The organism is Burkholderia sp. APQ4-4ca (genome assembly GCF_057837105.1).
In genome coordinates this window covers 1-56,105 of record NZ_JBYQCG010000215.1, presented here as the reverse complement: position 1 = coordinate 56,105, position 56,105 = coordinate 1, and the positions used below count along the sequence as shown (strand labels likewise).

The 56,105-nt window shown below is 66.7% G+C and carries 53 protein-coding genes and 1 pseudogene (1 of these 54 running past the window's edge); 32 read left to right on the top strand and 22 right to left on the bottom strand.

Going from position 1 to position 56,105, the window contains the following annotated elements; all coding sequences use genetic code 11:
- The 3 genes in view from AC3IFE_RS23025 to AC3IFE_RS23015 are tightly spaced (at most 36 nt apart) and all read right to left on the bottom strand, a layout consistent with a single transcriptional unit that may run on beyond the window.
- Window positions 1–198: the 5' end (the start) of a phage terminase small subunit gene (locus tag AC3IFE_RS23025; RefSeq protein ID WP_257755313.1), read on the bottom strand. 489 nt of this gene lie to the left of the window's left edge; only the first 198 of its 687 coding nucleotides appear in the window; the start codon lies at window positions 196–198; its stop codon lies beyond the left edge, outside the window.
- The gene (locus AC3IFE_RS23020; protein ID WP_059459483.1) at window positions 195–1,214 is read right to left on the bottom strand and encodes a phage major capsid protein, P2 family; all 1,020 of its coding nucleotides are present in this window, start codon (window positions 1,212–1,214) and stop codon (window positions 195–197) included. Before AC3IFE_RS23020 ends, AC3IFE_RS23025 begins: the two co-directional genes overlap by 4 nt.
- Before the next feature lie 36 nt (window positions 1,215–1,250).
- On the bottom strand, window positions 1,251–2,075 hold the full coding sequence (locus tag AC3IFE_RS23015) for a GPO family capsid scaffolding protein (protein WP_489192189.1): 825 nt from the start codon (window positions 2,073–2,075) through the stop codon (window positions 1,251–1,253).
- Window positions 2,076–2,219: 144 nt separating this feature from the next.
- On the opposite strand from AC3IFE_RS23015, the gene AC3IFE_RS23010 reads away from it, so the two are divergent.
- Together AC3IFE_RS23010 and AC3IFE_RS23005 are read left to right on the top strand one after the other, a co-directional pair.
- Window positions 2,220–3,971, top strand: a complete 1,752-nt coding sequence (locus tag AC3IFE_RS23010; protein ID WP_489192187.1) for a terminase ATPase subunit family protein — start codon at window positions 2,220–2,222, stop codon at window positions 3,969–3,971.
- Window positions 3,971–5,023: a phage portal protein gene (locus AC3IFE_RS23005; RefSeq protein WP_489192185.1), complete on the top strand. Its 1,053-nt coding sequence runs from the start codon at window positions 3,971–3,973 to the stop codon at window positions 5,021–5,023. Before AC3IFE_RS23010 ends, AC3IFE_RS23005 begins: the two co-directional genes overlap by 1 nt.
- Window positions 5,024–5,051: 28 nt before the next feature.
- On the opposite strand, the gene AC3IFE_RS23000 is transcribed toward AC3IFE_RS23005, so the two are convergent.
- From AC3IFE_RS23000 to AC3IFE_RS22990, 3 genes and pseudogenes are all read right to left on the bottom strand, one after another.
- Complete coding sequence (locus AC3IFE_RS23000) at window positions 5,052–5,300, bottom strand: hypothetical protein (protein ID WP_489192183.1); 249 nt, start codon at window positions 5,298–5,300, stop codon at window positions 5,052–5,054.
- A complete protein-coding gene (locus tag AC3IFE_RS22995) occupies window positions 5,300–5,659 on the bottom strand; it encodes a hypothetical protein (RefSeq protein ID WP_489192203.1) in 360 nt (119 codons plus the stop codon). The genes AC3IFE_RS23000 and AC3IFE_RS22995 overlap by 1 nt, the downstream gene beginning before the upstream one ends.
- A 48-nt stretch (window positions 5,660–5,707) precedes the next feature.
- Window positions 5,708–5,929, bottom strand: a pseudogene (locus AC3IFE_RS22990) (PAAR domain-containing protein); the annotation flags it as partial.
- A 167-nt stretch (window positions 5,930–6,096) separates the two neighbouring features.
- Here AC3IFE_RS22990 and AC3IFE_RS22985 point away from each other — a divergent pair.
- Window positions 6,097–6,351 carry a type II toxin-antitoxin system RelE family toxin gene (locus AC3IFE_RS22985; RefSeq protein ID WP_489192181.1) on the top strand — a complete coding sequence of 85 codons (255 nt, stop codon included), beginning with the start codon at window positions 6,097–6,099 and terminating at the stop codon, window positions 6,349–6,351.
- Complete coding sequence (locus AC3IFE_RS22980; protein ID WP_489192179.1) at window positions 6,335–6,661, top strand: helix-turn-helix domain-containing protein; 327 nt, start codon at window positions 6,335–6,337, stop codon at window positions 6,659–6,661. Before AC3IFE_RS22985 ends, AC3IFE_RS22980 begins: the two co-directional genes overlap by 17 nt.
- 526 nt (window positions 6,662–7,187) lie before the next feature.
- Here AC3IFE_RS22980 and AC3IFE_RS22975 read toward each other — a convergent pair.
- The 4 genes from AC3IFE_RS22975 to AC3IFE_RS22960 form a co-directional block, all read right to left on the bottom strand.
- Window positions 7,188–8,105 (bottom strand): XamI family restriction endonuclease, encoded by a 918-nt coding sequence (locus tag AC3IFE_RS22975; RefSeq protein WP_035980310.1) that lies wholly within the window; start codon window positions 8,103–8,105, stop codon window positions 7,188–7,190.
- Window positions 8,102–9,691 (bottom strand): Eco57I restriction-modification methylase domain-containing protein, encoded by a 1,590-nt coding sequence (locus AC3IFE_RS22970; RefSeq protein ID WP_489192176.1) that lies wholly within the window; start codon window positions 9,689–9,691, stop codon window positions 8,102–8,104. Before AC3IFE_RS22970 ends, AC3IFE_RS22975 begins: the two co-directional genes overlap by 4 nt.
- Complete coding sequence (locus AC3IFE_RS22965; RefSeq protein WP_147364258.1) at window positions 9,688–9,870, bottom strand: hypothetical protein; 183 nt, start codon at window positions 9,868–9,870, stop codon at window positions 9,688–9,690. The genes AC3IFE_RS22970 and AC3IFE_RS22965 overlap by 4 nt, the downstream gene beginning before the upstream one ends.
- A 339-nt stretch (window positions 9,871–10,209) precedes the next feature.
- Window positions 10,210–10,812, bottom strand: a complete 603-nt coding sequence (locus tag AC3IFE_RS22960) for a DUF4145 domain-containing protein (RefSeq protein ID WP_489192174.1) — start codon at window positions 10,810–10,812, stop codon at window positions 10,210–10,212.
- A 600-nt stretch (window positions 10,813–11,412) separates the two neighbouring features.
- On the opposite strand from AC3IFE_RS22960, the gene AC3IFE_RS22955 reads away from it, so the two are divergent.
- Window positions 11,413–12,960 (top strand): TIGR04222 domain-containing membrane protein, encoded by a 1,548-nt coding sequence (locus tag AC3IFE_RS22955; RefSeq protein WP_489192172.1) that lies wholly within the window; start codon window positions 11,413–11,415, stop codon window positions 12,958–12,960.
- A 68-nt stretch (window positions 12,961–13,028) separates the two neighbouring features.
- On the opposite strand, the gene AC3IFE_RS22950 is transcribed toward AC3IFE_RS22955, so the two are convergent.
- Genes AC3IFE_RS22950 through AC3IFE_RS22925 form a run of 6 tightly spaced genes read right to left on the bottom strand, consistent with a single transcriptional unit; the run spans window position 13,029 to window position 21,158 of the window.
- Window positions 13,029–16,397 carry a glycosyltransferase family protein gene (locus AC3IFE_RS22950; protein WP_489192170.1) on the bottom strand — a complete coding sequence of 1,123 codons (3,369 nt, stop codon included), beginning with the start codon at window positions 16,395–16,397 and terminating at the stop codon, window positions 13,029–13,031.
- Between the two features lie 2 nt (window positions 16,398–16,399).
- A complete protein-coding gene (gene rffA, locus AC3IFE_RS22945; protein WP_489192168.1) occupies window positions 16,400–17,557 on the bottom strand; it encodes a dTDP-4-amino-4,6-dideoxygalactose transaminase in 1,158 nt (385 codons plus the stop codon).
- Between the two features lie 56 nt (window positions 17,558–17,613).
- Window positions 17,614–18,261, bottom strand: coding sequence for a class I SAM-dependent methyltransferase (locus AC3IFE_RS22940; RefSeq protein ID WP_089466364.1), 648 nt, complete (start codon window positions 18,259–18,261; stop codon window positions 17,614–17,616).
- Between the two features lie 10 nt (window positions 18,262–18,271).
- Complete coding sequence (locus AC3IFE_RS22935) at window positions 18,272–18,994, bottom strand: WbqC family protein (RefSeq protein ID WP_489192166.1); 723 nt, start codon at window positions 18,992–18,994, stop codon at window positions 18,272–18,274.
- A complete protein-coding gene (locus AC3IFE_RS22930) occupies window positions 18,991–20,376 on the bottom strand; it encodes an NAD(P)/FAD-dependent oxidoreductase (protein ID WP_489192164.1) in 1,386 nt (461 codons plus the stop codon). Before AC3IFE_RS22930 ends, AC3IFE_RS22935 begins: the two co-directional genes overlap by 4 nt.
- A complete protein-coding gene (locus AC3IFE_RS22925) occupies window positions 20,373–21,158 on the bottom strand; it encodes a class I SAM-dependent methyltransferase (RefSeq protein ID WP_059561588.1) in 786 nt (261 codons plus the stop codon). The genes AC3IFE_RS22930 and AC3IFE_RS22925 overlap by 4 nt, the downstream gene beginning before the upstream one ends.
- Before the next feature lie 405 nt (window positions 21,159–21,563).
- Between AC3IFE_RS22925 and AC3IFE_RS22920 the strand changes: the two genes are divergently transcribed.
- From AC3IFE_RS22920 to AC3IFE_RS22905, 4 genes are read left to right on the top strand one after another with little or no spacing between them, the layout of a single operon-like run.
- Entirely contained in the window at window positions 21,564–23,351 is a 1,788-nt protein-coding gene (locus AC3IFE_RS22920; RefSeq protein WP_489192162.1) for an O-linked N-acetylglucosamine transferase, SPINDLY family protein, read from the top strand.
- 22 nt (window positions 23,352–23,373) lie between these two features.
- Window positions 23,374–23,577 (top strand): hypothetical protein, encoded by a 204-nt coding sequence (locus AC3IFE_RS22915; RefSeq protein WP_489192160.1) that lies wholly within the window; start codon window positions 23,374–23,376, stop codon window positions 23,575–23,577.
- Between the two features lie 14 nt (window positions 23,578–23,591).
- Window positions 23,592–25,790: an O-linked N-acetylglucosamine transferase family protein gene (locus AC3IFE_RS22910; RefSeq protein ID WP_489192158.1), complete on the top strand. Its 2,199-nt coding sequence runs from the start codon at window positions 23,592–23,594 to the stop codon at window positions 25,788–25,790.
- Entirely contained in the window at window positions 25,787–28,273 is a 2,487-nt protein-coding gene (locus AC3IFE_RS22905) for a tetratricopeptide repeat protein (RefSeq protein WP_489192156.1), read from the top strand. Before AC3IFE_RS22910 ends, AC3IFE_RS22905 begins: the two co-directional genes overlap by 4 nt.
- A 240-nt stretch (window positions 28,274–28,513) precedes the next feature.
- Here AC3IFE_RS22905 and AC3IFE_RS22900 read toward each other — a convergent pair whose 3' ends face one another.
- The 3 genes from AC3IFE_RS22900 to AC3IFE_RS22890 form a co-directional block, all read right to left on the bottom strand.
- Window positions 28,514–28,810 carry a flagellar protein FliT gene (locus AC3IFE_RS22900; RefSeq protein WP_089466370.1) on the bottom strand — a complete coding sequence of 99 codons (297 nt, stop codon included), beginning with the start codon at window positions 28,808–28,810 and terminating at the stop codon, window positions 28,514–28,516.
- 30 nt (window positions 28,811–28,840) lie between these two features.
- Window positions 28,841–30,259, bottom strand: coding sequence for a flagellar filament capping protein FliD (gene fliD / locus AC3IFE_RS22895; protein WP_089466371.1), 1,419 nt, complete (start codon window positions 30,257–30,259; stop codon window positions 28,841–28,843).
- Window positions 30,260–30,452: 193 nt separating this feature from the next.
- Complete coding sequence (locus AC3IFE_RS22890; RefSeq protein WP_027783219.1) at window positions 30,453–31,271, bottom strand: flagellin domain-containing protein; 819 nt, start codon at window positions 31,269–31,271, stop codon at window positions 30,453–30,455.
- 521 nt (window positions 31,272–31,792) lie between these two features.
- Between AC3IFE_RS22890 and rpsU the strand changes: the two genes are divergently transcribed.
- Window positions 31,793–32,005 (top strand): 30S ribosomal protein S21, encoded by a 213-nt coding sequence (gene rpsU, locus AC3IFE_RS22885; protein ID WP_006401410.1) that lies wholly within the window; start codon window positions 31,793–31,795, stop codon window positions 32,003–32,005.
- Between the two features lie 173 nt (window positions 32,006–32,178).
- On the opposite strand, the gene AC3IFE_RS22880 is transcribed toward rpsU, so the two are convergent.
- A complete protein-coding gene (locus AC3IFE_RS22880) occupies window positions 32,179–32,781 on the bottom strand; it encodes a DNA-3-methyladenine glycosylase I (RefSeq protein ID WP_489192152.1) in 603 nt (200 codons plus the stop codon).
- A 142-nt stretch (window positions 32,782–32,923) separates the two neighbouring features.
- Between AC3IFE_RS22880 and AC3IFE_RS22875 the strand changes: the two genes are divergently transcribed.
- Window positions 32,924–33,805, top strand: a complete 882-nt coding sequence (locus AC3IFE_RS22875; protein ID WP_489192151.1) for a glucosamine kinase nucleotide-binding domain-containing protein — start codon at window positions 32,924–32,926, stop codon at window positions 33,803–33,805.
- Between the two features lie 141 nt (window positions 33,806–33,946).
- A complete protein-coding gene (locus AC3IFE_RS22870; protein ID WP_089466374.1) occupies window positions 33,947–34,771 on the top strand; it encodes a Cof-type HAD-IIB family hydrolase in 825 nt (274 codons plus the stop codon).
- 133 nt (window positions 34,772–34,904) lie between these two features.
- Here AC3IFE_RS22870 and aqpZ read toward each other — a convergent pair whose 3' ends face one another.
- Window positions 34,905–35,648, bottom strand: coding sequence for an aquaporin Z (gene aqpZ, locus AC3IFE_RS22865; RefSeq protein ID WP_006489324.1), 744 nt, complete (start codon window positions 35,646–35,648; stop codon window positions 34,905–34,907).
- Window positions 35,649–35,946: 298 nt separating this feature from the next.
- On the opposite strand from aqpZ, the gene AC3IFE_RS22860 reads away from it, so the two are divergent.
- The gene (locus AC3IFE_RS22860) at window positions 35,947–36,243 is read left to right on the top strand and encodes an H-NS histone family protein (RefSeq protein ID WP_006489320.1); all 297 of its coding nucleotides are present in this window, start codon (window positions 35,947–35,949) and stop codon (window positions 36,241–36,243) included.
- 102 nt (window positions 36,244–36,345) lie between these two features.
- On the opposite strand, the gene AC3IFE_RS22855 is transcribed toward AC3IFE_RS22860, so the two are convergent.
- The gene (locus tag AC3IFE_RS22855) at window positions 36,346–37,410 is read right to left on the bottom strand and encodes a glycosyltransferase family 4 protein (protein ID WP_089466376.1); all 1,065 of its coding nucleotides are present in this window, start codon (window positions 37,408–37,410) and stop codon (window positions 36,346–36,348) included.
- Window positions 37,411–38,073: 663 nt separating this feature from the next.
- On the opposite strand from AC3IFE_RS22855, the gene flhD reads away from it, so the two are divergent.
- The 19 genes from flhD to AC3IFE_RS22760 form a co-directional block, all read left to right on the top strand.
- Window positions 38,074–38,394, top strand: a complete 321-nt coding sequence (gene flhD / locus AC3IFE_RS22850) for a flagellar transcriptional regulator FlhD (protein ID WP_011350590.1) — start codon at window positions 38,074–38,076, stop codon at window positions 38,392–38,394.
- A gap of 92 nt (window positions 38,395–38,486) precedes the next feature.
- Window positions 38,487–39,041, top strand: coding sequence for a flagellar transcriptional regulator FlhC (gene flhC, locus AC3IFE_RS22845; RefSeq protein WP_050015993.1), 555 nt, complete (start codon window positions 38,487–38,489; stop codon window positions 39,039–39,041).
- Between the two features lie 180 nt (window positions 39,042–39,221).
- Window positions 39,222–40,082, top strand: a complete 861-nt coding sequence (motA, locus tag AC3IFE_RS22840; protein WP_089466379.1) for a flagellar motor stator protein MotA — start codon at window positions 39,222–39,224, stop codon at window positions 40,080–40,082.
- 13 nt (window positions 40,083–40,095) lie between these two features.
- Window positions 40,096–41,115 (top strand): flagellar motor protein MotB, encoded by a 1,020-nt coding sequence (motB, locus tag AC3IFE_RS22835; protein ID WP_489192146.1) that lies wholly within the window; start codon window positions 40,096–40,098, stop codon window positions 41,113–41,115.
- Between the two features lie 16 nt (window positions 41,116–41,131).
- Complete coding sequence (locus AC3IFE_RS22830; RefSeq protein WP_489192144.1) at window positions 41,132–41,509, top strand: response regulator; 378 nt, start codon at window positions 41,132–41,134, stop codon at window positions 41,507–41,509.
- 33 nt (window positions 41,510–41,542) lie between these two features.
- Window positions 41,543–43,843 (top strand): chemotaxis protein CheA, encoded by a 2,301-nt coding sequence (gene cheA, locus AC3IFE_RS22825; RefSeq protein WP_489192142.1) that lies wholly within the window; start codon window positions 41,543–41,545, stop codon window positions 43,841–43,843.
- Between the two features lie 48 nt (window positions 43,844–43,891).
- Window positions 43,892–44,410, top strand: a complete 519-nt coding sequence (cheW, locus tag AC3IFE_RS22820) for a chemotaxis protein CheW (RefSeq protein ID WP_050016005.1) — start codon at window positions 43,892–43,894, stop codon at window positions 44,408–44,410.
- Between the two features lie 37 nt (window positions 44,411–44,447).
- On the top strand, window positions 44,448–46,427 hold the full coding sequence (locus AC3IFE_RS22815; protein WP_489192140.1) for a methyl-accepting chemotaxis protein: 1,980 nt from the start codon (window positions 44,448–44,450) through the stop codon (window positions 46,425–46,427).
- Between the two features lie 3 nt (window positions 46,428–46,430).
- A complete protein-coding gene (locus tag AC3IFE_RS22810) occupies window positions 46,431–47,417 on the top strand; it encodes a CheR family methyltransferase (protein WP_089466384.1) in 987 nt (328 codons plus the stop codon).
- On the top strand, window positions 47,414–48,151 hold the full coding sequence (cheD, locus tag AC3IFE_RS22805; protein WP_089466385.1) for a chemoreceptor glutamine deamidase CheD: 738 nt from the start codon (window positions 47,414–47,416) through the stop codon (window positions 48,149–48,151). The genes AC3IFE_RS22810 and cheD overlap by 4 nt, the downstream gene beginning before the upstream one ends.
- Entirely contained in the window at window positions 48,148–49,239 is a 1,092-nt protein-coding gene (locus tag AC3IFE_RS22800; protein WP_089466386.1) for a protein-glutamate methylesterase/protein-glutamine glutaminase, read from the top strand. The genes cheD and AC3IFE_RS22800 overlap by 4 nt, the downstream gene beginning before the upstream one ends.
- 67 nt (window positions 49,240–49,306) lie before the next feature.
- On the top strand, window positions 49,307–49,702 hold the full coding sequence (cheY, locus tag AC3IFE_RS22795; protein WP_006754880.1) for a chemotaxis response regulator CheY: 396 nt from the start codon (window positions 49,307–49,309) through the stop codon (window positions 49,700–49,702).
- A gap of 2 nt (window positions 49,703–49,704) precedes the next feature.
- Window positions 49,705–50,436 (top strand): protein phosphatase CheZ, encoded by a 732-nt coding sequence (gene cheZ, locus AC3IFE_RS22790; RefSeq protein WP_069618698.1) that lies wholly within the window; start codon window positions 49,705–49,707, stop codon window positions 50,434–50,436.
- 302 nt (window positions 50,437–50,738) lie between these two features.
- Window positions 50,739–51,242 carry a DUF2844 domain-containing protein gene (locus AC3IFE_RS22785; RefSeq protein WP_089466447.1) on the top strand — a complete coding sequence of 168 codons (504 nt, stop codon included), beginning with the start codon at window positions 50,739–50,741 and terminating at the stop codon, window positions 51,240–51,242.
- Window positions 51,243–51,258: 16 nt separating this feature from the next.
- A complete protein-coding gene (locus AC3IFE_RS22780; RefSeq protein ID WP_489192135.1) occupies window positions 51,259–52,503 on the top strand; it encodes a DUF3443 domain-containing protein in 1,245 nt (414 codons plus the stop codon).
- Between the two features lie 163 nt (window positions 52,504–52,666).
- Window positions 52,667–53,164: a VOC family protein gene (locus AC3IFE_RS22775; RefSeq protein ID WP_489192133.1), complete on the top strand. Its 498-nt coding sequence runs from the start codon at window positions 52,667–52,669 to the stop codon at window positions 53,162–53,164.
- 421 nt (window positions 53,165–53,585) lie between these two features.
- On the top strand, window positions 53,586–53,966 hold the full coding sequence (locus tag AC3IFE_RS22770) for a DUF805 domain-containing protein (protein WP_489192131.1): 381 nt from the start codon (window positions 53,586–53,588) through the stop codon (window positions 53,964–53,966).
- Window positions 53,967–54,318: 352 nt separating this feature from the next.
- Window positions 54,319–55,518, top strand: coding sequence for a flagellar biosynthesis protein FlhB (gene flhB / locus AC3IFE_RS22765; protein WP_089466390.1), 1,200 nt, complete (start codon window positions 54,319–54,321; stop codon window positions 55,516–55,518).
- Window positions 55,515–56,105: FHIPEP family type III secretion protein (locus AC3IFE_RS22760; protein WP_489192129.1), on the top strand; the 591-nt coding region annotated here is incomplete at its 3' end. The genes flhB and AC3IFE_RS22760, both read left to right, overlap by 4 nt.

Genomic DNA, 56,105 nt, shown 5'->3' with positions numbered 1-56,105 from the left:
GGGCAGAAACTGACGCTTCAGATCGGCCTTGCGCTCGAGCGACTCGACAGCCTTCAGCGCGCGGCGGTGTTCGTCGAGCTGCGCGAGCATCAGCGTATATGCCGAGTCGTCGCGCAGCCCGCCGACACTCGCCGGCGTACCGCGCGCGGCCGTGGCCGCGACGGTGCGCTGGAAGTGTTGGCGGAACGGGTTCGTCATGCGCCACCTTGCGGAGCGGCCGGGGCAGCGTCGGCGAACTGGATGTCCTCGACCACGCAGCCGGCGCCGTACTGCTCGATCACGTACGCATCGTTCGAGCTTTCATAGTTCTCGATGCGATCGCGCTCGGGCACTTCCTTCAGCGAGCGCCGGCGCGCGCTGGTTTGCCAGTAGATCGACAGGTTGTCCAGGCGCGTGACCATCAGCGCGTGCGGCGGGAAGTACGGCACGCTGACGGCCGGCAGGTTGCCGACGCGCTTCTGCGAGACGACGATGTCGGTTGCGAGCGTTTCGGTCGACGGCTGCGCCTGGTTGATGAGCGGGAAATACTTGTCCTGGAGCAGCTCGCGGCCGCAGATCACGACGAGGTTCGGGTCTTCGGCGTACCACGGGTCGAGGAATTCGTTGCGCGCGAGCGAAACGACAGCGTCGAGATTCTTGAATTCCTCGCCCTTGCCGATCTTCACGCCCGAGAAAACGCGTTGCTTCGCATTGTTGCGGTACTGCTGCAGCCAGCCGATGTTCACGTCCTGCAGCAGCGGGTTCGTGGCGAGATCGGTATCGTCCGCGACCTTCACGCCGTTCCAGCCGATCATGATGCGATCGAGTGCCTGACGCACGATGATGGAATCGCGCAGACGCGCCTGGAAGTCCGGGAACTTCGCCCACGCGTCGAGCTGCTGATAGCGGATGTGCGTGTCGTAGTTCGTCTTCTCGCAACGATATTTCTGGCTGTCGAGTGCCGAGACGTCGCGCGTTTCACGCGCTCGCTTGGTCGTATCGGTGCGGCTCGCGATCGGGCCGGATACGCCGAGGCCGATCTTCTCGCCCTCCATTTCCTCGACGCCGTGGATGTTGATCCGGCCGAGGAATGCGCTCGATTCCTGGATCTTGGTTTCGAGCGTTTGCTGCACGCTCGGCGCGACCGAAAACTTCTTCGTGGCATCGCTGATGCCGTTCAGTTCCTGGATGCGAGCCAGATATCGGTTGTACTGCTCGCGGGTAGTGTTCCGCATGGGTTCTCCGTCTAGGGAAAATGGGATGAGGGCGGGTTAGCAGTCGGTCTGCGCCCCGTTGTCGCTGCCCGTCGACGTCGGCCGCTGTTGCGTGCTGCTATCGGTGCGCGAAAGCTTCTGGACCAGCTCGCTGTGTCGCTTCTCGCCGTCCTTCTGCGCGCGCTTCAGCTCGTCGACGTTCGTGTTGAATTTCTCGAGCTGCTCGAGCACCTGGCTCTGGCTTTCCGCGAGCGCGACGACCGATTGCGAGAGGTCGGAAAAGCGCTGGTCGTCGGTTGCTTCCTTGCGGTTCAGCAGGCCGCGCACCTTCGAGAACAACGACTTGCCGGCATCGCCGGTACGCGGCGGTGCGTCCTCGTCTTCGATCTCGATGTCGGCTTCGATGGCGGCGCTGAAAAGGTTTTCCGGGCGCTGCTTCCGTGCGTCGTACGCTTTGTGCTTCGCACTGAACTGCAACATTTCCGTGCCGAGGCTTGCTGGGTTGTCGGTGACGGCGAGACCGACCAGGTACGCCTCTCCCGTGCCGGCAAAATCGGGATCGACTTCCATCGACGTGTAGACCTTCTGCCGCTGCTCGTTGGTCAGCGCGACCAAGTCTTTGGTCGGCGACAGTTGCGCGAGCAGGCGCATCTTTCCGTCCTGCTCTTCTGCCTTGAGCGCGATCACGTCGCCATACGCGCGGAACGTGCTATCCGGGGTGTAGCCGCGAATGTGTTCCATGTTGATGCGTGCACCGTACGTTTTCGGGTCGTAGCTGCTCGCCATCTGTTCGAGCATCGCGCGATCGATCGTGCGGCCGTCCGTCGTCGCGCCTTCGGTCGCGATCCGGAAAAACTTCGTCTTCTTTGCGTCCTGTGCCATGTGCGAATCCGCTGAGAGGGGGCTGTGTTCAGGGATTCCAGTTTCGGCAGTTCGAACCGGAGTCGCAACGCATGTTGGTTGTGCCCGCAACCGATACAACCGTATGCAGTAGGGCCTACGCGCGCGCGTCGGTAGCCTTGCTGCATGACTGCACTTCCCATTGATTCATCCGACGTTGATCCACGCCGACGCGCACGCGACCTGTACTGGCAGGGGTATCGCATCGCGCGTATCGCCGAGCTGCTCGGCGTGAAGCCGGCCACGCTCTATAGCTGGAAAAAGCGCGATAGATGGGACGAGACGGAGCCGGTCGATCGCGTCAACATGACGATCGAGGCGCAGCTGATAAAGCTCGTCACGAAGGAGGCGAAGGAAGGGCGCGACTTCAAGGAGATCGACCTGCTGACGCGTCAGCTCGACCGGTTGCGATCGCGACCAGCGAACGATGCAAAGGTGAGCGAATCCGGGGGCGGTGGCGGCACGCGTCGATCGCGCAGCTCGGACGACCGCAACGCGTTCAGCGAAGAGCAGATCGAGAAGTTGAACGATGCGTTCCTCGAATCGATCTTCGACTATCAGCGCACCTGGTATCGGGCAGGCTTCAAAGAGCGGATTCGGAACATCCTGAAGAGCCGGCAGATCGGCGCGACCTGGTACTTCGCGCGCGAAGCGCTGCTCGACGCGCTGAACACGGGCCGCAATCAGATCTTCCTGTCGGCCAGCAAGGCGCAGGCGCACGTGTTCCGCCAGTACATCGTCCAGTTCGCGAAGGACGCGGTCGGCGTCGAGCTGAAGGGCGATCCGATGGTGCTGCCGAACGGCGCGACGCTGTACTTCCTCGGCACCAATGCGCGCACGGCACAGAGCTATCACGGCAACCTGTATTTCGACGAGTACTTCTGGGTTCCGCGCTTCCAGGACCTGCGCAAGGTTGCGTCCGGCATGGCGATTCATTCGCAGTGGCGCCAGACGTATTTCTCGACACCGTCGAGCCTCGCACATGACGCGTACCCGTTCTGGTCCGGTGCGCTGTTCAACCGCGGTCGCCCGAAGGATCAGCGCGTTTCGATCGATATATCGAACGCGGCGCTCTCGGCCGGGCGCACGTGTGCGGACGGCCAGTATCGGCAGATCGTGACCGTCGAGGACGCCGTGCGCGGCGGCTGCAACCTGTTCGACCTCGAACGCCTGAAGCTCGAATACAGCGCGGATGAATACGCGAACCTGCTGCTTTGCCAGTTCATTGACGATTCGCTGTCGGTCTTTCCTCTCGCGACGTTGCAGACGTGCATGGTCGACACGTGGGAGGTGTGGGACGACTTCAAGCCGCTGTACATGCGCCCGTTCGGCGACGAAGAGGTGTGGATCGGGTACGACCCCTCGCACACGGGCGACAGCGCGGGCTGCGTGGTCCTGGCGCCGCCGAAGTATCCCGGCGGGAAATTCCGCGTGCTCGAGCGGTTCCAGTGGCACGGCCTCGACTTCGAAGCGCAGGCAGCGCAGATCGAGGCGCTGACCCTGCGCTACCGCGTGACCTATATCGGCATCGATACGACGGGGATCGGCCAGGGCGTCTATCAGCTCGTCACGAAGTTTTTCCCGGCCGCGACGCCCTTCCACTACTCGGTCGAGATCAAGACCGCGCTCGTGATGAAGGCGCAAAACGTGATCCGGAAGGGCCGGCTCGAGTTCGACACGGGCTGGAAGGATCTCGCCGCCGCGTTCATGGCGATCAAGAAAACGATCACGCCCAGCGGGCTGCAGGTCACGTACAAGGCGAGCCGATCCGAAGAGGCGAGCCACGGCGACCTGGCCTGGGCGTGCATGCACGCGCTCGCGAACGAGCCGCTCGAGGGCGCGACGAGCACCAATACCGGATTTATGGAGCTTTTCTGATGTCACGCAAGATTCGACGCGGCGCCGGGCGCCGCACGCATGGCCGTGCCGAGCAGGCCGCCGAATCCACGCCGGCGCCGACGCCGCGCGCGGAGGTGTTCTCGTTTGGCGATCCGATCGAGGTAATGGATCGGCGCGAGCTGCTCGAGTATGTTGAATGCATGCGGATGGGGAACTGGTACGAGCCGCCGCTGCCCCTGGACGGCCTGGCGCGCTCGTTTCGGGCCGCGCCACACCACAGCTCGGCCATCTACGTGAAGCGCAACATCCTCGTGCAGTCGTACATCGAGCATCCGCTGCTGCCGCGCGCGGACTTCAGCCGTTTTGTGCTCGAGTACCTGGTCTTCGCCAACAGTTTCCTCGAGCTGCGCACGAACCGGCTCGGCGCACCGATGGCGCTGAAGTCGTCGCTCGCGAAGTACACGCGGGTCGGCGTCGAGCCGGGTCAATACTGGTTCGTCACGAATGTGCGGGAGCCGTACGAGTTCCCGAAGGGCTCCGTCTATCACCTGTACGAGCCGGACCTGAACCAGGAGATCTACGGGCTACCCGAATACCTGTCGGCGTTGAACTCGACCTGGCTGAACGAAAGCGCGACGCTGTTTCGCCGGCGCTACTACAAGAACGGGAGCCACGCAGGCTTCATCCTTTACATGACCGACGCGGCCGAGAAGCAGGAGGATGTCGATAACCTGCGCTCGGCGCTGAAGAACGCGAAGGGGCCGGGCAATTTCCGGAACCTGTTCATGTACGCGCCGAAGGGGAAGAAGGACGGCATCCAGCTCCTGCCGATCGGCGAGGTCGCGGCGAAGGACGAGTTCTGGAACATCAAAAAGGTGACGGTCGAGGATCAGCTTGCCGCGCACCGCGTGCCGCCGCAATTGATGGGGATCATTCCGTCGAACGCGGGCGGGTTCGGTGACGTGGAGAAGGCGGCCGGGGTGTTCAATGACCTCGAGATCGAGCCGCTGAAAGCGCGGCTCCGGGAGCTGAACGACTGGATCGGGAAAGAGGTTGTGCGCTTCCGCCCCTACGTGCCCCCGGCGCAGTGACGCAGCGCGGATCGTATGGTGATCGGGCTTACGGCTCCTGCGTGACCGACATGAATTTTTTGATGTCGGGCTGGCCGAGTGCGATGAGGTTGAGCATTGCAACGCCGAGTCGCCGAGCGAATTCGTCGTCCAGCTTGTAGTCGAAGTCGTCAAGCACGATCGGCATGTTTAGCGCACCTGCGGCGGCCTGAGCGATCTTTTTCGGGTCGACTGCCTGCACGTCGAAGTGGTCGCCGGTGTAGGAGAGCACGACCGAATATGGGGGATGGTTCGCCATCAGTAACCTCTGCATCGCTGGTATTTTTCGAACGCTCGTTGCGTGCAAAGCGAATATCCGCGCTTTCCACCCATCGGGCCGCCAAGAGCAGCACACAGCTCGAGGTCGAGCTCGTACTGGTCGTGGCACTTGTTTTCCTCGTACTCGCTGGCTCGCGATGCCAGCATTTCTGGTGCCGCGTTCGCGCTGTCGGCGCCGCCAGCAGTGTCGGTGCCGGCCAGACCGAACGGAATTGCATCGGCCAGAAGCGACGACGCCCCCGTTGCCGCGCCGCTCGCCGAGCTGGTGTCCGGCGCGATTGCAGGCGCAGCAGCAGCGGCGAAGCTTTGCGCCTCAGTTCCCGGGGCCTCGGTGAACATTACCGTCTGCGAAGCAATGAGCCTCGGAGGAGGCGCACATTTACAGATGCAGAGATCGCCGTCGACGGCGAGCATTCGGCCACCTGGCGCGGTGTGCGATATGCGTGCCCCAACGCACCTGATCGTACCGGTCGACTGACACGCGGGACATATTACGCGGTCGCCCTCGCACGCGCCGATCTTGCCGAACATTGACATCGTGGTCGCCGAGCCGACTACCGTCCCGCCTGCAGTTGTTTTGTCACCATCCCGTATATAGAAGCGCTTCATCGTTGAGCGGGCCTGAATTCGAAACAGGTTTGATCAGGCCACATGGAGGTGCGGCGGCGCAACCTGCTGGAATCGACAGGTACCCGTATCCAAAGCGTCGACGTACGTCGCGAAAATAACTTATAAAACATTTGCTAGGACTTATATTTAAACTTATAATGTTTCACATGAACTCGATCAAATGGACCCCCAAGGCATTCAAGCAACTGCGTAAGCTGGATCGCCAAATCCAGACGGTGATTCGTGACAGCGTGGGCACCTTGGAAGCCATGCCGAACTGCCAGAACGTGAGGGCCCTGACGAATCACGAATATGGCTACCGGCTCAGGGTTGGCAACTACCGGGTTCTGTTTAACTGGGACGGTGAGATCAAGGTAGTCGAAATCGAGGAGGTAAAGAAACGCGATGAACGCACGTACTAACATCCAAATCATCAACGGGCCGGACGGAGCGCCGGCCTTTGTGGTGATCCCTTACGCGGAATACATGGCGCAGCGCGACGAAGAGCGCGACCTCATTCCGCATGCAGTGGTCAGCGCTACGGTCGACGGGGTGACGCCTCTGCGTGCGTGGCGCGAATATCTCGGTCTGACGCAGGCGGAAGTCGCGACGCGACTCGGCATCAGTCAGTCCGCCTACGCTCAACAGGAAAGCAGCGAGAAGCTGCGCAAGTCGACGCGCGAGAAGATCGCCGCCGCGCTCGGCATTACGGACGCGCAGCTCGACGTCTGACGAGCAGCCACCCAGCAGTAAGACGCCGCCATGCACTTCGGTGCCGGCGGTTTTTTTTCGCCCATTCGCGTGCACGGCCGCGGTGGGTTCAGGCGCCGTCAGAACGGCTGGTCGCGCGGGAGGGCGCCAAGGTGCGTCGACATGCGGCAGGCCCGTGGCGAGGCTGCTGAGGGGCGCCACAGCCGGTCTCAATGGCGCAGGTTCGGCGCTGATGAGGCTGGTGCGGACACCGGCGCGCGCAGTTGTGACCCCGCCCCACCTGCTCGCAAAAATGAATGCTTTTTATGCACTCATGCGCCCGGGGCTCAGGGCCACCCGGCGCGGGCCGAGAGGCGATCGCTCGCGTGATTTCGTTATGCAGTTTTATGCGCCTTGGTTATGCAGTGGCGTCGTCCGACGTTGGAGCTCCGTCCGGATCTTACGAACATGCTAACGAAACGGGCAAGAGCTTCGGTCTTTGTTAGCTTGACCCACCAAGGGGACTGGACGGTGAGAGAGGTTATGGCGCTGCCCACCGTCCGGCCGGTTACTTGGTCGATTCGATGAATGCGCCAAGCTTATCCAGATCGTGCGACCAGAACAGGGAAAGTCCGCGCGCCTGTGCCTGCTCGAGGTTTAGAACCTTGAAGACACCGGCCAGTGCGGCGGCAGGCACGACCTGCGCGGTACCGAATTGCTTGATCCAGTATTCTGCTTTTACTGCAGCGTCGTTGTTCAGACGCTTGACGCTATTGGTGGCGCTATTTGACACCTTGCATTCGATTGCCATGAGGCGCGTGTCGTGTAGGCGTATGACAACATCAGCTTTGCGCTCGCCAAGCAGGCACTCGGCACAGAATTGCATGGCCTGCGGACCTTTTACGATCGTATTAATCGCCGCGGCGGGGGCCTCGGTAAAGCCAAGGCTGCGAAGGAAATCCTTCACTTGGGTTTCTTGGTTTTGCTTGCCCTCGTTGCGACGCTCGGTTGCGATTCGTTGCGCGGCCAGGAGAACGGATGAGGCGAGCAAGGCTGCCTCGCGCTGTTGCTGGGTCGGAGCGGTGCCGGCCTCCATCCACGGAAAGCGGTGCGGGTCAATTACGCGCTCAATGACCTCGAACAACTTGCGTATCGCCGCCGGATTCTTCTTCAGCACGCTTGGTGCGATCGAGTCGACGTCTGCGATTACCTGCAAGTCATCGTCAGAAATCGGTGGGCCGGCCAAGTAGCGCAACGCTTCGCCAAGACCCAGGCCATAGGCTTCGGCCAGATTCTCGTCGGTGATTGCGCCAGGGTTGAGGTCGCTCAGTTTCGTGAAAAGCAGGTCGAACTTACCGCGCGCTTGCTTGTAATGCATTTCCCAGGAGTCGGAAACGGCCAGCCTCTCGGCTCGAAACTCCGCGGAAGCTATGGCAGCGTCTTCGGTAAGCTCTTCGGTTGTCCAGCGAGGGGTGGAGCTTGTCATGCGAAAAGGGTCTCTAGGCTTGGGATACGGAGACGTTCAATTTCCTTGGGCTCGAATTTCGTTAGACCGCCGGCATAGGTTCGTCCGCTACCCGTGCTGATGTTTTTGTTGAGCCACGTCACCAGACGCGCCATTACGCCAGACTCCAGCGGTTCGCGAGGGTACAGGCCGTGCGCGACGTTGATGTGCCTCGCGTCACATGCGTTGAGCGTGAATTGAGGCGGCCGGCGGGCCATGTAGGTGCATAGGATTGGCGCCGGAGCTTTGAGGCCCACGGACCACCATGCCTTGCGGTGTTGGGCGATGTAGCTCTGATCAGCACCATTCAGCTTCGCCCATGAGAGGAATGCACTGATTCGACGGCGCTCTTCCTTACTGAAATCGTCGAGCTCGGCGGGCAGATCAATCACGCGACGCAGGACCTCAGCGGAGTGCAGATGCGCGCCGGCTTGGATTAAGTCCTTAGCCTTGGTGACGGCCGGCAACTTTACTCGCTCGGGCAAGCTCATCGCATGCTCGCCAGCGATCCAGATATCGTTTGCGCCCGTGACCTGACCTCGGTGCACGCGGAACAGTTCACCAAGCTCGATATTACCGGCCGCGGAAGGTTCTGACGGGCGAACGATGATTGACCAGCGCGGAGCGGCTTGTAGCTGCTCGCGCGGAACATCGGTTCCCTTGGTCAAGCCATTAAGTTGTTCCAGCTCGCCGACGTCGCGAACGCGCACGGGCCCATCCGTCTCGCCGACGCGGAAGCATGTGATCGCAGCAGTCGTCGCTGTGCCGGGGAACGCTTCAACCGTTGGCTCAAGTACGTGCAGGGCGATGCCGCCTAGTTCATCGAGAAGCAGGCGGCGCAGAGCCGAGCCGTAGTTCACGTCCATCCACTCGGCCGAGGTGATGAACGCGCCCACGTCGCCCGCCTTTGCGAGGAGGCGCGTTTGCAGGAAGAAATGTAGATGCAGGCCAGCGAGGGCACTAGCCTTGATACCAAACTTGGCAAAGTTGGACGCATACCAAGCTTTCCAGTCCTCGGCGATGTCATGGTGACGCACGTAAGGCGGATTGCCGATGAAGGCCGTCACCCCGGTACAGCGAGGGAGCTTTACTTCGCGATAGTCCTTGACCAGCATGGTCACCCGATCAGTCCATCCACGTGCGCTCAGATTAGCCCGCAGCATCAGCGCGGCCAAGGGGTCCATCTCGACGGCGACGAGCTGGGCGTCGGGAAAGGCTTCGCCCGCGGCGAGGATGAAACGCCCCGAGCCCGCACCCGGATCGACGATGCGTGCCGGCGCCCCTTGCGCGGCTAACCAGGCCATCATCGAACGCACGATGGGTGCGGGGGTGTAGACGGCGCCGGTGGCACGGCGCTCGACTGCGGAACGGATAGCGGCAAACGCGTCGCCCAGCGGATCGTTCCCAGCCCGGATGTCGTTGCGGACAGTGTCCAAGAAGGCCTGCTCAATCGCTTGCCCAGAGGCCTTCTTTTTCAGCGCCTTTTCACCGAGAGAAAGTGCAGTCGAATCCCCGACTAGTGCTGCGGCGATGGCGATCAGGTGATTTTCTGTTTGGATGCTATTCATGACTGAGCGCGGTGCTTACGGTTCTCCCACAACTCAGCGAAGAGGACCTTCAGTGTAATGCCGCGTTTGGTCGCTTCCATCTTGACCTCCTGCGCGAGTGCGGGGGACATACGGATGCCGACAATCTGTGTTTCGCCGTCGTTTCTGGCGTTTTTTCGGACTGCCTTCGGAGCGGTCATGTTGATTCCTGTCTGTCGTCGACTAGTCGACAGTATAGCGGATGCGACGATCGGAGCAGAGTTGTTGGGTTCGCGCAACGAGTCTCCGAATCACTACGCTCGGCGTTGTGAGAAATCGCTGACTCGCGTGGCATTTACGAAGACCGTGCTCAGCGCTCGAGGCCGCCGCAGCGCGGACATGAAACCATGTCGTCGAGCAGAGCAAGCGCCTTGACGAGATCATTAACAATGCGCTGCCCCCATGGTGGGGGCAGCGCTAACCTTTCGACGAACAACCTGACCGCGCGGCGCGGTCAGGTCGTCTATGCCGCGTCGATGCCCGCAAGCAAAAATGAGGATCTAGGCCTCTCCGGCGCGCCTCTTCTTGAACTGTTCGAAGCGGTCGCGGTAGGAGAAGAGGTAGTCCAGTATGGCGTTCGTGAACTCGATCGCGTCTTTGGCGTCGGGTTGGGAGATTACAACACCAACTCCATGTGCCGCCTCGTTGCCAACAACGCGCAGTGCGTCAGACCATTCGAACAAGCGCTCGTCGATCAAAGCACGTTCCTTCATCGTTTTCAGCGAGGCACTGAGGTTGCGTTCGTTGACACCGTGAGCCTCACACACACCTTCGAGAGTCTTGCGGCACATGATGGCCGAGGCCGTGTATGCGTGCGTGCGATAGCACGTACACGCTTCCTCGAACGCAGCTCGAATTTCGGGAGGTGCGCTTGGGTTGACGCGAATATCGCCTTGAGGAAAGACGATGAATGGCGTATCCCACTTGTCCCCCTCTGCCATGTTGCCGATGTTCGTCTGTCCGACAAGGATTGGTTCTTGGCAGACAGTGCACCCAAGTAGTGTGTACATCCGCGATGGCTCGCGTCCATCGAAATGACGCCAATAGGAGCCTACTTCCTTGGCGTCAACATACTGACGGCAGTTGGAGCATTCGATGATCATGGTTAGCCGATATGTTGCGTGCCCGAGCGATGAAGTTTAGCGGCGGACTGAGAATTCGGGGAGCGTATTCGTGCACCAGGCTAGAGTGGCAGCGAGCGGATCTTGGCGAGCCTTCGCTTTTGGCTGCTTAGTACCTTCTCTCCCAGCCGATCGCTCCCACAAGCTCGGCTTGGCCTCGGAAAAAGAAATGAACTGGGGAGTGCGTATCCGCGCGGGGAGCTGCGATGGGCAGTACAGTGAAAATACAGTTTGGGCGAAATTGGGCGGCCTTGATTGGCCTTGGGTAGCCTTGGTTTTACGGTTTGCGAGTTGCGCAAGGCATTGATTTATAAAGGGTTGCGGTGCGCGGGTAAAACTCCGAAGGCAGGGGTTGCTGGTTCGATCCCAGCCGGGCGCGCCAACTAGCCTGATTCCAGGCGTCGATTTTCCCGATCCGTTTTCCTGAAATCGCCAAGCGTAGCGTCACCCCACGGTATCGCATCGCCATCTCCCGCACCGCTTCCCCCGCTATTCCCCCGCCTTCCCATTGTGCGAGAATCGCCCGCAACGACAACTCCAAGCGTCGATCGCGGCGGCCGTCCGCGCATCGCGCCGACTCCGATGGCTGCCATTCCGTCCACCTCGACCGCAGTCGCTGCCTGCGCGCTGACCGATGTGCAGCAGGCGCTGCTCGCGCGTCTGCATGCGTATTCCCCCGACGATCCGCACGCGCCGCTGCCGTACAGCCGGCGCCTCGCTGAAGCCGAAGGCTGGTCGCATGACCACGCGCTGGCCGTAATCGACGAATACAAGCGCTTCGCGTTTCTCGCGCAGGTAGCCGGCCATCCGGTCACGCCGTCGCACGCGGTGGACGCCGCATGGCACCTGCACCTGCAATACACGCGCGAATACTGGGACGTGTTCTGTGCCGACGTGCTGCGCGCGCCGCTGCATCACGTGCCGGGCGCGGGCGCACCCGGCGAGGCCGTGCAGTACGCGCGGCACTACCGGCAGACGCTCGACAGCTACCGCAGGCTGTTCGGCTGCGAACCGCCCGAAGCGATATGGCCGCGCCCCGTAGCCGAGCCGGCCGTGCCCGCCGACGCCCCGGTGCAGCGCGCAGCACTGTGCGACGGCCCTTCGAGCGCGCCCGCCGCGCGCCGGCGACGCTGGCGGCGCTTCGCGAAGTTCGCGTGGCCAACGGCGGCGATCAGCGTCGCGGCGACCTGCGCGAGCGCGAGCGATTTCAATGTGCTGGACTTCTCTGGGCCGGACTTTCTCGGATTGTTCTACGTGCCGCTCTGCATCGCCGCGCTGCTGCTGATCGCCGGCCTGCAGTGGATCGAATACCGCCACCGTGCGTGGGGAACGCGTGCCCCCGAATCGTCGCCCGACCTGAGCGCGGAGGAAGCGGCGTATCTCGCGGGCGGCGGCGCGCGGATGGCGCAGGTCGCGATACTGTCGCTCGCGCATGCCGGTGCGATCGAGCTGCGGATGAGCAAGGTCCACGGCGCGCGGGTGCGGATCGACGATCCGCGACATGCAGGCGCTTATGGCGCCGACTGGGAATGGCTGAGGAGGCAACCTGGCGGCGAGACGAGCTGCCACGCGTTCGGTCAGCGTCTCGCGTGGCGCGAAGCCGACTGCGCCGCAGCGTTGCAGCGCAAAGGCTGGCTCTGGGCGCCGGGCGAGATGCGGGCGACGCGGATGGCCGCGCGCGCGATCCTGCTGCTCGTGTTCGGCGCGGGCGCGGCGAAGCTCGCGGTCGGCCTGAGCCGCGGCAGGCCCGTGCTGCTGCTGATGATTTTCATGACGGCGTTCATGGTCGCGTACCACTTCATGGTCGGACGCCTGCCCGGCTTCGGGCGCGGCGGCATGACGCGCGGCGGCGAGGCGGCGCTCGCCGCGCAACGCGACGAACGCCGGGGCGACCGCGCGACGCCGGACGGCCTCTTGTGGACGGCCGCGCTGTTCGGTGCCGGCGCGCTCGCCGGCACCGTGTGGGCCGCGCATTCGAAAGTGCTGATGGCGCCGCCGCCCGTCGCGGTGAACACCGGCGGGTCGAGCGGTTCGTCCGACTCCGGCGCCGGGGACGGCAGCAGTTCGAGTTCGTGCAGTTCGTCGGGCGCATGCAGCTCAAGCAGCTGCGGCGGCTGTTCGAGCAACTGAGCACCGGGCGCTGCCGGGATAGCGCGCCGTGCCGCCTGCGTCAGGCAAGCGGCACGGCGCACGTCGAACTATGCGATCGCGGCATCGGCGGGCGTTCGTGCCTGCGCAGCACGCCCGTCGCCCGCCTCGACGATCAGCGTCCAGTCGAACGCCGGCAGTGCGCAGAGCTGTTCGACGGTGGCCGTGTATTCGTGCACGGGCGCGTGCAGGTAGCGCACCTTGTCGGTCCATTCGGGCAGCGTCGCCTGCGACGTGGTCAGCACGACCGCCAGCAGATCCTGTTCCGGCCGCCTTGCGATTTCCTGCAGGCTCAGCCGGACCTTGTCGAGGTCGCCCTCGGCGTCCAGGATCAGCGCGCCGGGGATCGGCGCATCCGGCCGGCCGGGCTGGTTGCCGACAGCGCCTTTGTCGATGCACTGCTGATACACATGGCGATAGCGCGGCAGCGCCTGCTGTAGCGCGTGATGCTTGCGGACCTTCGCCTGCGCCGTGCGCGCGAGCCCGCGGCGCAGCGCCGGGTTCGCGATCAGCCGGTCGAGCGCGTCGACCCACGCCTGCGGCTCGTCCGGGACCAGCAGGCCGTCGCAGCCGTCGTGCAGCGCGAGGCGATAGGCTGGCCGGTCGCTGACGATCGAGACGATGCCGGCCGCCGCGTATTCCTGCCACTGGATCGTGCTCGTGCCGGCGTTGTAGTCGTGGTCGGCGAGCGGCAGCAGCGCGATGTCCCAGCACCGTTCCGGCAGGCGTCGTGCGTGCGCGTCGTAGTCGTGAAGCTCGGGCTCGCACCCGGCGTCCGGGTGGCCGGCCCAGCCTGGCGGGACGTCCGCGCCGACGAAACTCACCTTCACCTTGCCGGGATGGCGCGCGCAGATCGCCTGCAGCGCCGCGTCGACGAGCGCGAAGTTGTCGGCGCGCAGCGACGCGCCGGCGATGCCGATCGTCACGCAGTCGTCGCCGCGCGCCGTCACGGGGCGGTAGAACCGGTCGAAGTCCACGCTGTCGGGCAGCACGTGAACGCGCGGGTGCGACAGCCGGTAGCGGCTGGCGATGAACGGCGTGGATACGATCACGGCGTCCGCGTTGCGCAACACGAGCTCGATCCCCGCGCGGGCCATCCCGCCTTGCGCGGCGAGCGGGTGCGCGGCCGGCAGGTCGGTCAGCAGGTCGTCGGTCTCGTAGATCACCGGCTTTTCATGCTTGAAGATCGTATACAGGTCGTCGCCCGTCAGGATGCCGGGCGTCAGCCGGTGCAGCAGGATGGCGTCGGCCGTGGCCAGCACGCTGCTGTCGATCTGGCCGTCCCGGATGCCCGGGACGAGTTCCCATTCGTCGTTCAGCAGATCGAACGGCAGCGTGAGGCGAATTCGCGATGACGCGCACGCGTCCGGATCGATCGAATACACGATCAGGCGCTTGCGGCGCGGTGCGGCGTCCGCAGTCGCGGCGACGGGCGCCCGCGTCCGGCTCTCCGCGAGCAGCCGCGCGTACAGCACGCCGTGGCGGGCGGCGTTGCGGCCGATGTCGTGCTGCGCACGGATCGCATCCTGCGCGGCCGCGGCGAGTTGCGCGCGGGTTTGCGGATGCTCGATCAGGTGTGCGATCGCGTCGACCCACGCGTCGGCGGTGTCGGCGACGAGCCAGCCCGTGCGGCCGTGGACAACCGGGCAACCGTCCGCCGGCGTGGCGACGAGCACCGTGGCCGCGCCGGCCGCCGAGCATTCGAGCCATGCGCGCGGCGGCGCATCGTCGCGCAACGTGACCGGCGCCGCGACCAGCGCGATGTCGAGGTCCGCGCGCTTGAGCGCGTCGGCGTAGCTGTCGTAAGGGGCAGGCTCGGCGATCAGCGTGACGTCCGGTTCGCGTTCCCAGCCGGCCGGCAGCGCCGCGCCGACGAACGACACCCGGAGCTTCCCCGGAAACCGGCGGCGGAGCTCGGCCAGCGCCTGGCGGAGCTGCTCGAGACGCACGCCGTCGAGACCGGTGCCGGAAACGGCGAGGTTCACGTGGTCGCGCACGCCGGGCGCCGCGCGGTGCAGACGCTCGAGATCGACGCCGGTCGGCAGCACGTGGACCGATGCGTTGACATGACGGTACTGCCGCACCAGCGCTTCCGACGGCACGACGAGCGCATGCGCGCGCTGCACGGCGCTGCGGATGCCGGCCTTGCGGCGCGCGTTGTCGGCCGCGCCGGGGATGTCGGCGAGCAGCGTGTCGAGCGGCGCGTCGATCTCGAGGACGACCGGCTTGCCGAGCGAGAACAGGTGTTCCAGCGTGGCGGGGGACAGCAGGCCCGGCGTGTCGCCCTGCAGCACGATCAGGTCGGCGCGCTGCAGCGCGTCGGGATCGATGCCGGCTTGCGTGACAGGGAAAGTCAGTGCCCATTCGCGGTCCAGCCGCGCGAACGGCTGCACGAAGCGCAGGCTGGTGCGCGCGTGGTCGGCCGGTTCGGCGGTGACGACCGCGATGCACGAGTGCGGCGCGGACGCCGGCTGTCCCGGGGCGGCGGCGCCCGTCGCGACGGCCTGCGTATCCAGCTTGTCCGCGTGCGCCTGGGTCCGCTCGACGAAGTTCTGCAACTGCTGCCAGAACGCGTCCTCTTCCTTCAGGTAGACGCCGCGCGCTTCGTGAACGGTGGCCTTCGCGTGCGCGATCTCGTGTTCGTCGAGCCCCCACGCGATGCCCTTGCCGTCCATCACCCACCGGGTCGGCTCCGACAGCGACGCGTCATTCATGATGCACACGACCGGGCATCCGCACAGCAGCGCTTCGAACACGGCGGTGGACCATTCGTACATGTACACGCACTCGACCTGTCGGAACAGCGCCGCGAGTTCGTGCGCCGAACGTTCCGGCACGCGGGTCGAGATTTCGATCGACTCGGCGGTGACCGGATGCAGCGTGCCGCCGCGCCGCAGGTGGCGATTGATGAAGACGGCCGTGCCGTTGCGGCGGGCGTTGTCGACACCGTCGCTGTTGAAGATGCGCGTGTCGACCAGCGGTATGCGCAGCAGGTCCGCCTTCCATTCTTCGGGCACCAGCGACGGCCCGAACGTGAAGATGAGGTCGTTCGGCTGCAGGGCGATCGGTTCGCCGTTGATGCGACCGGGCTCGGCCAGCAGGTAGCGCACGACGCAGCGCGCGTTGAACGGATTGCCGGTGACGACATCCGGGTAGACGACGATCGGGCTGCGATTCGCGCGGGCATGCGCCTGCACGATGTCGTTGGTCAGCGGCGGCGTGCGCAGATCAGGATGCACGACCGGCGTGCAGACGTACGCTTCTTGGCCGAGCAGGTTCAGCACGTGGCACAGGTAGTGCATCGCGCGGATCCCGCCGGAGGTTTGCCGGAAATTCGGCGCGAGTATGTAGTACGGGTGGCCGAGTCGCGTAAAGATGCGCGAACCGCCGTGCGCCAAGCCAGATTTGGGAGTGGTCATCGTTATCGGGTGCGGTAGAAATCGAAGACCACGTCGAGGATGCGATCCTGTTCGGCTTCGGTCATGTCGTGGTACAGCGGCAGCCGGACGAGCCGGTCGGCGACGAGGTCCGTCACCGCCATGCCGGACCCGCAGCGTCCGTAGCGCTGGCCGGCCGGCGAACTGTGCAGCGGCACGTAGTGGAACACCGCGTTCACGCCCACCGCGCGGATCTGCTGCAGCAGCTCGGTGCGTTCGGCGAGGTTGCGTGCGAGGAAATAGAACATGTGGCCGTTGCCGCGCTCGGCGAGCGAAATCGCGGGCAGCTCGATCAGGCCGTCCGCGTGCAGCGGCTGCAGTGCGTCCTGGTAGCGCTGCACGGTCGCACGCCGCTGCGCGGTGATCACGTCCGCGTGCTCGAACTGCGCGTACAGGAACGCCGCGATCAGCTCGCCCGGCAGGAACGACGAGCCGACGTCGACCCATGTGTACTTGTCCACCTGCCCGCGGAAGAATTGACTGCGGTTGGTGCCCTTCTCGCGGATGATCTCCGCGCGCTCGACGAGGCGCGGGTCGTTGACCAGCAGTGCGCCGCCTTCGCCCGAGATCACGTTCTTGGTCTCGTGGAAGCTGAGGCACGCGAGGTGGCCGAGGCTGCCGAGCGGCTTGCCGTTCCACGACGACTGCAGCGCCTGAGCGGCGTCCTCGATCACCCACAGGTCGTGGTCCGCCGCGAGCTGCCCGATCACGTCCATGTCGCACGCGACGCCCGCGTAGTGCACCGGCACGATCGCGCGCGTGCGCTTGGTGATCGCGGCGGCGATCTGCGTCTCGTCAAGGTTCAGCGTGTCGCGGCGGATATCGACGAACACCGGCGTCGCGCCGCGCAGCACGAACGCGTTGGCGGTCGACACGAACGTGTAGGACGGCATGATCACTTCGTCGCCGGGCTGCACGTCGGCGAGGATCGCGGCCATCTCGAGCGCGGCCGTGCACGAGTGCGTGAGCAGCGCGCGCTGGCAGCCGATGCGCGCTTCCAGCCAGCGGTGGCAGAGCTTCGTGAACGCCTGGTCGCCGGCGAGGCCGCCCTGCTCGACCGCTTTCGCGATGTAGTAGAGCTCCTTGCCGACCACGAACGGGCGGCCGAACGGAATGACGTCGAGATTGGGTGGGCCGAACATGGTCAGGCTCCGCAGTAAGGGGGACGTTCGGCCGCGCGGCTCGCGCGCGGCACCGCTCAGATGTCCTTGCGGACGAGAATCGTGAATTCGTACAGGCCGTAGTCGTGCAGCAGCGCGACGTGACGCGAATAGCGGCGCTTGCAGCGATCGAACAGCGCGCACGGGTCCGCGTAGTACAGGAGGTCCGGGCGCATGAACGGCGGATCGGAATACGACGTCAGGCAGTTGAACGCGAAGCCCAGTCGGCTCGTCGCGTGCAGCGTGTCGAGCGTCGCGTGGATGTAGTCGAGCCATGCGTCGTCGCCGTGACCGCGCCTGACGTTGAAGATGCCGGATGCGATCCCGTAGTCCGACGCGGCCTGCGGCACCGCGCCGACATGAAATGCGACGTTCGCGTCTTCGCGATAGCGCTGCCGCGCGGCGTCGACCATATCGGACGAGATGTCGTAGCCCGCATACGCGAAGCTGTCCGACAGCGCACGCGCCTTCAGGAAATCGACCAGCGCGCCGTAGCCGCAGCCGATGTCGTTTACCGAGTGGCCGCCGGACTCGGGCAGGATCTTCGTCAGTTGTTCGAAGCGCAGGAACTGGCTGGATTCGCCGTTCCAGTCGACGCCGCGCGCGGTCGCGCCGTGCTCCGCCAGCCGCGCGCTGTAGTACGCGGCCACTTCTTCCAGCAGGCTCGCATGCCGGGATTCGCTCATGGACATCGCCTCAGTCTTTCGAGGTCAGCGCGTACCGACGCGCGTCGGGACCGCAGTTGAACAGCACGTCGAGCACCGTCACGCCGTGGACGAAGTCGCCCCACTGCTGCGGATACTCGGGATAGGTCGGATAGTCGAACCAGCGCACCGCGACGCCGGCATCGGCGAACAGGTTCTCGTCGAGGTAGCTGCGCGCGGCCGGGCCGGACAGGTACTCGGACGCGCCCGCCTGCACGCACAGGTTCAGCAGCTTCTCGGTGCGGTCGCCGTGGAGCGCATAGTCCGACGTCGACGACACGCGCGTGCCGATCTCCAGTTGCCGCAGGACCCACGTCAGCATCGCGAAATTCAGCTCGCTCAGCATCCCGTAGGTGTGACCGGTGTAGAGCGCCTCGAGCTCGTCCGCATAGCGCGCGAAGTGCGGCGCGCGCGCGTAGTTCTGCTGCAGGGCCTTCCAGTGCAGCGGCGCCCAGTCGGCGCCGTCGATCTCGGTTTCGCGGATCGACTGGTGATACTTGCCCTTCACCTTTACCGGCACGCTCAGCCATTGCACGCCCTGCGGCGTCTTGATCTGGTTGCGGTTGCGCCAGTCGCGGCGCGTGTACTGCGCGTCATCGTAGAGGATGAACTCGTCGCTGGCGGCGATCAGGTCGAAGTAGCCCTTCCACGGAATGTAGTTGGACTGGACGATCGCTACCCGCTTCGCGTCGCGGTTCATGGTCGCACCGCTCATGCCGGAATGTGGCCGTACCGGTACATGTCGACGAGCTCGGGCGGAATGCCCCAGTCCGTTGCGCCCAGCTTGTCGTGCAGCGCCTCCAGGTCCGCGCGCATCGCGTTCCGGAGCTGTTCGACCATGCGGTTGCGCGCCGGCACGAAATCGTGCTGGTACGCGGCATTGATCTGATGGCGTACCGTCTTCGCGATCGCGGCCTCGCGCGTCATGTTGCGGATCAGCGGGCGTTCGGGCGCGAGTTCCGCGTAGCGCGGATCGATCGGCTCGCCGCGCATCGCCGCGACGAGATCGCGGCTCAGCACCGGCGACAGGTGGAAGCCGTCGCGCTTGGTGCCGCCGAGAATCCACAGGTCGCGCACGCTGGTTTCGCCGAACAGCGGATACAGGTCGGACGTCGTCGGTCGCCAGCCGACGTTGACGTTGACCAGGTTCGCGCGCGAGAAGCGGGTGTTGATCTGGTCCATCGCGGACTTGAGCAGCGTGTACGCGCTGCCGGCGTGGCCGTGCTCGTGCGGCACCGGGCTGATGTAGTTGCTGGCGCCGACGAGGGTCCGGTCGGGCCCGTACGGCGCCGAATACACCCCGCACGCGAGGCCGCGGTTGGTCGTGCGCACGCAGTGCGTGTGCACGTTCTCCGTGCTCTGCAGTTCGATCGACATGCCGATGCCGTAGAACATCCGCTGCACCGGCAGATCGGGCAGGCTCGCCTGCAGCACGCGCGTCACGTTGGCGCCGTTGCAGAGGATGAAGCGGTCCGCGCCGAGCACGCTGCCGTCGGACAGGCGCGCCCCGGTGACGCGTCCGGCCGCGGTGTCGAGCCGCTCGACCTCGGCGTCGATGAAGCGCACGTTGCCGGCTTGCGCGACCGACGCGGTCAGCGCGTCGAGAAACTGTTTCGGATTGACCCAGCCTTCGCGCTTCAGGAAGACCGCCTTCAGCGCGCGATAGCGCGGGTCCGGATGATAGTTCGGGATGCCTGACGGATCGACCGCCTCGCAGGGCTCCTCGAATTCGCGGCAGAACCGCTGCATGGCCGCGAAGTTCTCGTCGTCGAGCGCGTCGGTCGCCGCGTTGTTCAGCACGAAGGTGCCGAAGCCGTGCGCGATCGCGCGCTCCGGCGTGCAGATTTCAGCGAATACGGCGGGCCAGGCTGCCGTCGCGCCGCGGCTCAGCTCGAACTTGAAGCGGTCGATCGGCGTGCCGAGCGAATCGCCTTCCAACTCGGTGAACGAATTGAGCATCGCCGCCGCAGCGCGCGTGGCCGAGCCGGGCCGATGCGCGTGGCCGACGATCACGAGCTCGACCCCCGCGTCGGGCGGGGGCCATGCGCGCGCCGTCATCAGGCCGAGAATGCCGTTGCCGAGGATTGCGATTTTCATTTGCGTGTGCCCCCACCTTCGGGGAATGACAGGTAGCAGAGCGACGGATAGGCCGCCGCCTTGTGGATCTGGTGCGGACGGTTGCCGAGCAGGTCGCGCAGGTAATGGACGCCTTCCGCGGGCAGCTGGCCGCCGCGGGTGAGCTGCCAGAACGCGACGACGCCGCCGGGCACCAGCCGCTCCATCACCGCGTCGAACGCGTGCCGGGTCGGCTCGATCACGTTCAGGTCGAACCACGCGAGCGCGACCATCTCGCCGGGATGCGCTTCGCCGAACGCCGCCAGCGTGTCGCGGCAGTCGCCTTCCCACACGTGGTGCTTGTCATGCACGTGCCCCATCGCGTTGCTGCGCTCGTGCAGGTTCAGCAGCTTGCGCAGCAGGTCGGCGTACTCGCCGGACAGCGAGTACGTGCCGTCGGAGAACAGCTTGCGGTCGCGCGTGTCGTGCTCGGCGAAGCCCGTGTAGCCCGTGAACGTATCGAATGCGTGGATGCGGCGCTGGAAGTTCAGCGGCTCGAGAATCGCGCGGAAGTTCTCGCACAGCACGGCGGTCTGCCCGCGCCACGTGCCGAGATCGAGGATCGCGCCCGGCAGCGGCACGATTTTTTGATAAATCTCGAAGGTCGCGAGAATGCGTGCGAGGAGCGAGCCGCGCACGAACAGGCCGAGCGACCGTTCCAGTTCCTCGCGCGTCGCGGGGTAGGTCTGCATCAGGTCGAACAGTTCGCGGCGCGCCGCGAGCTGATCGCCGTCTGCGTTGGTGATGATCGCTGATTCGTGCATACACAGGGCTCCAGGCACAAAGGGTGTGACCGGACGAGCGCGTGTCGGCGCGGCGGCATCGGAATGCGCAGCCGTCCGAGCGTCGCAGGTCGGACATCTTTCTACGATCAAGTCTAGCGAGCGCCGCCAGGATCGAATGTCGGATTAGCGGGTGGTTTCACCCCGCATTTCGATGGATGCGCGCGTGTCCGGCGCGAATTCGGGCGCCCGCGGGGGCGGCTTGCAGTCGCGGGAATAGCGACCAATTCCAGCACCTGCTCGCCAAATTGGAACGCGGCGTGCGCGTGGAGAATTCGGACACGTCGGAGACCGTCGGTGCGTGCGTCCGCGGGCGAAGGCGTGTGCCGACGCAGCGGCGCCGGCCGCGATTCGAATCCCGTATTGGCTACCAGGACGACATAGCTCATGATGCCCACCTCCCCCGCCGCCGCCACGATCGAACAGGCGCTGGCGCACCATCAGGCCGAACGGCTGGAAGAGGCCGAGACGCTGTACCGGCAGATCCTCGACACCGATCCCCGGCACGCGGACGCGCTTCACCTCCTCGGCCTGATCGGCCATCAGTACGGACGCTATCAGGAGGCATCCGACCTGATCATGGCGGCGATCGAGATCCGGCCCGACGCGATGTACTACTACAACCTCGGCAACGTGATGCAGGCGGACAACCGTCACGCCGCCGCCGCCGAGTGCTTCCGTCTCGCCATCGAGCTGCGACCCGACTACGTCGATGCGTACAACAACCTCGGCAACGCGCTGCGGCTCGCCGGCGACGTCCGCGCGGCCGTCGATGCGTTCTGCCAGGCCATTGCGCTGAAGCCGGACAACGGCCAGGCCTACAACAATCTTGCGAATGCGCTGTTCGACCTGAACGAGATTCCGGCCGCGCTCGAGGCCTACCGGCACGCGGTCGCGCTGCGCCCCGAACTGCCGGAGCCGCGCAGCAACCTGCTGTTCGCGAGCCACTGCAGCGAAGCGTTCGACCACGACGCCTATCTCGCCGAGGCCGCGCGCTACGACGAACTCGTCACGCGGTGCGCGAAGCCGTGGACGGACTGGCTCGTCGACCTGGCTCCCCGGCTCGGGCGGCCGCTGAAGGTCGGCATCGTGTCGGGCGACCTGAAGTCGCATCCGGTCGGCTATTTCATCGAGAGCATGCTGAAGCATCTCGACCCGAACCGGATCGAGATGCATGCGTACCCGACGCGCGACGTCGAGGACGACGTGACCGCCCGCATCAAGCCGGCCTTCTCGACATGGACCAGCATCGCCGGCCTGAGCGACGAAGCGGCGGCTGCGCGTGTCCGCGCGGACCGCATCGACGTGCTGCTCGACGCGGCGGGCCACACGGTCTACAACCGCCTGCCGCTGTTCGCGTGGAAGCCGGCGCCGCTGCAGGCGAGCTGGCCCGGTTATTTCGCGAGCACCGGCGTGGGCGCGATCGACTACGTGATCGGCGACCGTCACGTGCTGCCGCCCGCCGAGGCCGCGCATTTCACCGAGCGGCCGTGGCATCTGCCGGACAGCTATCTGTGCTTTACGCCGCCGGCCGAGCCTGTCGACGTCGGCGCGCTGCCGATGCTCGCGAACGGCCATCCGACCTTCGGCTATTTCGGCAAGCTCGCGAAGATCACCGATCAGGTCGTCGCGGTCTGGTCGCGCGTGCTGCAATCGGTCACGGGCGCGAAGCTGTTCGTGAAGGCCGAGCATCTCGACGATCCGCGCGAGCAGCAGGCGCTTGCCGCGCGCTTCGCGGCGCACGGCATCGACGCGCAGCGCCTGATCTTCGAAGGCCGCTCGCCGCGCGCCGAATACCTGGCCGCGTACCGGCGTGTCGACCTGATGCTGAGCCCGTTCCCGTATCCGGGCGGCACGACGACCGCCGAAGCGCTGTGGATGGGCGTGCCCGTGCTGTGCCGGCGCGGCGAGCGCTTCCTGTCGCACATTGTCGAGAGCCTGCTGCATTCGGCGCGGCTGCCCGAGTGGATCGCGGACGACGACGCCGCGTATGTCGCGAAGGCCGTCGCGCAGGTCGGCCAGCCCGCCGAGCTGGCGGCGCTGCGCACGACGCTGCGCGCGCAGGTGCTCGCGTCGCCGCTGTGCGACGCGCCCCGCTTCGCGCGCCACTTCGAGGACGCACTGCACGGCATGTGGGCGCGGCACGTCGAAGCCGCGCGGGTCGCATCCGTGTGAGGCCGCTCACGACTTGACGGGCGTGGGCATTTCCACGTTGGCGGCAAGCGGAACATGGCGCTCCCGCGCTGAACACCGCGCCGGCCGACGTGATCGTCATTCCGACCGGCGGCGCGTGCGCGACACCGTCGTCAGGATGGCGCGCGACGGGATTGCGGCGCCGGCGGTGATGATCGGGCACGGCGGCAGGCCGATCGACTTCCGACGCGAACCGCATCCCTATTGAGCAGGACAGACGAGATGGACGGAACAGGACAGGCATTGCAGGCCGCGCTCGCGCATCATCAGGCGGGGCGTCTCGCGGAAGCGAAGACGCTGTACGACGCGATCCTCACCGCGCAGCCGGGCCAGCCGGATGCGCTGCATTTCCTCGGGCTGCTCGCGTGCCAGTTGAAGCAGTACGACGCGGGGCTCGCGCTGATGGAGCAATCGCTCGTCGAGCGGCCGGACGCGTCGTACTTCAACAACCTGGGCAACATGCTGCGCGAAAGCGGCCGGCTCGACGACGCGATCGCGCACTATCGGCGCGCGGTGGCGCTGCGGCCGGACTATCCGGAGGCGCACAACAACCTCGGCAACGCGTTGCGCGACGCGCACGAGCCGGCGGCCGCGATGCAGAGCTGCGCGCGCGCGATCGCGTTGCGCCCCGGTTACGCGGAGGCGTACAACAACCTCGGCAATGCGCTGCAGGATCTGGGCGACCTCGATGGCGCCGCCACGCATTACGGCCGCGCGATCGAGCTGGATGCGTCGATGGCGATGGCCCACGCGAACCTGAGCGCCGTGTGTCACAAGCAACTGCGCTGCGCGGAAGCGCTCGCGCATGCACAGGACGCGATCCGGCTCGCGCCGAACCTCGGCGACGCACATAACCACGCGGGCAACGCGTATCACGGACTGAACCGGCTCGAGGATGCGCAAGCGTGCCATCGCACGGCCGTCACGCTCAATCCGGCGGACGCCGGCGCGTGCCACAACCTATCCGTCGTGCTGCTGAAGCTGCAGCGGCTCGACGAGGCGCTCGTGTATTGCCGGCGGGCGTTGCAGGCCGGCCCGCCGGCCGTGTTGATGCACGTCAATCTCGGCGACATCCTGCGCGCGCAGGGCAACGTCGATGCCGCGGTCCACGCCTATCGCGACGCGCTCGCGCTGGTGCGCGACGATGCCGACGACGTCGCGGCGACCGTGCTGAACCGGCTGCTGTTCAGCGCGGCGGCGTCCGCTTGCGTGAACCCCGCCGACTATCTGGCCGATGCGCGGCGCTACGGCCGGCACCTGGCCGCGCGTTCGACGCGCCATGCGCACGATCCGCGCGAGCGGGGCGCGCGCGCTCAAGGGCGGCAGCTGCGCGTCGGCTTCGTGTCCGGCGACCTGCGCCTGCACCCGGTCGGGATCTTCCTGGAAAGCGTGCTCGCGCACCTCGAGCGCACGCGCATCGACCTGCGCGTGTACGTGACCACGGACGAGGAGGACGCGATCACCGCGAAATTGAAGCCGCACGCGAACGGCTGGCGCTCGATCGCCGCGCTGGGTCCGGACGTGGCCGCGCGGATGATTCACGACGACGAAATCGACGTTCTCGTCGACCTCGCGGGCCATACGCAGTCGAGCGGGCTCCCCGTGTTCGGCTGGAAACCGGCGCCGGTGCAGGCGAGCTGGCTCGGCTTCTTCGCGTCGACCGGCTGCGACGCGATCGACTACTTCATCGGCGACCGCTACACGCTGCCGGACGCCGAAGCGCATCACTTCGTCGAGAAGCCGTGGCGGCTGCCGGACAGCTTCCTGTGCTTCACGCCGCCGGCCTGCGACGTCGAGGTCGGCCCGCTGCCGATGGCGGCGAGCGGCCAGCCGACGTTAGGTTGCTTCGGCCAGCTCGTGAAGATCGGCGACGACGTCGTGCGCGCGTGGTCGCGCATCCTGCACGCGCTGCCGAACGCGCGGCTGCTGCTCAAGGCGCACGAACTCGGTCGCGAGGGCGTGCGCGACGCGACCGCCGCACGCTTCGCGCGGCATGGCATCGACGCGGACCGGCTGATCCTCGAGGGCGGTTCGCCGCGCGCGGAATACTTCGGCGCATATAACCGCATCGACGTCGCGCTGAGCCCGTTCCCGTACCCGGGCGGCACGACCACGGCCGAAGCGCTGTGGATGGGTGTGCCGGTGCTCGGCATGAAGGGCGGGCGCTTTGTCACGCACATCTGCGAAAGCGTGCTGCACGCGGCGGGCATGGGCGAATGGGTTGCTGACGGCGAGGACGGCTATGTCGCGAAGGCGATCGCGGCGGTGCACGATCGCGAGCGCCTCGCGGCGCTGCGCGCGAGCCTGCGTGCGCAGCTGCTCGCGTCGCCGTTGTGCGACGCGCGCCGGTTCGCGACGCATCTCGAAGCGGCGTTCCTCGCCATGTGGCAACGCTATACGAACTCGGAGCAGGAAGCATGAACGATATCCACGACACGCTGCAGTCCGCGCTGGCGCATCATCAGGCGGGGCGTCTCGCGGAAGCGAAGACGCTGTACGACGCGATCCTCGCCGCGCAGCCGGGCCAGCCGGATGCACTGCATTTCCTCGGGCTGCTCGCATGCCAGTTGAAGCAGTACGACGCGGGGCTCGCGCTGATGGAGCAATCGCTCGTCGAGCGGCCGGATGCGTCGTACTTCAACAACCTGGGCAACATGCTGCGCGAAAGCGGCCGGCTCGACGACGCGATCGCGCACTATCGGCGCGCGGTGGGGCTGCGACCGGACTATCCGGAGGCGCACAACAACCTCGGCAACGCGTTGCGCGATGCACGCGAGCCGGCGGCCGCGATGCAGAGCTGCGCGCGCGCGATCGAGCTGCGCCCCGGTTATGCGGAGGCGTACAACAATCTCGGCAACGCGCTGCAGGACCTGGGCGAGCACGAAGCGGCGGCCGCGAGCTACGCGAAGGCCGTCGCGCACCAGCCGCAGTACGCGGATGCGTACTGCAATCTCGGCAACGCGCTGCATGCGCAGGAGAAATTCGACGATGCTGCGGATGCCTATCGTCGCGCCATCGCGCTGCAACCGGGCTTTCGTGTCGCGCATCGGGGGCTGAGCGCGACGCTGCGCGCGGCCGGCGATCTGCACGGCGCGATCGACCATGCGCGCGAGGGGCTCGATCCGGGCGACGCAGACGCGCACTGCGTGCTGGCAAGGTTGCTGCAGCGCATCGGCGATTTCGACAAGGCGCTCGAGCTGCTCGAGCAGGCGGTCGCGATCGACCCCGCGCATGCACAGGCATGGGCGTGGCTCGGCGATTTGCGCAACCAGCAGGGCGAATACGGGCAGGCGGTGCAGGTGTGCCGGCGTGCGATCGAGCTCGATCCCGAACTGGCCGACGCATACAACTTCCTTGGCTTCGCGTATCACAACCTCAATTTGCTGGCCGCCGCGGAGTTGAGCCACCGGCACGCGATCGACCTGAACCCGGACGATGCCGACGCGCATCACAACCTCGCCGCCGCGCTGTTTCGGCTCGAGAAGCTCGACGAGGCGATGAAGCACACCGAGATCGCGAGGGCGCTCGGCATCGATCCGCTGAAGGTCCAGATGACGCTCGGCGACATCCTGTGGGCGAAAGGGGACCTCGCCGGCGCGCTGGATGCGTTCCGCTCGGCGATCCGGCACGACGTGCATCGCGCGTACTCGCGGATGCTGTTCAACATGTCGAGCTCACCCGCGTTCGAGCCGCAGGAGTGGGTCGCCGAAGCGCGCCGCTACGGCGAGCATCTCGAGCGCGATGCGCACCCGTTCGAGCACGACCGCGCGCAGCGCGTCGCGCAGGCGCAGGGGCGGCCGCTGCGCGTCGGCTTCGTGTCGGGCGACCTGCGCCAGCACCCGGTCGGCATCTTCCTGGAAAGCGTGCTCGCGCGGATCGACCGGTCGCGCATCGAGCCGCATGCCTATGTGACCTTCGTCGGCGAGGACGACGTGACCGCGCGGCTCAGGCCGAACTTCGCGAGCTGGAAGAAGGTGGTCAGCCTGGGCCGCGAGGAGGCCGCGCAACTGATTCGCGACGACGGTATCGACATCCTGATCGATATGGCAGGCCACACCAACTGGAGCGGCCTGCCGATCTTCGGGCACAAGCCCGCGCCGGTGCAGGCGAGCTGGCTCGGTTTCTTCGCGACGACCGGTTGCCGCGCGATCGACTATTTCATCGGCGATGCGCATACGCTACCGGCCGACGAGGCGCATCACTTCACCGAGCGGCCGTGGCGGCTGCCGGACAGCTACCTGTGCTTCACGCCGCCGCCGTACGATGTCGCGGTCGGCCCGCTGCCGATGGCGGCTCATGGCGGCGTCACGTTCGGCTGCTTCGGCAAGCTGATCAAGGTCAGCGACGAGGTCGTCGCGCTGTGGTCGCGCATCCTGCACGCACTGCCGGACGCACGCCTGCTGCTGAAGGCCCATGAGCTCGGCGCCGGCGACGTGAACCAGGCGACGCTCGACCGCTTCGCGCGGCACGGCGTCGGGGCGGATCGGCTGATTCTCGAAGGCGGTTCGCCGCGTGCGGAGTACTTCGCCGCGTATAACCGCATCGACATCGCGCTGAGCCCGTTCCCGTACCCGGGCGGCACGACCACGGCCGAAGCGCTGTGGATGGGCGTGCCGGTGCTCGGGATGAAGGGCAGCCGGTTCGTCACGCACATTTGCGAAAGCCTGCTGCACGCGGCGGGCATGGGCGACTGGATCGCGGAAGACGAGGATGCGTACCTCGCGAAGGCGGTCGCGTTCGCGCGCGACCGCGACGGGCTGGCGACGCTGCGTGCAACGCTGCGCGAGCGCGCGCTGGCGTCGCCGCTGTGCGATGCGTCGCGCTTCGCACGCAACCTCGAGGACGCGCTGCACGGCATGTGGACCCGCTACGCGGCCGGCGAGACGGCGCCCCGGGACGCGTGACGAGCGGGATCGCGCCCCGGTTGGAAGCCGCGCTCGCGCATCGTCGGGCCGGCCGCCCGAGATGATCGACGCGGCCGTCGAGCGGGCGGCGCGGGCGTAGCCGGCGCGATCCGGCTCGCGCTCCCGCCCGCAGGCGAAAAAAAGCCGCATTGAAGCGGCTCGACGGTACGGCGACAACGGACCGCTCGACTGGCGGCGTCTTTTAATTCGAAATGCGCGGCGGGCGAGACGCCCGGCCGGTCACAGCATGCCGGCTTTCTGGTACTGGCTCGCGGCCTTGATCCGCTCCTGGGACTGCGCAAATTCCGCAGCCAGGCGGTCACGGTCCGTCTGCGCATGCTCGGTGATCGACGCGTCGATCGCCATGATCTGCCGCACCTGGTCCAGCACGTCCGGGGTCTGCTCGCCGGACAGGTTCATCAGCAGCGGCGAGCGTTCGTCGGCGAGGGCCGCGACGCGCACCCAGTCGCGCGCATCGGCCGCCGACTGCATGGCACGGGTCAGATCGAAGGCGCGGGACAGGGTGTCGTTCGTCATGGTTCTGCTCCGAAGGGGGGCGGCCAACGTTTACTTGTTGTTGGCCAGCGTGCCGGCGCTGTTCTGGCCGCCGAACAGCTGGGTCAGGTAGCGGGTGTTGTTCGCCATCGTCGCCATCAGCGTGTTCAGCGCGGTGAACTGCGCATTGTATTGCTTGGTCAACTGGTCCGAGTAGCTCTGCAGTTGCGTCGCCTGACTCTGCACGCTCTTCAGATCGGCGTTGATCGCGGTGGTGCGCTGGTCGATCAGGCCGGACGTCTGCGTGTACGAGTTGATGTTCGCATTGAGCGCCTGGGCGATGCCGTTCGTCTGGTTGAAGATCGCCGTCACCGCGGAGCTGTTCGACTTGAGCGCGGTGGTCAGCGCGGCGGTGTCGACCGACATCGCGCCGGTCGAGTCCACGTTGATGCCGATGCTGCCGAGCGCATAGGTCGTGCCGCCCGTCGTGACGCCGCTGCTGAGCGTCGTCGCGAGTGTGCTCCTGATCGTGTTCAGCATCGCGTCGCCGAGCAGCGGGCCGGCGGTATTCGCTGTCGAGTCGTAGCTCGACAGCGATTTCGCGGTATTCACGAAGTTGGTATACGCGGTCGCGAAATTGTTGATCGCGGTCGTCGCCGCGGCCGTGTCCTGCGACAGCGTGATGGTTTGCGTCGTGCCGACCGCGGCCTGCGACAGCGCCAGCGTGACACCCGTCAGCGCGCCCGACACGTTGTTCGACGCGCTCGACACCGGCGTGCCGTCGATCGTCAGATTCGCGTCGGCGGCCGGCGTGACCGTCGTGTACCCCGACGTCAGTTTCGAGTTGACGCCGGTGCCCGTGATCGAGATCGTGTTGGCCGCACCGGTGGCGTTCGACTGCATCACGAGATGCTGGCCGTCCGAACCGGTGATGACCGACGCGGTGACGCCGGCATTGCCGGACGCGGAGTTGATCGACGACGCGATGTCGGACAGCGACGCGCCGGCCGCCACGTTGACGTTGAATGCGGGGTTGCTGCCGAAGGTGATGCTCAGCGAGCCGGCCGAGATCGTGTCCGCCGACGTCACGCCGGCCGACGACAGCTTGTTGGCGGTCGCGAGCTGCGTGACATTGACCGAATACGAACCGGCCACCGCGCCGCTGCCGCTCTTGATCGTCGTCGCGATGCCCGTGCCGCTCGCCGTCGCGGCCAGGCTGCCGAGCGCGGTGCCGTCCGAGAGGCCGGTGAGCGCGGTCTGCAGCGCGGACAGCGCGCCCTTCAGCTGGCCGATCGCGGACAGCTGCGTATTGTCGTTCGTCTGCCGGGTCTGCAGGGCCTGCAATTGCCCGGCCGTCTTCGCGTTCACCAGCGTCGTGACGAGCGTATTGACGTCGAGCGTCGAATTCGTCGCGCCGCTGATGATCGATTGACCTGCATTCGCCAGGATGGTGCTGATGTCCGTGCTGCTGACGGGGGTCGTGGTGGCCATGCCGTTGCTCCGGTCGTCCGCGCAATCAACGTGCGCGATGCGGCGGGGCGCCGCGGTTCAATGCAAAGAGGGAGGCGTGCCTCCCTGGAGAATTCCGGTCCGGGCGGTTTCGGCGGCGTCGCGATGCGTCGCATGGCGACGCCGCCGTGCCCGGAGGCGGGCGGGCACGTGGCCCGCCGCGGGTGCTGCTCGATTAGCCGAGGAGCTTCAGGACTTGCTGCGGCAGCGAGTTCGCTTGCGCCAGAACCGAGATACCAGCTTGTTGCAGCACTTGCGCCTTGCTCAGGTTCGCCGTTTCCGTCGCGAAGTCCGCGTCGGTGATCTGCGAGCGAGCGGCGGTCATGTTGGTTGCCTGGGTTTGCGTCGTCGAGATCGCAGCCTGGAACGTGTTCTGTGCTGCGCCCAGCGTTGCCTGGAACGTGTTGACTTGCTTCAGTGCCGCGTCGATCGCCGTGATCGCCGATTGCGCGCCCGACTGGGTGGCGACGCTCAGGCTGTTCACGCTCATGCCCGTGCTGTTCCAGTTCGCCGTGCCGAAGTCGACGGTAACGACCTGGTTCGCTGCTGCGCCGATCTGGAACGTGACGCTGCCGGCGCCGCCCAGGATGGTCTGGCTGTTGAACGTCGTTTGCGATGCGACACGGTCGATTTCGCTGAGACGCGTCGTCACTTCAGCTTGCAGGTTCGCGCGGGCGCTCGAATCCAGCGAGCCGTCGCCTGCTTGTTGCGCCAGCGTACGGATACGCTGCAGGTTGTCGACCGTCGATTGCAGCGCGCCGTTGGCGGTCTGGATCATCGAGATGCCGTTGTTCGCGTTTGCAACACCTTGCGTCAGCGCATTGATTGCCGCCGTTTGCGACGTCGAGATCGCCAGGCCTGCTGCATCGTCAGCAGCGGTGTTGATGCGCTTGCCCGAAGACAGGCGGTTGATTGCTTGCGACAGTGCGCTTTGCGAGCCCGACAGATTCGTCTGCGTCGTCAGCGAAAGGATGTTGGTGTTGATGTTCAGCATTTGCTTCCTCGTTTTGGAAAATGCCTGAGATACAGACAGGTTCTGATTTCGGCGTGGCGCTTTTTTGCGTCTGGCGCTGCCCGCCTTTCCTGGTTGACGGCGGCACCCGGCGAAAACTTTAGAGGGATGTTTGAGGAAATTCGGGACGGAAGGGCCGGTTTTGCCGCGAAGGCGCGCCGGGCATGGCGGGCGGCGTGGTGGCCGTGGCGCGAGAATCGCGAGATGGGGTGGAACGTTTGCCGGTGACCGACAAAAGGGTGGTTTTGTCTGTGATTCCCTGCTATGATGGCGGGCTGAATTGAGATTTTCTGTCACGCCTTTGCCGGTTTCGGCATGTCTGCTGGCAGTCAAACGCGGCGCTGCACGCGGTTGTGAAGCGTACTCGCGGTGCTTTCCGCCTCTCTTTTCCGGCCTCCGAGGCCGTATTTCCGCTCGTTTCGCCTGTTGTGGGGACGCTCGGATGGCCGGTGCGTGGCGCTTGGCCGCTACGTTTTTGACCGTTTAAGCAATTTAGGAACGACATGACGACGATTCTTCTGAAAGAAAACGAGCCGTTCGAAGTGGCGATTCGCCGCTTTCGTCGCGCTATCGAAAAAAATGGCCTGATCGCTGAACTGCGTGAGCGCCAGTCTTACGAAAAGCCGACCGCAGTCCGCAAGCGCAAGAAGGCAGCAGCCGTCAAGCGCCTGCACAAGCGCCTGCGCAGCCAGATGCTGCCGAAGAAGCTCCACTAAGAGCATCTGACGGTTCGCCGCGAAACGGCGGAGTGTGCCTCGAAAGAGGCCGCTCCGCCGTTTTGCTTTTGCGGGCCGGGAAAGCCCCCGGACCGTTGCGGCGCGACTGTTTCGGCCGATGGCCGGCGGTGCGGCGGCGTTCGGAAGTCGATCTTCGCGCTCAGGCCTGCGCGTCAGCCCGCCTTGCGCCGGCGTGCCGGCTGCTTGCCGCCGAGCGCCGCGCATTGCGCATGGCACGGGCAGCCGGCTTCGTGATCGTTGACCATGCCGGTCGCCTGCATCAGCGCATAGCAGATCGTCGAGCCGACGAACTTGCAGCCGTACGCCTTCAGCGCCTTGCTGAGCGCGTCGGACTGCTCGGTCGAGGCGGGCGCGTCGCGGTACGACTGCCACGCATTCTGGATCGGCGTGCCGCCGACGAACGACCACAGGAACGCGGCGAGCGACCCATGTTCTTCGCGGATGCGCTGCACCGCGCGCGCGTTGGTCACCGCTGATTCAACCTTCGCGCGGTTGCGCACGATGCCCGGGTTCTCCAGCAATTTCTCGATGCGCTTGGGCGTGAAGCGCGCGACGGCATCGACGTCGAAATCGGCGAATGCCTCGCGATAGCCCGCGCGCTTGTTCAGGATCGTCGACCACGACAGCCCGGCCTGCGCGCCTTCCAGGATCAGCATTTCGAACAGATGGCGATCGTCGTGCGACGGCATGCCCCACTCGGTATCGTGATAGTGAGCGTCCGCTTCCGTCTTCACCCAGTTGCACCGCTGCGACATCGTCTGCCTCGTTTTCAGTATCGATTCGATCGCGCCAGCATAGCGGAAGCCCTTTTGGCGGGATAGCCGGCCGAACGGCAGATGGGCGCGCGGCGCCGATCCGGTTAAGCTTGGCGCCTGTTCGAATCAGCGGGATGAAGGCATGGCGGCATTACTTTTTGCGATCGGCATCGACGGCGGCGGCACCGGCACCCGCGCGGTGCTGGCCGACCGGCACGGGCGCGAGCTCGCGCAGGGGCGCGGCGGCCCGTCGGGGCTCGGTCTCGGCATCGAGCGCGCATGGGCGTCGATCGGCGCGGCGTGCGCGGACGCGTTCACGCACGCCGGCCTCGCGTTCGACTGGGCGCAGTGCGCGCTCGGCTGCGGGCTCGCGGGCGTCAACAACGCGGCGTGGCTCGCTGCATTCCGCGCGCGGGCGCCGCTCGGCGCACTCGCGATCGAGAGCGATGCGTATACGACCGTCGTCGGCGCGCATGGCGGCGCGCCGGGGCTCATCGTCGCGCTCGGCACCGGCAGCATCGCGGCGGCGCTCGATGCGGGCGGCGCATGCCGGATCGCGGGCGGTTTCGGCTTTCCGTCCGGCGACGAGGCGAGCGGCGCGTGGCTCGGCGTGCGCGCGCTCGCCTATGCGCAACAGGCGCTCGACGGCCGCGTGCCGCGCGACGCGTTTGCCGCGGCCCTGCTCGCGGAAACGGGTGCGCGGGATCGCGACGCGCTCGTTCAGTGGTCGTGCGACGCGAACCAGACGATCTACGCGCGTCTCGCGCCGGTCGTGTTCGCGCACCGCACGCATCCGGTCGCGAGCGCGCTGATCGCGCAGGCCGGCGACGAGATCGGCAAGATGATCGACGCGCTCGATCCGCAACAGGCGTTGCCGGTCGCGCTGTGCGGCGGGCTGACCGACGCGCTCGCGCCGGCCGTGCCGGCGCGGCACGCCGCCCGGCTGCGCGCGCCGCTCGACGATTCGGCGCATGGCGCGCTGCGGCTCGCGCTGCAGGCATTGCGCGCGGCGCAGGGCGGCTGAGCCGAGCGGGGCGCGAGCGGGATGGATGCCGCGCCGCGGCAGCACCCCGGGCGGCGCATGGCCGGCAACCGTCCGGCGCGCTGCGGGGCACGACGTTAAAATGACGCTTCTTCCGTGCCGCGAGCGCCGCTCTCCCGCCCCATGTATAAAGTCATCGCCACCGATCTCGACGGTACGCTGCTGAACAGCGACCACCAGCTCGACCCGTATACGATCGACACCGTTCGCCGGCTCGACCGCGACGGCGTGCAGTTCGTGATCGCCACGGGGCGCCACTATGCGGACGTCGCCGGCATTCGCGACGTGCTCGGCATCCGGCCGTACCTGATCACGTCGAACGGCGCGCGCGTGCATACGCCGGACGACACGACGATCCATGCGCAGAACGTCGACGCAGCGATCGTGCGCCGCCTCGTGCAGCCGGAAGTCGTCGGCGCGCACGGCCGCGTGATCGTCAACCTGTTCACCAACGACGGCTGGTTGATCGATCGCGAAGCGCCGCACCTGCTCGCATTCCACCAGGATTCGGGCTTCCGGTACGACGTGATCGACATGGCCGCGCACGACGGCGCGGATATCGCGAAGGTGCTGTATATCGGCGAACCGGCCGATCTGGCGGTCGTCGCCGAGCAGATGCGCATGCAGTTCGGCGATACGCTGTACGTCACGTACTCGCTGCCCGACTGCCTCGAAGTGATGACCGCGAACGTGTCGAAGGGGCGCGCGCTGCGCACCGTGCTCGCGCGGCTCGGCGTCGATACCGGCCACTGCATCGCGTTCGGCGACAACATGAACGACATCGACCTGCTCGAAACCGCCGGTCACGCGTTCATGATGAACAACGCGAACCCCGATCTGGTGGCGCGGTTGCCGCACATCCCGCGGATCGGCAACAACTTCGACGCGGGCGTCGCCCGTCACCTGCGCACGCTGTTCTCGCTCGAAGACGACGTCGTCGCGTCCTGAGCGCCCGCCCCGGCGCCGTTTCCCTGCGCGGAAATGAAAAACGGGCGCCGCAGGGGCGCCCGTCGAAATTGCCTGCCTCGTGTTCTTCGACAGCGTGAGGCTCGCTGCTCTGCTCGCTTGACCCCGTAGTGTTTTATTCGCTTGTGCGAGCTGATGCGGGCAGCAGGTCGACGGCGTCGTCACGCCCGGCGACCAGCGGGTAGATGATCCCGGCGAGTACCGCGCCGATCAGCGGCGCGACCCAGAACAGCCAGAGCTGGCCGATCGCGTCGCCGCCCACGAACAGCGCCGGGCCGGTCGAACGTGCCGGGTTCACCGACGTGTTGGTGACCGGAATCGAGATCAGGTGAATCAGCGTCAGGCACAGCCCGATCGCGATCGGCGCGAAGCCGGCCGGCACGCCGCGCTTGTCGGTCGCGCCGAGGATCACGAACAGGAAGAAGCCCGTCATCACGACCTCGCAGATGAACGATGCGGCGAGCGAGTAGTGGCCGGGCGAGCGATCGCCGAAGCCGTTCGTCGCGAAGCCGCTGCCGACCACGTCGAAACCCGGCTTGCCGGTCGCGATCAGGTACAGCACGAATGCGCCGAGCGTGGCGCCGACGACCTGCGCGACGATGTACGGCGCGAGATCGCGTGCCGGGAAGCGGCCGGCGACCGTCAGGCCGACGCTGACCGCCGGATTCAGGTGGCAACCCGAGATGTGGCCGATTGCGAATGCCATCGTCAGCACGGTCAGGCCGAAGGCGAGTGCGACGCCGGCAAAGCCGATGCCGAGGCCCGGAAAGGCGGCGGCCAGCACGGCGCTTCCGCACCCGCCGAGCACCAGCCAGAACGTGCCGAATACCTCTGCAGCGAGACGCTGAGAAAGATTCATGTAAGGATCTCGTCCAGGTGGGTTGAAGACCCGGCGCGACGCAACGCATTTATCGCGTTACCGGGAATTGGTCTGGATTATAGGAAATGAATCGGGCCCGGGAGGGTAAACGATTGTTAAATTTGAATGGTCGACGAATGCCTTTATTAGAATAAGTCCGCATTCTCGATAAAGGCGATTCGGTTAAAGATGGCAGCATTAATTCGAAGGGCAGGGCGGCAGTGCGGATGACGTAACGGATGTTGGTGTTCCGGCCGGAGTCGCCGGGGCCGCATCATCGAAAAAGGGGAGTCGAAAAATGTCTCAATACGCGAAACTCAAGGCTCAGATCGCCGATCTGCAAGCCCAGGCGGACGACGTGCGGCGCCAGGAAGTGGCGGCGGTGATCGCCGATGTCCAGCGCATGATTGCCGAATATGGCCTGACGGCCCAGGATCTGGGCTTCGCGGAGCGAGCGCGGCGCGGGCGTCCGCCGAAGAAGGCGCCGCTGCCGCCGAAATACCGCGATCCGAAGTCGGGTGCAACCTGGAGCGGGCGCGGCAAGCCGCCGAATTGGATCGTCGGCAAAAACCGTGATCGTTTCCTGATCGAGTGAGGGAAAGCCAAATAGAAAGAGCCGCATCGACGATGCGGCTCTTTTGTTTTGCGTGTCGATTTTCGCGCGGATTTACGACGTATTTCCGCGCGGATTTCCGTGTCAGGCGCCCGCGACCCGGCGCAATGCCGGTTGCTTGGTGGCCGCGCAAAGCGATTCGTAGGTCTCGACGTAACGCTGCGCCATGGCCTTCGAGCTGAAGCGCGTGTCGAAACGCTCGCGGATCGCGGTGCGCGACAGGCTGTCGATCCGGTGCAGCGCGCCGACCGCGCCCTGCACGTCCTCGACGATGAAGCCGGTCACGCCGTCCTCGATCACTTCCGGCACCGAGCCGCGGTTGAACGCGACGACCGGCGTGCCGCACGCCATCGCCTCGATCATCACCAGGCCGAACGGCTCCGGCCAGTCGATCGGGAACAGCAGCGCCTTCGCGCCGGACAGGAACGCCGGCTTTTGCGCTTCGTTGATCTCGCCGATGAATTCGACATGCGCCTGGTCGAGCAGCGGCTCGATCACTTCCTTGAAGTAGTCGGCGTCGGCCTTGTCGACCTTCGCGGCGATCTTCAGCGGCAGCCCGCTTTGCGCGGCGATCCGGATCGCGGTGTCGACACGCTTTTCGGGACAGATCCGGCCGAGGAACGCGAGGTATTCGGGCTTCACGTCCGGCCGCGGCGTGAGCAGCGTGTCGGGCAGCCCGTGGTAGACGGTGCCGGCCCACGCGGCTTGCGGCAGCGGCTTGCGCTGGTTGTTCGAGATCGACACGACCGGCGAATTCGGGAACGCGTCGAACACCGGCTGCAGCTCCGGCAGGTCGAGGCGGCCGTGCAGCGTCGTCACGTACGGCGTGTCGAGGCGCGACATCAGCGGGAACGGCAGGTAGTCGAGGTGGAAGTGCAGCACGTCGAATTCGTGCGCGACCCGGGCGACCTGCTCGAGGAGCCGCATATGGGGCGCCATCGAATCGCGAATCGACGGGTCGAGCCGCAGCGCGCGCGGCCAGGCCGCCTCGAGACGGGCCGACGTAACCGAGTCGCCGCTGGCGAACAGCGTCACGTCATGGCCGAGTTCGACGAGCGCCTCGGTGAGGTAGGACACGACACGCTCGGTGCCGCCGTAGAGTTTCGGCGGGACGGCTTCGTAAAGCGGCGCGATCTGGGCAATTCGCATGGATGTTCTCCTGTGTCGATCCGAGCGCGCGGCGGCGCCGATGCGGATCCCGTACAAGGTTGCGGAACTTGCCGACGCACGCGGTTCGCGATACGTGGCCGGGCCCTGGGCGGGGTGCGCGGAGCGCCGGCGGCAAGCTGCGGGGCGGGCCGGCACGGCTCGCGCCGCCGCCCATTGGAGTCCATTATCGATATCGCCCTGAGGGGTTCGAGTGTTTTTTCAAACACTTAAGGCTTGTTACACGATGAAATACGCGAAAACCCCGAGAAAAAGGGCACGGAATCATGAAGCGCGACAGCCATAACTATTGTTGCGCTATCGTGAAAAAGCACTATAATTTTTACCGACCCGATTGCCGGCGCCTTGCCGGCAAGCCTTCCGCTCCCGGCGCGGCGGCCATCGGCGCCCCTCGCAACCGAATCCGCGTTGCAATCCGTTTTCCGACCGTTCCTTTCAATTCGCCTTGTCGGAAAAATTCCTACACGGTTTACAGACAAATCCTGCACGGCATACGCCACTTCGCTGATACCGACATAAATCCCGTTTGGCCAAAATTCGCCCTGTAAGACTATAAACGAGCCGACTGAGCGCCCAGTGCGCGCTGATCGAGCAAACGTTTTCATAACATGATTGGCCAAAGCACAGTTTTTTAACGGGGGAATCATGAGCGCCACCAGTGAAATGCTCAGTGAGATCAAAGAGGTTAACCTGTCGTATCTCCTCCTCGCGCAGCGACTGCTGCGGGAAGACAAGGCGATGGGCATGTTTCGCATGGGCATTTCCCAGGAACTGGCCGACGTGCTCGCCAACCTCACGCTCGCGCAGACCGTGAAGCTGGCCGCGTCGAACCAGATGCTGTGCCGCTTCCGCTTCGATGATCACGCGCTGCTGTCGTCGCTCGCCGACAAGGGCCGCAGCGATGTCGTCGCGCACGCCCACTCGGCCATCCTGATGGCCGGGCAGCAGGTCGAAGGCGTCCGCTGATCCATCCCGCCTTGCGTTCGTCCCGGCGTGCCGCGCCGGCCGGCAGCGTATTGGCCATTCATTCGCACAACGTCAAGCGGACGGTTATCACCATGGCAAGCAAAAGCGTCGTGATCGAGGTGAAGGAAATCACCCTCGCCATCGAACTCATCGAACTGGGCGCCCGGCTGCAGCTGCTGGAGGCGGAGACGAGCCTGTCGCGGGACCGTCTGATCAAGCTGTACAAGGAACTGAAGGGCGTGTCGCCGCCGAAGGGGATGCTGCCGTTCTCGACCGACTGGTTCATGACGTGGCAGCCGAACATCCACTCGTCGCTGTTCTACAACATGTACCGGTTCATGCAGGACCACGGCCGCTGCGACCCGATCCAGTCGATCGTGAAGGCGTACCGGCTCTATCTGGAGCACGTGAACCTGTCTGGCGACGAGGCCGCGCTGAGCCTCACGCGGGCGTGGACGCTGGTGCGCTTCTTCGATTCGGGGATGCTGCAGATGACGCCCTGCACGCGCTGCGGCGGCCACTTCGTCGCGCATGCGCATGATCCGCATCAAGGTTTCGTGTGCGGCCTGTGCCAGCCGCCGTCGCGCGCCGGCAAGACCCGCAAGGCCGCCGCCGCGCGCGCCGAACTGGCCGCCGCCGTGGCCTGAGCGCCGGGCCGGGCAAGGCCGGACGGGCCGCGAGCGACGTCCGCGGGCCGCGCGAATCGTCCGCGCACTGCTGGTAAACACCGTCGGGCTACCGCCGGGCGGCCGCGAAAGTTTTCCTGCCGACTGCCGTAAACCTGTTTAACGGCGGTCTTCCCGCCGGTCTTTCGTGAGGGACAGGCAGTGCTGATTATCGTGGGAACACTCGTGACGCTGTTGTCCGTCTTCGGCGGTTATGCGCTGGCAGGCGGGCATCTGGGCGCCTTGGTCCAGCCCATCGAGATCCTGATGATCGTGGGCGCCGGCGTCGGCGCGTTCATCCTCGGCAACGGCGTCAAGACCATCAAGGCGACGCTGCGCGTCCTGCCGACGCTCTTCAAGGGCTCGAAATACACGAAGGACGTCTACATGGAGCTGATGGCGCTGCTTTACGTGCTGCTCGCGAAGGCACGCAAGGAAGGCACGCTGACGCTCGAGGCCGACATCGACGATCCGGAAAAGAGCCCGATCTTCACGCAATACCCGAAGATCCTCGCCGATCACCACATCGTCGAATTCCTGACCGACTACCTGCGCCTGATGGTGGGCGGCAACATGAACGCGTTCGAGATCGAAAGCCTGATGGACGAGGAGATCGAGACGCATCACACGGAAGGCGAAGGCCCGGCGCACGCGCTGATGCGCGTCGGCGACGCGATGCCGGCGTTCGGGATCGTCGCGGCCGTGATGGGCGTCGTGCATACGATGGCCTCGGCCGACAAGCCGCCCGCGGTGCTCGGCGCGATGATCGCGCAGGCGCTGGTCGGCACGTTCCTCGGGATCCTGCTGTCGTACGGGCTGATCGGGCCGCTCGCGAGCCTCGCGGAACAGCGCGTGGCCGAGTCGACCAAGATGTTCCAGTGCATCAAGGTGACGATCCTCGCGACGCTGAACGGCTATGCGCCGGCGATCGCGGTCGAGTTCGGCCGCAAGGTGCTGTTCTCGACCGAGCGTCCGTCGTTCTCCGAGCTCGAAGAACACGTGCGCCGCGTGAAGACCAAGTGAGGCGGAGCGACCGATGAGCAAGAGCAAGGATCGCGCAATCGTCGTCAAGCGGGTGGCCCCGGCGAAGAAGGGCCACCACGGCGGCGCATGGAAGCTCGCGTACGCGGACTTCATGACCGCGATGATGGCGTTCTTCCTGCTGATGTGGCTGCTGAGTTCCGTCACGCCGGTGCAGCTGAAGGGGATCGCCGAATACTTCAACATGCCGCTGAAGGCCGCGATTCTCGGCAGCGGCGACCGCAGCTCGCAGGATTCCAGCATCGTCAACGGCGGCGGCCGCGACCTGTCGAGCACGGATGCCGGCACGCTGCGCCGCACCGACGGCACGACGCCGCTCGCCGAGCGCCTCGCGAAGGCGGGCGACGAGCATTCCCGGTCGCAGGCGCAGGGCGCGCAGGACCGGCTCGAGCAGACGCGCCTGCACGACCTGCAGATCAAGCTGATGGCCGCGATCGAGGCCAATCCGACGCTGCGCCAGTTCAAGCAGCAGATCCGCATCGATTCGACGCTGATGGGGCTGCGCATCGAGATCGTCGATTCGCAGAAGCGGCCGATGTTCGCGATGTCGAGCGACCACGTCGAGCCGTACATGCGCGACATCCTGCGCGAGATCGGCAAGACGCTGAACGACGTGCCGAACCGGATCATCGTCCAGGGCCACACCGACGCCGTGCCGTACGCGGGCGGCGAGGGCGGCTACAGCAACTGGGAGTTGTCGGCCGATCGCGCGAACGCATCGCGCCGCGAGCTGATCTCCGGCGGCATGGACGAGGCGAAAGTGCTGCGCGTGCTGGGCCTCGCGTCGACGCAGAACCTGAACAAGGCCGATCCGCTCGATCCGGAAAACCGCCGGATCAGCGTGATCGTGCTGAATCGCAAATCCGAAGAAGCGCTGATGCGCGACGACGCGACGACGACGACGCTGTCCGCCGACGCGGCCGGCTCGAAGCTGCTCGCGCAGCAGCTCGGCGGCCCGACGCCGGCGGCGCGCCCGGTCGTGGCGAGCGCCGTCGCCGTGGCGCCGAAACCCTGACGTTTCCGAGACAGACATGATCCGAACCATTCTCGCCATCGACGACTCCGCGACCATGCGTGCGCTGCTGCAGGCCACGCTTGCGCAGGCGGGCTACGACGTGACGGTGGCGCCGGACGGCGAAGCCGGCTTCGACATGGCGGCGACGGCGCCGTACGACCTGGTCCTGACCGACCAGAACATGCCGCGCAAGAGCGGGCTCGAGGTGATCGCCGGGCTGCGCAAGCTGACCGCGTACGCGCACACGCCGATCCTCGTGCTGACGACCGAAGGCAGCGATGCGTTCAAGGACGCCGCACGCGAGGCGGGCGCGACCGGCTGGATCGAAAAGCCGATCGACCCGGGCGTGCTGGTCGACCTGGTCGCCACGCTGTCCGAGCCGGCTGCTTCCTGACATGAACGCGATGAATTCAACCGGTGACCGGGCATGACTCTCGACATCACTCAGTTCTACCAGACCTTTTTCGACGAAGCGGACGAACTGCTCGCGCAGATGGAGCAGCTGCTGCTGAACCTCGACGTCGATTCGCCCGATCCCGAGGATCTGGCGGCGATCTTCCGCGCCGCGCATTCGATCAAGGGCGGCGCGGCGACGTTCGGCTTTTCCGCGCTGACCGAGACGACGCACATCCTCGAATCGCTGCTCGACCGCGCGCGCAACCATGAGCTGACGTTGACCAAGGAGATGGTCGACGCGTTCCTGGAAACCAAGGACGTGCTGTCCGACCAGCTCGTCGACTACCGCGCGAGCGCCGAGCCGGACGCGGCGGCCGCCGCAGCGATCTGCGCGAAGCTCGAACGGCTGAAGGCCGAAAGCGGCGGCGCGCCTGCCGCAGCGGCGCCTGCGCCGGCCGCGCCTGAGCCGGTCGCACCTACGCCGGCCGCACCTACGCCGGCCGCACCGGTTGACGCCGCCGTCGCGCCGGCCGCCGAGCCCGCCGTCGGCGGCGACCGTGCGCCCGACCATGTGGTCGAGCAGGCCGTGGCGGCCGCGCATCCGGCGGCCGATGCCGGCGCCGACGGCCCGCACCTGAAGATCACGCTGGTCGGCGTCGACGCGAAGGATCAGGCGCTGCTCACCGAAGAACTCGGCAACCTCGGCCGGATCGTCGGCCGCGAGGAAGTCGGCGCGGACCTGACGCTGTGGGTCGAATCGGAGGTGCCGTCCGACGACATCGTCGCGGTGTGCTGCTTCGTGATCGACGAAAGCCAGATCCGCGTCGGGCGCGGCACGGCGCCGGCTGCCCAGGCGGCGCCGGCCGCCGCAGCCGTGGCTGCCGAAGCTGCCGAACCGCCCGCCGCCGCGCCGCCCGCGCGCGTCGAGGTGTTCGCGCCGCAGGCCGCCGCGCCGCAACCGGCTGCCGCGGCACCCGCTCCGGCGCCGGCCCCGGCCGCCGCAGCCGCCGCGCAGCCGCAGTCCCAACCGCCCGCTCAACCGCAGCCGGCCGAACATGCGGCGCCGGCCGCCGCCGCGCATCACGACGACAAGCGCGCGCGCCCGGCCGCCGCGGCGGCAGGCGGCGCCGAAGGCAGCTCGATCCGCGTCGGCGTCGAGAAGGTCGACCAGCTGATCAACCTCGTCGGCGAACTGGTGATCACGCAGGCGATGCTGGCGGAGACGGCCAGCGCGTTCGATCCGGCGCTGCACGACCGCCTGTTCAACGGAATGGCGCAGCTCGAGCGCAACGCGCGCGACCTGCAGGAAGCGGTGATGTCGATCCGCATGATGCCGATGGACTACGTGTTCAGCCGCTTCCCGCGGCTCGTGCGCGACCTCGCCGGCAAGCTCGGCAAGCAGGTCGAGCTCGTGACGTTCGGCCAGGCGACCGAGCTCGACAAGAGCCTGATCGAACGGATCATCGATCCGCTCACGCACCTGGTGCGCAACAGCCTCGACCACGGGATCGAAACCGTCGACAAGCGCGTCGCCGCCGGCAAGGATGCGGTCGGCCAGCTCGTGCTGTCGGCCGCGCATCACGGCGGCAACATCGTGATCGAGGTGAGCGACGACGGCGCGGGCCTGAACCGCGAGCGGATTCTCGCGAAGGCCGCGAAGCAGGGCATGCAGATCTCCGAGAACATCAGCGACGACGAAGTGTGGCAACTGATCTTCGCGCCGGGCTTCTCGACCGCCGAGACGGTGACCGACGTGTCGGGCCGCGGCGTCGGGATGGACGTCGTGAAGCGCAACATCCAGTCGATGGGCGGCCACGTCGAGATCTCGTCGCAGGCCGGCCGCGGCACGACCACGCGGATCGTGCTGCCGCTCACGCTCGCGATCCTCGACGGGATGTCGGTCAAGGTCGGCAGCGAGATCTTCATCCTGCCGCTGAACTTCGTGATGGAGTCGCTGCAGCCGTCGAACGACGACATCTACACGGTCGGCAACGGCGAGCGCGTGGTGCGCGTGCGCGGCGAATACCTGCCGCTCGTCGCGCTGCACGAGGTGTTCTCGGTCGACGACGCGCGCACCGACCCGACCCAGGGGATCGTCACGATCATGGAAACCGAGGGGCGCCGCTTCGCGATGCTGATCGACGAGCTGGTCGGCCAGCAGCAGGTGGTCGTGAAGAACCTCGAAACCAATTACCGCAAGGTGCACGGCATCTCGGCGGCGACCATCCTCGGCGACGGCAGCGTCGCGCTGATCGTCGACGTCGCGGCGCTGAACCGTGAAACCCGTGCGATGCACGGCGCCCGAGCGGGCGCCGAGCTCGCCGTCTTCTGACTCTCGCCATTCAACCGATTGGGGGCAAACGTGTCTGCTGAAGTCCAAATGATCAATACCGCCGCGGCGAACGCGGCAGCGACCAGCCGCCGCGACGCCGAACACGGCGACGCGACGGGCCAGGAGTTTCTCGTCTTCACGCTCGGCGACGAGGAATACGGGATCGACATCCTGAAAGTGCAGGAAATCCGCGGCTACGACAGCGTCACGCGCATCGCGAACGCGCCCGAGTTCATCAAGGGCGTGATCAACCTGCGCGGGATCATCGTGCCGATCGTCGACATGCGGATCAAGTTCCACCTCGGCCGCGTCGAGTACGACCACCAGACCGTCGTGATCATCCTGAACGTGTCGAACCGCGTGGTCGGGATGGTGGTGGACGGCGTGTCGGACGTGCTGACGCTGCAGACCGACCAGATCATGCCGGCGCCGGAATTCGGCGCGACGCTGACGACCGAGTACCTGACGGGCCTCGGCACGGTCGATGGCCGGATGCTGATCCTGATGGACATCGAGAAGCTGATGTCGAGCCGTGAAATGGCGCTGATCGAGACACTCGGCGGGTAAGCGCGCCGCGCGCGCAGCAATTTCGGGAGAATCTGCAATGTTGCATAACTGGTCGATCCGCACGACGCTCACGGCGGTCGGACTCATCCTCGTGTGCCTGACCGCCGCGGTCGGCGGGCTCGGCCTCTACGCGCTCAATCACGCGAGCCGCTCGCTCGACGAGATCGCGCACGTCGACCTGCCGGCGATCCACGCGCTCGACGACGCGGCCGCGCAGCTGCTGCGCTCGCGCGTCGCGCTCGATCGCTTTCGTACGCTGACCGAAGGCGGCAATGCGGCCGAGGCGGCGAAGGTGCTCGACCGCGCGCAGGAGCTGTATGGGAAGTCGAACCAGAACTGGCAGGCGTTCCAGTCGACGCCGAAGCTCGGTGTCGATCAGGCGCTTCTCGACGAGCTCGCCGCCCGGCACACGACGATCGTGAAGGAAGGCGTCGAGCCGGAGTTCGCCGCGGCGCGCGCGGGCGACATGGCCGCGTACCACGCGATCGCCGACACGAAGATCAGCCCGATGTTCATTGCGTTCGACCAGACGGCGGCGGCCGTGATCGCCGCGCTGACGAAGCGCGCGGAAGACCGTCAGGCCGAGACGCAGTCGCAGATCTCGATGATGATCGCGCTGATCGCGGCCGGCATCGCGATCGCGTTCGTCGTCGTGATCGCGATCCGCTTCGTGCTGCGCGGGCTGATCGTCCAGCCGATCGAGGACGCGATCGCGCATTTCGAGCGCATTGCCGGCGGCGACCTCACGCAGCCGGTCAACGTTGCCAGCGCGAACGAGATCGGCCGCCTGTTCGGCGGCATCAAGCGGATGCAGGACGCCGTCACGACGATGGTGCAGGCCGTGCATCGCGGCACCGAATCGATCGACGTCGGCGCGCGCGAGATCGCGACCGGCAACATCGACCTGTCGCAGCGCACCGAGGAGCAGGCCGCGTCGCTGCAGGAAACCGCGTCGAGCATGGAGCAGCTGACGGGCACCGTGCGGCAGAACGCGGAGAACGCGCGGCAGGCGAGCCAGCTCGCGGTGAACGCGTCGGACATCGCGACGCAGGGCGGCGACGTGGTCGGCCAGGTCGTGTCGACGATGCAGGACATCGCGGCGAGCTCAGGCAAGGTCGTCGACATCATCGGCACGATCGAAGGCATCGCGTTCCAGACCAACATCCTCGCGCTGAACGCGGCCGTCGAGGCGGCGCGGGCCGGCGAGCAGGGCCGCGGCTTCGCGGTGGTCGCGGGCGAGGTGCGTTCGCTCGCGCAGCGCAGCGCGAGCGCCGCGAAGGAAATCAAGCAACTGATCGGCGATTCGGCCGAGAAGGTCGACAGCGGGTCGGCGCTCGTCGCGCGCGCCGGCACGACGATGGACGAGATCGTGCAGGCCGTGCGCCGCGTGACCGACATCATGGGCGAGATCAGCGCCGCGTCCGACGAGCAGTCGACCGGCATCGAGCAGGTCAACCGCGCGGTCGGCCAGATGGATGCGGTCACGCAGCAGAACGCGGCGCTCGTCGAGCAGGCGGCGGCCGCGGCCGCGTCGCTCGAGGAGCAGACGCGCCAGATGAAGGCGATCGTGTCGGGCTGGCGCGTCGCGGGCGGCATCGCGCTCGCGCCGGCGCGCAGCGTCGCGCGGCCGGTGGCCCACGAACCGGCGGCGCTGCCGTCGGCGTCGCGCCACGATGCGCCGGTCGCCGCGCTGCCGGCGCCGCAGCCGGCGGCCCAACCGGCGGCCCAACCGGCGGCACGGCGCGCCGCGCCGGCGTCGCGCACGGCTGCCACGGCTGCCGCGACCGCGGCGCCCGAATCGACGCGTGCGGCCGATGCCGCCGCGCGGACCCAGAAGGATGCACCGGCTTCGCGTGGCGGCACCGCCGCGGGCGGCTACGGCCCGCGTCTCGCGAAGACGGCCGCGCCGGCGGACAAGCCGGCCGCGAAGCCCGCGCTCGTGCGCCCGGCGCTGAACGGGGAGAAGCCGGCGCCCGCGACCGCCGGCGCGTCCGACGACGACTGGGAGACCTTCTAAGCCATGCAGCACGCGCGCGCGCCGTTTCGACCCGATGCACCGGATGCCTCGCCCCGCGCGGGCGAGCCGGGGCGCGACTTCGCGTTCACCGGCGCGGATTTCGCGCGCATCCGCGCGCTGATCCATCAACGCGCGGGCATCTCGCTGTCCGAGCACAAGCGCGACATGGCCTACAGCCGGCTCGCGCGACGGCTGCGGGCGCGCGGCCTCGACACGTTCCGCGACTACCTCGACCTGCTCGAGCAGGAAGACGATCCGCTCGAGTGGGAAGCGTTCACCAACGCGCTGACCACCAACCTGACCGCGTTTTTCCGCGAGGCGCACCATTTCCCGATCCTGGCGGAATTCGTGAAATCGCGGCCGGCGCCCGTGTCGGTCTGGTGCTCCGCGGCGTCGACCGGCGAGGAGCCGTACTCGATCGCGATCACGCTGATCGAGGCGCTCGGCGATTCGGCCGCGCGCAGCGCGACGATCCTCGCGACCGATCTCGACACGCAGGTGCTCGCGAAGGCCGAAGCCGGCATCTACACGTACGACCAGGTCAAGCACCTGTCGCCGGAGCGGCTCAAGCGCTTCTTCCTGAAGGGCACGGGCGCGCAGGCCGGCCGCGTGAAGGTGCGCCCCGAGCTGCGCGCGATGATCCGCTTCGAGCAGCTGAACCTGACCGATGCGGACTACGGGATCGCGAAGCCGTTCGACGCGATCTTCTGCCGCAACGTGATGATCTATTTCGACAAGCCGACGCAGGGGCAGGTGCTGTCGCGCTTCGATCCGCTCGTGAAACCGGGCGGGCTGCTGTTCGCCGGCCATTCGGAGAACTTCACGTACGTGACGCAGGCGTTCCGGCTGCGCGGGCAGACGGTGTACGAACTGACGCGCGACGTCGAGCAGGGCGCGCGCTCGCGCGGCGCGCAGGCGAGCGCGGCGGCCGCGATGCCGTCGCGCGCGCGGGCCGCGGGCGGCGCGCCCGCCTATGGAGAGCGCGGATGAGCGCACTGCCGATCGCGACCAATCGCTACTTCGACAACCACTTCGAGCGCCCCGGCGTGAAGCTGTTGCCGAACGAGTTCTACACGACCGCCGAGGACATGGTGCTGATGACCGTGCTCGGCTCGTGCGTCGCCGCGTGCCTGCACGACCCGTACGCGGGCATCGGCGGGATGAATCATTTCATGCTGCCGGACGACGGCGCCGATCCGGGCGCGGCCGCGTCGGAATCGATGCGCTACGGCGCGTATGCGATGGAAGTGCTGATCAACGAGCTGATCAAGGCCGGCGGGCGCCGCGAGCGCTTCGAGGCGAAGGTGTTCGGCGGCGCGGCCGTGCTCGCCGGGATGACGACGATCAACATCGGCGATCGCAACGCGGATTTCGTGCGCCGCTACCTCGCGCTCGAGCGCATCCGCATCACCGCGGAAGACCTGCAGGGCGTGCATCCGCGCAAGGTCGCGTTCATGCCGCACAGCGGGCGCGCGATGGTGAAGAAGCTGCGGCTGCAGGTGCCGGGCGTGACCGAGCGCGAAGCCGCGCTCGCGCGCGAGGCCGAGCGCGCCCGTCGCGCGCACGTCGAGCTGTTTGCCGCGAAGCGGCCTGCCGCGCCGCAGCCGGCGCGTCCGCGCATCGAGCTGTTCGGCGGGCGCGGCGCCGCGCCGGCCGGCGGCGGTAGCGCGGCCGCGGCCGGCGCCGCGCGGACGGCGAACCTATCAAGAAAGCAGGAGGCATGACCGCAGTGCAGAAGATCAAAGTGTTGTGCGTCGACGATTCGGCGCTGATCCGCAGCCTGATGACCGAGATCATCAACAGCCAGCCCGACATGACGGTGGTCGCGACCGCGCCCGATCCGCTCGTCGCGCGCGAGCTCATCAAGCAGCACAACCCCGACGTGCTCACGCTCGACGTCGAAATGCCGCGCATGGACGGGCTCGACTTCCTCGAGAAGCTGATGCGCCTGCGGCCGATGCCGGTCGTGATGGTGTCGTCGCTGACCGAGCGCGGCTCGGAAATCACGCTGCGCGCGCTCGAACTCGGCGCGGTGGATTTCGTCACGAAGCCGCGCGTCGGGATTCGCGACGGGATGCTCGACTACGCGGAAAAGCTCGCCGACAAGATCCGCGCGGCGTCGCGCGCGCGCGTGCGCCAGGCGCCGCAGCCGCAGGCCGCCGCCCGCACGGCGGACAGCGCCGCCGCCGCGCCGATGATCAACAACCCGCTCGTCAGTACCGAGAAGCTGATCATCATCGGCGCGTCGACGGGCGGCACCGAGGCGATCCGCGAAGTGCTGACGCCGCTGCCGCCCGACGCGCCGGCCGTGCTGATCGCGCAGCACATGCCGCCCGGCTTCACGAAATCGTTCGCGCAGCGGCTGAACGGCCTGTGCCGGATCGCGGTGAAGGAAGCCGAGCACGGCGAGCGCGTGCTGCCGGGCCATGCGTACATCGCGCCGGGCCACGCGCACCTGTTGCTCGCGAGAAGCGGCGCGAACTATATTGCGCAACTGTCGGACGAGCCGCCGGTGAACCGGCACCGCCCGTCGGTCGACGTGCTGTTCCGCTCGGCGGCGACGCACGCGGGCAAGAACGCGATCGGCGTTATCCTCACCGGGATGGGCCGCGACGGCGCGGCCGGCCTGCTGGAAATGAAACGCGCGGGCGCTTACACGTTCGCGCAGGACGAGGCGAGCTGTATCGTGTTCGGGATGCCGCGCGAGGCGATCGCGCTCGGCGGTGCGGACGAGGTCGCGCCGCTCGCCGACATGAGCCGCCGCGTGATGGCGCGCCTGGCGACGATGGGCGACCGCGTGCAGCGCGTGTGAATGGACTGTCACGGGGCGCGTGCCACGATACGCGTCCCGACGGAAACGAATCTGGAAAGGAACGACGATGGACAAGAGCATGAAAATCCTGGTGGTGGACGATTTCCCGACGATGCGCCGGATCGTCCGCAACCTGCTCAAGGAACTGGGCTACACGAACGTCGACGAGGCCGAGGACGGCGCGGCCGGCCTCGCGCGGCTGCGCGGCGGCGGCTTCGACTTCGTGATCTCGGACTGGAACATGCCGAACCTCGACGGTCTCGCGATGCTCAAGGAGATCCGCGCGGACGCGACGCTCACGCACCTGCCGGTGCTGATGGTCACGGCCGAGTCGAAGAAGGAGAACATCATCGCGGCCGCGCAGGCCGGCGCGAGCGGCTACGTCGTGAAACCGTTCACGGCCGCGACGCTCGACGAGAAGCTGAACAAGATCATCGACAAGATGGCCAAGGCCGGGAGCTGAACGTGAACGAGCCGATCCATGCGGCGCTTGCCGGCGCGGCGGTCAATGCCGACGGCCATGCCGAAGGCGCCGATTACGCGAGCGACCGGATCCTCGCGCGCATCGGCCACGTCACGCGCACGCTGCGCGATTCGATGCGCGAACTCGGGCTCGACAAGCATGTCGAGCGCGCGGCGGAAGCCGTGCCCGATGCGCGCGACCGGCTGCGCTACGTCGCGACGATGACCGAGCAGGCCGCCGTGCGCGTGCTGAATGCGATCGAGATCGCGAAGCCGATGCAGGAGCGCGTGCAGAACGAAGCCGAGGCGCTCGATGCGCGCTGGGCGCAGTGGTACGCCGCGCCGATCGAGCACGCGGAAGTGCGCGAGCTGATGGACGATACGCGCGCGTTCCTGCGCACGTTGCCCGAATCGACGGCGGCGACCCGCGCGCAACTGCTCGAGATCATGCTCGCGCAGGATTTCCAGGATCTGACCGGGCAGGTGATCAAGAAGATCATGGACATGGTCTACCTGATCGAGCAGCAGCTCCTCACCGTGCTCGTCGAGAACATCGCGCCGGAGCGTCGCGAGCAGTTCGCGGCCACCGCGGCGGCATTCGCGGCCGAAGCGATGAGCGCGACCGGCAGCCCCGAATCGTTGCTGAACGGCCCGCAGATCGCGCCGGAAGGCAAATCCGACGTCGTTCAGGACCAGGGGCAGGTCGACGACCTGCTCGCGAGCCTCGGCTTCTGATCCTGCCGCCGCGCATCCGCGCGCCCCGTTGCCGGGCGCCCCATTGCCGCGCGCCCCATTGCCGGGCGCCCCGTTCCGCGGGGCCGCCCGATGCGCGCATGCCCCGTCGCGGTCTCGTTCCCACGCCCGCCGCCGCTGCGCGGCGCGGCGTGATCCTGCGTCGAATTGACACGCCGACACACTCCGCAGGCATACTACGCGTCAGCAGCAACGTAGCGTCATTCGTACGATTCATAAGTGGGCAGGCGGCGCGGGCCGATGGCGGCGCCGTCGGCACCGAAGCCAGTCCCTTGGGGGGGAACGTGAAGCTGAAACGCTTGGGCTGGACCGTCGCGCATGCGACGGCTGCAATGGGTGTGCTGTGGGCCGTCCACGCACACGCGGAACTGGGCGGCGCGCCGATGTCGCCGCCGGCGGACGATCAAGCCGCCACCGTGCGCGCGCTGCAGCGCGCGATGCGCTCGGCGGACGGCGTGCAGACGAGCACGGCCGCCTATACCGTGCGCGAGATCACGCTCGGATCGGGCACCGTCATCCACGAATACACGTCGGCCGCCGGCAGCGTGTTCGGCCTCGCGTGGCGCGGGCCGACGATGCCGGATCTCGCGTCGCTGCTCGGCAGCTATTTCCCGCAGTACACCGCCGGCGTCCAGGCGGCGCACCGGGCGCGCGGCTGGCGTGCGCCGGTGACCGTCGAGACGAGCGGCCTCGTGATCCGGACGGGCGGCCACATGGGCGCCTTCTCCGGCCAGGCATGGCTGCCGTCGGCGTTGCCGGCCGGCGTGGCCGGCACCGATATCCAGTGACAGCGGGAGAGCGATCTTGAGCATGACTCGTACATTCAAGCGCTGGTTCGGCGTGCTGGGCCTCCTGGCCGCAACGGCCGTGCTCGTGACGGCTTGCGGCGGCGGCGATGGCGGCGGCGGCAGCAGCAGTTCGGGCAACAACGGCAATACCGGCAACAACGGCTCGGGCGGATCCGACGGCAACAGCGGCAACATGGCCGTCATCACGGTCGCCGCCGGCGCCGCGAACGTGATCAACATCCCGACCATCAGCGTGAAGGTCTGCGTGCCGGGCACGTCGAACTGCCAGATCGTCAACAACGTGCTCGTCGATACCGCGTCCTACGGGCTGCGGCTCGTCGGCAGCGCGGTGTCGGGCGTGCACGACAGCCTGCCGCAAGTGACGAGCGGCGGTGCCCCGGTCGCCGAATGCGGCAAGTTCGTATCGAGCTACACGTGGGGCTCGGTGCGCACCGTCGACCTGTCGATCGGCAGCGAGCAGGCCGCGTCGCTGCCCGTGCAGATCATCGGCGACCTCGGCACGACGAACGTGCCGAGCTCGTGCACGAACGGCGGCGCGTCGGCCAACTCGACGAGCGCGCTCGGCGCGAACGGGATCCTCGGCATCGGGCCGGCGCCGTACGACTGCGGCACGACCTGCGCGACGTCGACGTCGACGAACAACAACTACTACGCGTGCCCGAACGGCGACAACGCGAGCTGCACCGTCACGCTCGTGCCGCTGGCGCAACAGGTGGCCAACCCGGTGCACCGGTTCGCGAACAACGACGGTGTGAGCGTGCAGATGCCGGCCATCTCGAGCAACGGGCAGGGGAGCGCGACCGGCACGCTGACGTTCGGCTTGCCGAACCTGAGCGGCAAGACGGTGCTGACGTCGACCACGACCGGCGACGTCAGCGCGACGTTCCAGGGGCGCAACGTGACCGCGTTCTTCGACACGGGCTCGAACGCGTATTTCTTCAACGATTCGGCGCAGACGGTCTGTTCGAGGAATACGGAGTTCTACTGCCCGTCGGCCACGACCACCTATTCGGCCACGCTGAGCGGCCAGAACGGCGCGTCGGGCACCGTGTCGATGCCGGTCGCGAACGCGGATTCGTTGTTCTCGAACGCGTCGACGTTCGCGTTCAACGACATCGCGGGGCCGTTCGGCTCGTCCAACTGGCTCGACATCGGCATGCCGCACTTCTACGGCAAGACGATCTACTTCGGGATGGACAAGACCGCGAGCGGCGGCGCGCAGCCGTTCGTCGCGTTCTGACGCGGCGTCGCCGGACGCAGGAACGAGGGGGCGAGCGATCGCCCCCTTTTTTATTCCGGCGCACCGCGCGTGCGCTACGGACCGCATCGCCGCCACGCGCCGACATAGCGCCTACGATGTAAGACCGGCACCGGTGCCGGCAAGACATCGAAGGAGACAGCGCATGAACCCGCGTATCCAGCGCATCACGCCGTTCCTGTGGTTCGACCGCGACGCCGAGGCGGCGGCCGGTTTCTACGTATCGGTGTTCGACAACGCGCGCATCGTGCACGTCGCGCGCTACGGCAAGGCCGGCGCGCACGCGTCCGGCAACGCCGAGGGCGCGGTGATGACCGTGGCGTTCGAGCTCGACGGGCAGGCGTTCGTCGCGCTGAACGGCGGCCCCGTGTTCCAGATGACGCCGGCCGTGTCGTTCGTCGTCAACTGTCGCGACCAGACCGAGATCGACCATTACTGGGCGCGCTTGTCCGAGGGCGGCGACGAACGTGCGCAGCAATGCGGCTGGCTGCGGGACCGCTTCGGCGTGTCGTGGCAGGTCGTGCCCGTGCAGATGACCGAACTGATGACGGGCGACCCGGACCGCGCCGAGCGCGTGATGGCGCAGGTGATGACGATGAAGAAGCTCGACCTCGGCGCGTTGCAGCGTGCGGCGGCCGGTTAGGTCGGCCAGGTCGGTCAGGCTGTTCGGGCCGGCGATGGCCGGCCGTGCCGTCCCGACGCCGTAGGGGGCGATTCGGACGGAACCGGCGATGCCGAAAGGCACCGCGGCCGGCGCGCCTGCGTATCGCCGGCCGACCGGTTAATCGAATAAGGGCACTCGAATCGATTATCGATTCGCGCGATTTCATTCGGATGTAATCAAAGCCGGATTATCCGGGACGGTCGCCTCTGTCAGAACTTCACGATTATTGAAATGACGCGGCATGCAAGCCCGGGACACCGAAATCCGCTCTTGCAGCCGTTCCCGCGTCATTTGAATGCGTATTGCCCCATATGCGAAAAGGGATGGAAGCCACCGAAATTCGATCATATAATTCCGGCGTTGTTTCCGGGGTGCCAATATAAAACAGGAGGGTAATAAAATGAATTTTTCCGAAGCCGTTCGTGCCGCACTGAATAAATACGCGACATTCGAAGGCCGTGCGCGTCGTGCCGAATACTGGTATTTCGCGCTGCTGAGCTGCGCGTTGTCGATCGTCGGCCAGATCATCGGCGCGGCGGGCCGCGATGCGGGCCTGATCACGCTGCTGCTGCTCGGCGTGATCTCCCTCGTGTCGCTCGCGCTGATCATTCCGGGCATCGCGGTCAGCGTGCGCCGCCTGCACGATACGGGCCGCTCGGGCTGGTTCCTGCTGCTCGCGCTGATTCCGATCGTCGGCGGCATCCTGCTGCTCGTGTGGATGTGCTCGCGCGGCACCGAAGGCCCGAACCGCTTCGGCGCGGACCCAATCCCGGCGGCCTGACCGACGCCTGCCCCGACCGACGCGCGCCGCCGTTGCGTCGGGGCCTGCTTGCCCCGCTTCTCCCGCTTCTCCCGTTTCTCCCGTCTTTCCCGCCCGTCGTTTCACCGTTCCCCGCGCATTCCGCCGCTGCCGCCCCGCTTGCGGCCGCCGCGTCCTCAATGCGCCGGCGGCCCCGTTTCTCCGCCGCGCCGCGCGTCGTTCCGCCCCATTCCAGCCGCATTCGCGGGCGCTCGTCCGATTCCCCGAAATACCCCCCTTTCCCGGCTTTGCTCGACCGATCGGCGTTTGACGCCTCCATGAATAATCGGTGTCACTGGAAAGCGGCATTCCGCCGTACCCGACTGGAGGCCCCGTGGCAGACGAGAGCGATCTCGACAAGACCGAAGCCGCCACTCCCAGGCGCCGCGAGAAGGCGCGCGAGGAGGGGCAGGTCGCGCGTTCGCGCGAACTGGCTTCGTTCGCTCTGCTCGCGGCGGGGTTCTACGGCGCATGGCTGCTCGCGGGCCCGTCGGGCGGCCATCTGCAGGCGATGCTGCGCGGCGCGTTCACGTTCGATCGCGCGACCGCGTTCGACACCCACCGGATGCTGTCGGCAGCAGGCAGCGCGAGCCTCGAAGGCTTCGCCGCGCTGCTGCCGCTGCTCGCGCTCACCGGCGTCGCCGCGCTGCTCGCGCCGATGGCGCTCGGCGGCTGGCTGATTTCGCAGAAAACCTTCGAGCTGAAGTTCGACCGCCTGAACCCGATCTCGGGCCTCGGCCGGATCTTCTCGATCCAGGGGCCGATCCAGCTCGGGATGTCGATCGCGAAGACGCTGGTCGTCGGCGGGATCGGCGGCATCGCGATCTGGCGCAGCAAGGACGAACTGCTCGGCCTCGCCACGCAGCCGCTCGGCGCCGCGCTGCCCGATGCGCTGCATCTGGTCGCCGTGTGCTGCGGCACGACGGTCGCCGGGATGCTGGTGGTCGCCGGGCTCGACGTGCCTTACCAACTCTGGCAGTACAACAAGAAGCTGCGCATGACGAAGGAAGAAGTGAAGCGCGAGCATCGCGAGAACGAAGGCGATCCGCACGTGAAGGGACGGATTCGCCAGCAGCAGCGCGCGATCGCGCGGCGCCGGATGATGGCGGCCGTGCCGAAGGCCGACGTGGTGGTCACGAACCCGACGCACTTCGCGGTCGCGCTGCAATACACGGACGGCGAGATGCGCGCGCCGAAGGTCGTCGCGAAGGGCGTGAACCTCGTCGCCGCGCGCATCCGCGAACTCGCGGCCGAACACAACGTGCCGCTGCTCGAAGCGCCGCCGCTCGCGCGTGCGCTGTATCACAACGTCGAACTCGAACGCGAGATCCCGGGCTCGCTGTACTCGGCCGTGGCCGAAGTGCTCGCGTGGGTCTACCAGCTCAAGCGCTTCCGTTCGGAAGGCGGCGCGTTCCCGGCGATGCCGGTCGATCTGGACGTGCCGGCCGAACTCGACAAGGGCACGTCGGTCGCCGCCGACGACGAACGTGAAGAAGCCGAGGACGCCCTCGGCAAGCAAGGGAACGCAGCATGAGCACCCCGACCACCGGCCTGTTCGCGAAGCGCCCGAACCCATTCGCAGGCAAGAACCTGCGCGCGCTGGCGGGGCCGATCCTCATCTGCATGATCCTGGGGATGATGATCCTGCCGCTGCCGCCGATGCTGCTGGATCTGCTGTTCACGTTCAACATCGCGCTGTCCGTGATGGTGCTGCTCGTCAGCATGTACACGATGAAGCCGCTCGACTTCGCGGCGTTCCCGAGCGTGCTGCTGTTCTCGACGCTGCTGCGCCTGTCGCTGAACGTCGCGTCGACGCGCGTCGTGCTGCTCGAAGGCCACACCGGCCCCGACGCGGCCGGCCAGGTGATCGAGGCGTTCGGCCACTTCCTCGTCGGCGGCAACTTCGCGGTCGGCATCGTCGTGTTCGTGATCCTGATGATCATCAACTTCATGGTGATCACGAAGGGCGCGGGGCGGATCGCCGAAGTGTCCGCGCGCTTCACGCTCGATGCGATGCCCGGCAAGCAGATGGCGATCGACGCCGACCTGAACGCCGGCCTCACCAACGAGGAACAGGCGCGCAAGCGGCGCCTGGCCGTGTCGCAGGAAGCCGAGTTCTAC

Excerpts from the sequence above, each read along its gene's own strand:
- AC3IFE_RS23020 (WP_059459483.1), bottom strand. The coding sequence starts at position 1,214 with ATGCGGAACACTACCCGCGAGCAGTACAACCGATATCTGGCTCGCATC.
- AC3IFE_RS23015 (WP_489192189.1), bottom strand. The coding sequence starts at position 2,075 with ATGGCACAGGACGCAAAGAAGACGAAGTTTTTCCGGATCGCGACCGAA.
- AC3IFE_RS23010 (WP_489192187.1), top strand. The coding sequence starts at position 2,220 with ATGACTGCACTTCCCATTGATTCATCCGACGTTGATCCACGCCGACGC.
- AC3IFE_RS23005 (WP_489192185.1), top strand. The coding sequence starts at position 3,971 with ATGTCACGCAAGATTCGACGCGGCGCCGGGCGCCGCACGCATGGCCGT.
- AC3IFE_RS23000 (WP_489192183.1), bottom strand. The coding sequence starts at position 5,300 with ATGGCGAACCATCCCCCATATTCGGTCGTGCTCTCCTACACCGGCGAC.
- AC3IFE_RS22995 (WP_489192203.1), bottom strand. The coding sequence starts at position 5,659 with ATGTTCACCGAGGCCCCGGGAACTGAGGCGCAAAGCTTCGCCGCTGCT.
- AC3IFE_RS22985 (WP_489192181.1), top strand. The coding sequence starts at position 6,097 with ATGAACTCGATCAAATGGACCCCCAAGGCATTCAAGCAACTGCGTAAG.
- AC3IFE_RS22980 (WP_489192179.1), top strand. The coding sequence starts at position 6,335 with ATGAACGCACGTACTAACATCCAAATCATCAACGGGCCGGACGGAGCG.
- AC3IFE_RS22975 (WP_035980310.1), bottom strand. The coding sequence starts at position 8,105 with ATGACAAGCTCCACCCCTCGCTGGACAACCGAAGAGCTTACCGAAGAC.
- AC3IFE_RS22970 (WP_489192176.1), bottom strand. The coding sequence starts at position 9,691 with ATGAATAGCATCCAAACAGAAAATCACCTGATCGCCATCGCCGCAGCA.
- AC3IFE_RS22965 (WP_147364258.1), bottom strand. The coding sequence starts at position 9,870 with ATGACCGCTCCGAAGGCAGTCCGAAAAAACGCCAGAAACGACGGCGAA.
- AC3IFE_RS22960 (WP_489192174.1), bottom strand. The coding sequence starts at position 10,812 with ATGATCATCGAATGCTCCAACTGCCGTCAGTATGTTGACGCCAAGGAA.
- AC3IFE_RS22955 (WP_489192172.1), top strand. The coding sequence starts at position 11,413 with ATGGCTGCCATTCCGTCCACCTCGACCGCAGTCGCTGCCTGCGCGCTG.
- AC3IFE_RS22950 (WP_489192170.1), bottom strand. The coding sequence starts at position 16,397 with ATGACCACTCCCAAATCTGGCTTGGCGCACGGCGGTTCGCGCATCTTT.
- rffA (WP_489192168.1), bottom strand. The coding sequence starts at position 17,557 with ATGTTCGGCCCACCCAATCTCGACGTCATTCCGTTCGGCCGCCCGTTC.
- AC3IFE_RS22940 (WP_089466364.1), bottom strand. The coding sequence starts at position 18,261 with ATGAGCGAATCCCGGCATGCGAGCCTGCTGGAAGAAGTGGCCGCGTAC.
- AC3IFE_RS22935 (WP_489192166.1), bottom strand. The coding sequence starts at position 18,994 with ATGAGCGGTGCGACCATGAACCGCGACGCGAAGCGGGTAGCGATCGTC.
- AC3IFE_RS22930 (WP_489192164.1), bottom strand. The coding sequence starts at position 20,376 with ATGAAAATCGCAATCCTCGGCAACGGCATTCTCGGCCTGATGACGGCG.
- AC3IFE_RS22925 (WP_059561588.1), bottom strand. The coding sequence starts at position 21,158 with ATGCACGAATCAGCGATCATCACCAACGCAGACGGCGATCAGCTCGCG.
- AC3IFE_RS22920 (WP_489192162.1), top strand. The coding sequence starts at position 21,564 with ATGATGCCCACCTCCCCCGCCGCCGCCACGATCGAACAGGCGCTGGCG.
- AC3IFE_RS22910 (WP_489192158.1), top strand. The coding sequence starts at position 23,592 with ATGGACGGAACAGGACAGGCATTGCAGGCCGCGCTCGCGCATCATCAG.
- AC3IFE_RS22905 (WP_489192156.1), top strand. The coding sequence starts at position 25,787 with ATGAACGATATCCACGACACGCTGCAGTCCGCGCTGGCGCATCATCAG.
- AC3IFE_RS22900 (WP_089466370.1), bottom strand. The coding sequence starts at position 28,810 with ATGACGAACGACACCCTGTCCCGCGCCTTCGATCTGACCCGTGCCATG.
- fliD (WP_089466371.1), bottom strand. The coding sequence starts at position 30,259 with ATGGCCACCACGACCCCCGTCAGCAGCACGGACATCAGCACCATCCTG.
- AC3IFE_RS22890 (WP_027783219.1), bottom strand. The coding sequence starts at position 31,271 with ATGCTGAACATCAACACCAACATCCTTTCGCTGACGACGCAGACGAAT.
- rpsU (WP_006401410.1), top strand. The coding sequence starts at position 31,793 with ATGACGACGATTCTTCTGAAAGAAAACGAGCCGTTCGAAGTGGCGATT.
- AC3IFE_RS22880 (WP_489192152.1), bottom strand. The coding sequence starts at position 32,781 with ATGTCGCAGCGGTGCAACTGGGTGAAGACGGAAGCGGACGCTCACTAT.
- AC3IFE_RS22875 (WP_489192151.1), top strand. The coding sequence starts at position 32,924 with ATGGCGGCATTACTTTTTGCGATCGGCATCGACGGCGGCGGCACCGGC.
- AC3IFE_RS22870 (WP_089466374.1), top strand. The coding sequence starts at position 33,947 with ATGTATAAAGTCATCGCCACCGATCTCGACGGTACGCTGCTGAACAGC.
- aqpZ (WP_006489324.1), bottom strand. The coding sequence starts at position 35,648 with ATGAATCTTTCTCAGCGTCTCGCTGCAGAGGTATTCGGCACGTTCTGG.
- AC3IFE_RS22860 (WP_006489320.1), top strand. The coding sequence starts at position 35,947 with ATGTCTCAATACGCGAAACTCAAGGCTCAGATCGCCGATCTGCAAGCC.
- AC3IFE_RS22855 (WP_089466376.1), bottom strand. The coding sequence starts at position 37,410 with ATGCGAATTGCCCAGATCGCGCCGCTTTACGAAGCCGTCCCGCCGAAA.
- flhD (WP_011350590.1), top strand. The coding sequence starts at position 38,074 with ATGAGCGCCACCAGTGAAATGCTCAGTGAGATCAAAGAGGTTAACCTG.
- flhC (WP_050015993.1), top strand. The coding sequence starts at position 38,487 with ATGGCAAGCAAAAGCGTCGTGATCGAGGTGAAGGAAATCACCCTCGCC.
- motB (WP_489192146.1), top strand. The coding sequence starts at position 40,096 with ATGAGCAAGAGCAAGGATCGCGCAATCGTCGTCAAGCGGGTGGCCCCG.
- AC3IFE_RS22830 (WP_489192144.1), top strand. The coding sequence starts at position 41,132 with ATGATCCGAACCATTCTCGCCATCGACGACTCCGCGACCATGCGTGCG.
- cheA (WP_489192142.1), top strand. The coding sequence starts at position 41,543 with ATGACTCTCGACATCACTCAGTTCTACCAGACCTTTTTCGACGAAGCG.
- cheW (WP_050016005.1), top strand. The coding sequence starts at position 43,892 with ATGATCAATACCGCCGCGGCGAACGCGGCAGCGACCAGCCGCCGCGAC.
- AC3IFE_RS22815 (WP_489192140.1), top strand. The coding sequence starts at position 44,448 with ATGTTGCATAACTGGTCGATCCGCACGACGCTCACGGCGGTCGGACTC.
- AC3IFE_RS22810 (WP_089466384.1), top strand. The coding sequence starts at position 46,431 with ATGCAGCACGCGCGCGCGCCGTTTCGACCCGATGCACCGGATGCCTCG.
- cheD (WP_089466385.1), top strand. The coding sequence starts at position 47,414 with ATGAGCGCACTGCCGATCGCGACCAATCGCTACTTCGACAACCACTTC.
- AC3IFE_RS22800 (WP_089466386.1), top strand. The coding sequence starts at position 48,148 with ATGACCGCAGTGCAGAAGATCAAAGTGTTGTGCGTCGACGATTCGGCG.
- cheY (WP_006754880.1), top strand. The coding sequence starts at position 49,307 with ATGGACAAGAGCATGAAAATCCTGGTGGTGGACGATTTCCCGACGATG.
- AC3IFE_RS22775 (WP_489192133.1), top strand. The coding sequence starts at position 52,667 with ATGAACCCGCGTATCCAGCGCATCACGCCGTTCCTGTGGTTCGACCGC.
- AC3IFE_RS22770 (WP_489192131.1), top strand. The coding sequence starts at position 53,586 with ATGAATTTTTCCGAAGCCGTTCGTGCCGCACTGAATAAATACGCGACA.